The 56467-nt window shown below is 59.2% G+C and carries 55 protein-coding genes, 1 tRNA gene, 4 pseudogenes and 1 riboswitch (2 of these 61 running past the window's edge); of the genes and pseudogenes, 34 read left to right on the forward strand and 26 right to left on the reverse strand.

The window, feature by feature from the left end; genetic code table 11:
• From BLV45_RS10060 to glyA, 4 genes are all read right to left on the reverse strand, one after another.
• On the reverse strand, positions 1-360 hold the 5' portion of the coding sequence (locus BLV45_RS10060; RefSeq protein WP_090532306.1) for a type IV pilus modification PilV family protein. Its footprint begins 72 nt before the window's first position; the window shows 360 of its 432 coding nt (coding positions 1-360); the start codon lies at positions 358-360; its stop codon lies beyond the left edge, outside the window.
• Positions 357-917 (reverse strand): GspH/FimT family pseudopilin, encoded by a 561-nt coding sequence (locus BLV45_RS10065; RefSeq protein WP_176954116.1) that lies wholly within the window; start codon positions 915-917, stop codon positions 357-359. Before BLV45_RS10065 ends, BLV45_RS10060 begins: the two co-directional genes overlap by 4 nt.
• A gap of 156 nt (positions 918-1073) precedes the next feature.
• A complete protein-coding gene (gene nrdR / locus BLV45_RS10070; RefSeq protein ID WP_090532310.1) occupies positions 1074-1568 on the reverse strand; it encodes a transcriptional regulator NrdR in 495 nt (164 codons plus the stop codon).
• A gap of 6 nt (positions 1569-1574) precedes the next feature.
• Positions 1575-2822 carry a serine hydroxymethyltransferase gene (gene glyA, locus BLV45_RS10075; RefSeq protein WP_090532312.1) on the reverse strand — a complete coding sequence of 416 codons (1248 nt, stop codon included), beginning with the start codon at positions 2820-2822 and terminating at the stop codon, positions 1575-1577.
• A 175-nt stretch (positions 2823-2997) separates the two neighbouring features.
• Positions 2998-3099, reverse strand: a riboswitch (ZMP/ZTP riboswitch).
• Between the two features lie 228 nt (positions 3100-3327).
• Between glyA and ydfG the strand changes: the two genes are divergently transcribed.
• The 9 genes from ydfG to BLV45_RS10125 all read left to right on the forward strand — a co-directional run bounded on the left by ydfG (position 3328) and on the right by BLV45_RS10125 (position 9857).
• A complete protein-coding gene (gene ydfG / locus BLV45_RS10085; RefSeq protein WP_090532314.1) occupies positions 3328-4074 on the forward strand; it encodes a bifunctional NADP-dependent 3-hydroxy acid dehydrogenase/3-hydroxypropionate dehydrogenase YdfG in 747 nt (248 codons plus the stop codon).
• Between the two features lie 57 nt (positions 4075-4131).
• On the forward strand, positions 4132-4605 hold the full coding sequence (gene ybgC, locus BLV45_RS10090; protein WP_090532316.1) for a tol-pal system-associated acyl-CoA thioesterase: 474 nt from the start codon (positions 4132-4134) through the stop codon (positions 4603-4605).
• A gap of 154 nt (positions 4606-4759) precedes the next feature.
• Positions 4760-5437, forward strand: coding sequence for a protein TolQ (gene tolQ, locus BLV45_RS10095; RefSeq protein WP_090532318.1), 678 nt, complete (start codon positions 4760-4762; stop codon positions 5435-5437).
• Between the two features lie 10 nt (positions 5438-5447).
• A complete protein-coding gene (gene tolR / locus BLV45_RS10100; protein ID WP_090532319.1) occupies positions 5448-5897 on the forward strand; it encodes a protein TolR in 450 nt (149 codons plus the stop codon).
• Positions 5894-6898, forward strand: a complete 1005-nt coding sequence (gene tolA, locus BLV45_RS10105) for a cell envelope integrity protein TolA (RefSeq protein WP_090532320.1) — start codon at positions 5894-5896, stop codon at positions 6896-6898. Before tolR ends, tolA begins: the two co-directional genes overlap by 4 nt.
• Before the next feature lie 118 nt (positions 6899-7016).
• Positions 7017-8309: a Tol-Pal system beta propeller repeat protein TolB gene (tolB, locus tag BLV45_RS10110; protein WP_090532322.1), complete on the forward strand. Its 1293-nt coding sequence runs from the start codon at positions 7017-7019 to the stop codon at positions 8307-8309.
• Between the two features lie 33 nt (positions 8310-8342).
• The gene (gene pal, locus BLV45_RS10115) at positions 8343-8852 is read left to right on the forward strand and encodes a peptidoglycan-associated lipoprotein Pal (RefSeq protein ID WP_090532324.1); all 510 of its coding nucleotides are present in this window, start codon (positions 8343-8345) and stop codon (positions 8850-8852) included.
• Positions 8853-8867: 15 nt separating this feature from the next.
• Positions 8868-9617 (forward strand): tol-pal system protein YbgF, encoded by a 750-nt coding sequence (ybgF, locus tag BLV45_RS10120; RefSeq protein ID WP_090532326.1) that lies wholly within the window; start codon positions 8868-8870, stop codon positions 9615-9617.
• Between the two features lie 164 nt (positions 9618-9781).
• Positions 9782-9857, forward strand: a tRNA-Lys gene (locus tag BLV45_RS10125).
• Positions 9858-9882: 25 nt separating this feature from the next.
• Here the strand turns inward: BLV45_RS10125 and BLV45_RS10130 are convergent.
• The 4 genes from BLV45_RS10130 to BLV45_RS10145 all read right to left on the reverse strand — a co-directional run bounded on the left by BLV45_RS10130 (position 9883) and on the right by BLV45_RS10145 (position 12507).
• The gene (locus tag BLV45_RS10130; protein WP_090532328.1) at positions 9883-10950 is read right to left on the reverse strand and encodes a tyrosine-type recombinase/integrase; all 1068 of its coding nucleotides are present in this window, start codon (positions 10948-10950) and stop codon (positions 9883-9885) included.
• A 195-nt stretch (positions 10951-11145) separates the two neighbouring features.
• Positions 11146-11403 carry a helix-turn-helix transcriptional regulator gene (locus BLV45_RS10135; RefSeq protein WP_176954117.1) on the reverse strand — a complete coding sequence of 86 codons (258 nt, stop codon included), beginning with the start codon at positions 11401-11403 and terminating at the stop codon, positions 11146-11148.
• Between the two features lie 92 nt (positions 11404-11495).
• The gene (locus BLV45_RS10140) at positions 11496-12026 is read right to left on the reverse strand and encodes a hypothetical protein (protein WP_143130410.1); all 531 of its coding nucleotides are present in this window, start codon (positions 12024-12026) and stop codon (positions 11496-11498) included.
• A gap of 100 nt (positions 12027-12126) precedes the next feature.
• Complete coding sequence (locus BLV45_RS10145) at positions 12127-12507, reverse strand: helix-turn-helix domain-containing protein (protein WP_407670992.1); 381 nt, start codon at positions 12505-12507, stop codon at positions 12127-12129.
• A gap of 130 nt (positions 12508-12637) precedes the next feature.
• Here BLV45_RS10145 and BLV45_RS10150 point away from each other — a divergent pair, with 130 nt between their 5' ends.
• A complete protein-coding gene (locus BLV45_RS10150) occupies positions 12638-13060 on the forward strand; it encodes a hypothetical protein (RefSeq protein WP_090532334.1) in 423 nt (140 codons plus the stop codon).
• 34 nt (positions 13061-13094) lie between these two features.
• Complete coding sequence (locus tag BLV45_RS10155) at positions 13095-13541, forward strand: hypothetical protein (RefSeq protein WP_090532337.1); 447 nt, start codon at positions 13095-13097, stop codon at positions 13539-13541.
• Positions 13542-13631: 90 nt separating this feature from the next.
• On the opposite strand, the gene vapC is transcribed toward BLV45_RS10155, so the two are convergent.
• Positions 13632-14036, reverse strand: a complete 405-nt coding sequence (vapC, locus tag BLV45_RS10160) for a type II toxin-antitoxin system VapC family toxin (protein ID WP_090532339.1) — start codon at positions 14034-14036, stop codon at positions 13632-13634.
• The gene (locus BLV45_RS10165) at positions 14033-14227 is read right to left on the reverse strand and encodes a type II toxin-antitoxin system VapB family antitoxin (RefSeq protein WP_090532341.1); all 195 of its coding nucleotides are present in this window, start codon (positions 14225-14227) and stop codon (positions 14033-14035) included. Before BLV45_RS10165 ends, vapC begins: the two co-directional genes overlap by 4 nt.
• 65 nt (positions 14228-14292) lie before the next feature.
• Between BLV45_RS10165 and BLV45_RS10170 the strand changes: the two are divergent.
• A pseudogene (locus BLV45_RS10170) lies at positions 14293-14601 on the forward strand (DUF932 domain-containing protein); the annotation flags it as partial.
• Here BLV45_RS10170 and BLV45_RS10175 read toward each other — a convergent pair.
• A pseudogene (locus BLV45_RS10175) lies at positions 14570-15638 on the reverse strand (IS110 family RNA-guided transposase); the annotation flags it as partial. The pseudogenes BLV45_RS10170 and BLV45_RS10175 overlap by 32 nt on opposite strands.
• Positions 15639-15968: 330 nt before the next feature.
• Here BLV45_RS10175 and BLV45_RS10180 point away from each other — a divergent pair.
• The 8 genes from BLV45_RS10180 (at position 15969) to tnpC (ending at position 23380) form a co-directional block, all read left to right on the forward strand.
• Positions 15969-16532, forward strand: a complete 564-nt coding sequence (locus tag BLV45_RS10180; protein ID WP_090532344.1) for a cytochrome b — start codon at positions 15969-15971, stop codon at positions 16530-16532.
• A 23-nt stretch (positions 16533-16555) separates the two neighbouring features.
• Complete coding sequence (locus tag BLV45_RS10185) at positions 16556-17065, forward strand: hypothetical protein (RefSeq protein ID WP_090532346.1); 510 nt, start codon at positions 16556-16558, stop codon at positions 17063-17065.
• Between the two features lie 62 nt (positions 17066-17127).
• Positions 17128-17985, forward strand: a complete 858-nt coding sequence (locus BLV45_RS10190; protein ID WP_090532348.1) for a transporter substrate-binding domain-containing protein — start codon at positions 17128-17130, stop codon at positions 17983-17985.
• A 129-nt stretch (positions 17986-18114) separates the two neighbouring features.
• Complete coding sequence (locus BLV45_RS10195; RefSeq protein WP_090532350.1) at positions 18115-19542, forward strand: aldehyde dehydrogenase family protein; 1428 nt, start codon at positions 18115-18117, stop codon at positions 19540-19542.
• A 31-nt stretch (positions 19543-19573) separates the two neighbouring features.
• The gene (locus BLV45_RS10200; RefSeq protein ID WP_090532352.1) at positions 19574-20713 is read left to right on the forward strand and encodes a porin; all 1140 of its coding nucleotides are present in this window, start codon (positions 19574-19576) and stop codon (positions 20711-20713) included.
• Between the two features lie 260 nt (positions 20714-20973).
• A complete protein-coding gene (tnpA, locus tag BLV45_RS10205) occupies positions 20974-21459 on the forward strand; it encodes an IS66-like element accessory protein TnpA (RefSeq protein WP_090532353.1) in 486 nt (161 codons plus the stop codon).
• Complete coding sequence (gene tnpB / locus BLV45_RS10210) at positions 21440-21790, forward strand: IS66 family insertion sequence element accessory protein TnpB (protein ID WP_090532355.1); 351 nt, start codon at positions 21440-21442, stop codon at positions 21788-21790. The genes tnpA and tnpB overlap by 20 nt, the downstream gene beginning before the upstream one ends.
• A gap of 33 nt (positions 21791-21823) precedes the next feature.
• Positions 21824-23380 carry an IS66 family transposase gene (gene tnpC, locus BLV45_RS10215; protein ID WP_090532357.1) on the forward strand — a complete coding sequence of 519 codons (1557 nt, stop codon included), beginning with the start codon at positions 21824-21826 and terminating at the stop codon, positions 23378-23380.
• A 128-nt stretch (positions 23381-23508) separates the two neighbouring features.
• Here tnpC and BLV45_RS10220 read toward each other — a convergent pair whose 3' ends face one another.
• The 3 genes from BLV45_RS10220 to BLV45_RS10230 are packed head-to-tail and all read right to left on the reverse strand — an operon-like array spanning position 23509 to position 25628.
• On the reverse strand, positions 23509-24246 hold the full coding sequence (locus BLV45_RS10220) for an amino acid ABC transporter ATP-binding protein (protein WP_090532359.1): 738 nt from the start codon (positions 24244-24246) through the stop codon (positions 23509-23511).
• 33 nt (positions 24247-24279) lie between these two features.
• Entirely contained in the window at positions 24280-24957 is a 678-nt protein-coding gene (locus BLV45_RS10225) for an amino acid ABC transporter permease (protein WP_090532361.1), read from the reverse strand.
• A complete protein-coding gene (locus BLV45_RS10230; RefSeq protein ID WP_090532363.1) occupies positions 24954-25628 on the reverse strand; it encodes an amino acid ABC transporter permease in 675 nt (224 codons plus the stop codon). Before BLV45_RS10230 ends, BLV45_RS10225 begins: the two co-directional genes overlap by 4 nt.
• A gap of 222 nt (positions 25629-25850) precedes the next feature.
• Between BLV45_RS10230 and BLV45_RS10235 the strand changes: the two genes are divergently transcribed.
• Positions 25851-27077 carry a GNAT family N-acetyltransferase gene (locus BLV45_RS10235; protein ID WP_090532366.1) on the forward strand — a complete coding sequence of 409 codons (1227 nt, stop codon included), beginning with the start codon at positions 25851-25853 and terminating at the stop codon, positions 27075-27077.
• An 88-nt stretch (positions 27078-27165) separates the two neighbouring features.
• Here the strand turns inward: BLV45_RS10235 and argH are convergent, their stop codons facing one another.
• Positions 27166-28677: an argininosuccinate lyase gene (argH, locus tag BLV45_RS10240; protein ID WP_090532370.1), complete on the reverse strand. Its 1512-nt coding sequence runs from the start codon at positions 28675-28677 to the stop codon at positions 27166-27168.
• Between the two features lie 42 nt (positions 28678-28719).
• Positions 28720-29208, reverse strand: coding sequence for a GNAT family N-acetyltransferase (locus BLV45_RS10245; protein ID WP_090532372.1), 489 nt, complete (start codon positions 29206-29208; stop codon positions 28720-28722).
• A gap of 202 nt (positions 29209-29410) precedes the next feature.
• Here BLV45_RS10245 and BLV45_RS10250 point away from each other — a divergent pair, with 202 nt between their 5' ends.
• A complete protein-coding gene (locus BLV45_RS10250) occupies positions 29411-30727 on the forward strand; it encodes an NAD(P)/FAD-dependent oxidoreductase (protein WP_090532374.1) in 1317 nt (438 codons plus the stop codon).
• A gap of 635 nt (positions 30728-31362) precedes the next feature.
• Here the strand turns inward: BLV45_RS10250 and BLV45_RS10255 are convergent.
• The 4 genes from BLV45_RS10255 to BLV45_RS10270 form a co-directional block, all read right to left on the reverse strand.
• Positions 31363-32520, reverse strand: coding sequence for a porin (locus BLV45_RS10255; protein WP_090532376.1), 1158 nt, complete (start codon positions 32518-32520; stop codon positions 31363-31365).
• A gap of 76 nt (positions 32521-32596) precedes the next feature.
• Positions 32597-33097 carry a hypothetical protein gene (locus BLV45_RS10260; protein ID WP_090532377.1) on the reverse strand — a complete coding sequence of 167 codons (501 nt, stop codon included), beginning with the start codon at positions 33095-33097 and terminating at the stop codon, positions 32597-32599.
• 26 nt (positions 33098-33123) lie between these two features.
• Positions 33124-33681 (reverse strand): cytochrome b, encoded by a 558-nt coding sequence (locus BLV45_RS10265; RefSeq protein ID WP_090532380.1) that lies wholly within the window; start codon positions 33679-33681, stop codon positions 33124-33126.
• A 305-nt stretch (positions 33682-33986) separates the two neighbouring features.
• Entirely contained in the window at positions 33987-34964 is a 978-nt protein-coding gene (locus BLV45_RS10270; RefSeq protein WP_090532382.1) for a LysR substrate-binding domain-containing protein, read from the reverse strand.
• A gap of 102 nt (positions 34965-35066) precedes the next feature.
• Here BLV45_RS10270 and metC point away from each other — a divergent pair, with 102 nt between their 5' ends.
• Genes metC through BLV45_RS10290 form a run of 4 tightly spaced genes read left to right on the forward strand, consistent with a single transcriptional unit; the run spans position 35067 to position 38517 of the window.
• On the forward strand, positions 35067-36218 hold the full coding sequence (gene metC, locus BLV45_RS10275) for a cystathionine beta-lyase (RefSeq protein ID WP_090532385.1): 1152 nt from the start codon (positions 35067-35069) through the stop codon (positions 36216-36218).
• A gap of 41 nt (positions 36219-36259) precedes the next feature.
• Positions 36260-37096 (forward strand): ABC transporter substrate-binding protein, encoded by an 837-nt coding sequence (locus BLV45_RS10280; RefSeq protein WP_090532386.1) that lies wholly within the window; start codon positions 36260-36262, stop codon positions 37094-37096.
• A gap of 3 nt (positions 37097-37099) precedes the next feature.
• Positions 37100-37750 (forward strand): amino acid ABC transporter permease, encoded by a 651-nt coding sequence (locus tag BLV45_RS10285; protein ID WP_090532388.1) that lies wholly within the window; start codon positions 37100-37102, stop codon positions 37748-37750.
• On the forward strand, positions 37747-38517 hold the full coding sequence (locus BLV45_RS10290; protein WP_090532390.1) for an amino acid ABC transporter ATP-binding protein: 771 nt from the start codon (positions 37747-37749) through the stop codon (positions 38515-38517). Before BLV45_RS10285 ends, BLV45_RS10290 begins: the two co-directional genes overlap by 4 nt.
• Positions 38518-39173: 656 nt before the next feature.
• Here the strand turns inward: BLV45_RS10290 and BLV45_RS10295 are convergent.
• A complete protein-coding gene (locus BLV45_RS10295; protein WP_245753179.1) occupies positions 39174-40172 on the reverse strand; it encodes an alcohol dehydrogenase catalytic domain-containing protein in 999 nt (332 codons plus the stop codon).
• A gap of 116 nt (positions 40173-40288) precedes the next feature.
• On the opposite strand from BLV45_RS10295, the gene BLV45_RS10300 reads away from it, so the two are divergent.
• Positions 40289-41191 (forward strand): LysR family transcriptional regulator, encoded by a 903-nt coding sequence (locus BLV45_RS10300; protein ID WP_245753180.1) that lies wholly within the window; start codon positions 40289-40291, stop codon positions 41189-41191.
• A 204-nt stretch (positions 41192-41395) separates the two neighbouring features.
• On the opposite strand, the pseudogene BLV45_RS10305 reads toward BLV45_RS10300, so the two are convergent.
• Positions 41396-42805, reverse strand: a pseudogene (locus tag BLV45_RS10305) (transposase).
• Between the two features lie 119 nt (positions 42806-42924).
• Between BLV45_RS10305 and BLV45_RS10310 the strand changes: the two are divergent.
• The 6 genes from BLV45_RS10310 to cysC all read left to right on the forward strand — a co-directional run bounded on the left by BLV45_RS10310 (position 42925) and on the right by cysC (position 52047).
• The gene (locus tag BLV45_RS10310) at positions 42925-43980 is read left to right on the forward strand and encodes an IS110 family RNA-guided transposase (RefSeq protein WP_090532392.1); all 1056 of its coding nucleotides are present in this window, start codon (positions 42925-42927) and stop codon (positions 43978-43980) included.
• Between the two features lie 718 nt (positions 43981-44698).
• Positions 44699-47188: an autotransporter outer membrane beta-barrel domain-containing protein gene (locus BLV45_RS10315; RefSeq protein WP_090532881.1), complete on the forward strand. Its 2490-nt coding sequence runs from the start codon at positions 44699-44701 to the stop codon at positions 47186-47188.
• A 164-nt stretch (positions 47189-47352) separates the two neighbouring features.
• On the forward strand, positions 47353-49443 hold the full coding sequence (locus BLV45_RS10320) for a tetratricopeptide repeat-containing sulfotransferase family protein (RefSeq protein ID WP_090532395.1): 2091 nt from the start codon (positions 47353-47355) through the stop codon (positions 49441-49443).
• Positions 49440-50612, forward strand: coding sequence for a glycosyltransferase family 9 protein (locus BLV45_RS10325; protein ID WP_090532396.1), 1173 nt, complete (start codon positions 49440-49442; stop codon positions 50610-50612). Before BLV45_RS10320 ends, BLV45_RS10325 begins: the two co-directional genes overlap by 4 nt.
• A gap of 13 nt (positions 50613-50625) precedes the next feature.
• Positions 50626-51498: an alpha/beta hydrolase family protein gene (locus BLV45_RS10330; RefSeq protein ID WP_090532883.1), complete on the forward strand. Its 873-nt coding sequence runs from the start codon at positions 50626-50628 to the stop codon at positions 51496-51498.
• Positions 51499-52047: an adenylyl-sulfate kinase gene (cysC, locus tag BLV45_RS10335; RefSeq protein WP_090532398.1), complete on the forward strand. Its 549-nt coding sequence runs from the start codon at positions 51499-51501 to the stop codon at positions 52045-52047.
• Positions 52048-52203: 156 nt separating this feature from the next.
• Here cysC and BLV45_RS10340 read toward each other — a convergent pair.
• The 3 genes and pseudogenes from BLV45_RS10340 to BLV45_RS10350 all read right to left on the reverse strand — a co-directional run bounded on the left by BLV45_RS10340 (position 52204) and on the right by BLV45_RS10350 (position 54939).
• Positions 52204-52831, reverse strand: a pseudogene (locus tag BLV45_RS10340) (tyrosine-type recombinase/integrase).
• A 217-nt stretch (positions 52832-53048) separates the two neighbouring features.
• Complete coding sequence (locus BLV45_RS10345; protein ID WP_245753181.1) at positions 53049-53513, reverse strand: NAD(P)/FAD-dependent oxidoreductase; 465 nt, start codon at positions 53511-53513, stop codon at positions 53049-53051.
• Between the two features lie 34 nt (positions 53514-53547).
• Positions 53548-54939 (reverse strand): MFS transporter, encoded by a 1392-nt coding sequence (locus tag BLV45_RS10350; RefSeq protein WP_090532400.1) that lies wholly within the window; start codon positions 54937-54939, stop codon positions 53548-53550.
• A gap of 116 nt (positions 54940-55055) precedes the next feature.
• Between BLV45_RS10350 and BLV45_RS10355 the strand changes: the two genes are divergently transcribed.
• Positions 55056-55814: an ArsR/SmtB family transcription factor gene (locus BLV45_RS10355; RefSeq protein ID WP_090532402.1), complete on the forward strand. Its 759-nt coding sequence runs from the start codon at positions 55056-55058 to the stop codon at positions 55812-55814.
• Between the two features lie 27 nt (positions 55815-55841).
• Here BLV45_RS10355 and BLV45_RS10360 read toward each other — a convergent pair whose 3' ends face one another.
• On the reverse strand, positions 55842-56467 hold the 3' portion of the coding sequence (locus tag BLV45_RS10360) for a glutathione S-transferase family protein (RefSeq protein ID WP_218133539.1). It continues 115 nt past the right edge of the window; 626 of the gene's 741 nt are visible here — the last part of the coding sequence; its start codon lies off the right edge, out of view — the gene reads right to left on this strand; its stop codon occupies positions 55842-55844.

The following is a 56467-nucleotide window of genomic DNA, read 5'->3' on the forward strand; positions in this document are numbered from 1 at the left end:
ATCGATCGGGTTGCCCGGCGCGACGTCCTGCGTTTCCCGCACCGCGGCCCACGTCACGCGCGCCGTCGCGAGGCCGCCCGTCAGCGCGACGACCGACGTGTCGCCCTTTGGCATCATGCTCGCAACCCGAAGCTTCCACACGGCCGAATCCGTTCCAGTTGCCGGCGATACCCGGAATGCCTCCACCAGCGAGTCGGCCACGAATGCCGCGCGCTCGCGCGTGGCCGTCGCGCCGGCGTGACGCGTCATCCATAGCTGCGTGGCGACCAGTCCAAGCGCCGTGACCGCAGTCACGGCCACGGCCACCATTACCTCCAGCAGGGTGCTACCCGAACAGTTTCCATGGCGACGCGTTTTCATGACGACGCCCCGCAAGCACCTTCGATCACGCGCGCACGGCCACCGGCTGCGATTCGCACGCAACGCCGCCACCGGTCGCCGCGAGTGGCCGCCGAGGGCGAGCGCGGCGCAAACTCGAAGCTGCGAAAACTGCCGATCACCTGACCGGCCGGCGGCGTGAACGCCACGTCAGTCAGCGTTCCCGTCACGCTGACCGCGGCGAGATCCGGCAGCACGCGCAGCAGCGACGATCGGCCCGCCCGTTCCGACATCACCGCCCATCCACACGACCAGTCAGCGGTGCCGGCCGGGCACGGCTTGCCGGCCGCAAGACAGTGAAGCGCGCTGTCGATACGGCACACGGTGACGCGCGCGCTGCGCCTCACCGCCTCACCGCGGGCAAACACCAGCGTCGAGACGAGCGCCTTCGCGCGCGCGTCGACCTGATCGCGCACGCGCCACGCAAAAAACGACGGTGTTGCCAGTACAGCCAGAACCGCGAGCATCGCGATGGCGACCAGCGTTTCAACCAGCGTGAATCCATCTCCACGCGGAACCGGAACGGCGTTCATTTTCATCTGCATCCCTGAATGATTCGAAGCATGCAGACAATTTACCGGGCGCTTCGAACGCCCACAATCGGCCGAATGGCCAGGTAGCGGACGCGTGCAATCACACGCCAGAATTCAGGCGTGACAGCACTCAGGGGAAGGAAAATGCGGATGCGCGAAAAATTAGCGCTTGCGGGTGGGTTTGCCGGGCGCGGCAGGGGGAGCCGCCATGCGCCGGAACTCCTCGATCACGTCCTCGAATTCGGAGACGTCCTCGAAGCGCCGGTAGACGGAGGCGAAGCGGACATAGGCAATCGTATCGAGCTCGCGCAACTCGTTCATCACGAGTTCGCCCAGACGCTCGCTGCGAACCTCGCGTTCGCCGCTGCCAAGCAACTGGTATTCGATACGCGAAGCCGCGGCATCGATTGCGTCGGCAGCAACCGGGCGCTTGCGCAGCGCCAGTTGCATGCTCGCAACAATCTTGCGGCGATCGAATTCAGTGCGGCTGCCATCCTTCTTGACAACCGACGGCAACGCCAGCTCGACCCGCTCATACGTCGTGAAACGTTTGTCGCAGGCCGGGCAGCGGCGGCGCCGGCGAATCGCGGCGCCATCTTCGGACACACGCGAATCGACCACCTGTGTGTCGTCATGCCGGCAGAAGGGGCAGCGCATGGCTGGTTAGCCGTACACCGGGAAACGTTTCGTCAATCCGGCGACCTGCGCGCGCACGCGTTCGATCGTGACGGCATCTTCCGGGTTGTCGAGCACGTCGGCGATCAGGTTGCCCACCAGTTCCGCTTCCGTCTCACCGAAGCCGCGGGTCGTCATGGCCGGCGAGCCAAGACGCACGCCGCTCGTGACGAACGGCTTTTCCGGATCGTTCGGAATGGCGTTCTTGTTGACCGTGATGTGCGCCGCACCGAGCGCCGCTTCCGCAGCCTTGCCGGTGATGTTCTTCGCGCGCAGGTCGACCAGCATCACGTGGCTTTCCGTGCGGCCCGACACGATGCGCAGGCCACGCTTCACGAGCGTTTCCGCCAGCACGCGTGCGTTGTTCACCACCTTCTGCTGGTATTCCCGGAATTCCGGCGACAGCGCTTCCTTGAACGCCACGGCCTTGCCGGCGATCACGTGCATCAGCGGGCCGCCCTGGATTCCCGGGAAGATTGCCGAATTGATCTGCTTCTCGAACTCGGCCTTCATCAGGATCACACCGCCGCGCGGGCCGCGCAGGCTCTTGTGCGTGGTCGTCGTGACGAAATCGGAGTGCGGCACCGGGTTCGGATACACGCCCGCGGCCACGAGACCCGCGTAGTGCGCCATGTCGACCATGAAATACGCGCCCACCGATTTCGCGATCTTCGACAGACGCTCGAAGTCGATGCGCAGCGCGAAAGCCGACGCGCCTGCCACGATCAGCTTCGGCTTGTGTTCCTGGGCGAGCTTTTCAGCCGCGTCGTAATCGATGTCTTCGGCTTCGTTCAGGCCGTAGCTCACGACGTTGAACCACTTGCCCGACATGTTGACCGGCGAGCCGTGCGTCAGGTGACCGCCGTGGGCGAGGCTCATGCCCATGATCGTATCGCCCGGCTTCAGCATCGCGAAAAACACGCCCTGGTTTGCCTGCGAGCCCGAGTTCGGCTGCACGTTCGCGGCTTCGGCGCCGAACAGCTGCTTCACACGGTCGATCGCCAGCTGTTCGGCGATATCGACGTACTCGCAGCCACCGTAGTAGCGCTTGCCCGGATAACCTTCCGCGTACTTGTTCGTGAGTTGCGAACCCTGCGCGGCCATCACGGCGGGGCTCGTGTAGTTTTCGGACGCGATCAGTTCGATGTGGTCTTCCTGACGGCGGTTTTCCTGTTCGATCACCTTCCAGAGTTCGGGATCGACGTTGGCGATGGTGCTTTTGGCTCTGTCAAACATACGGTTTCCGTTAAATGTGTTCAGGTTGACCGGATCATGCGCCGAATTGTGTGCAGAAGGCGTAGCGGGTATGCAGCGTTGCTGGCAACTGGGCCAGCCTTGACGTGGCGGATGGAGATGTACCGTACACGCGAGGCAAGGCAGCCACCGGCAGCGCAAAACATCGCGCGCGGATCACGGCTGCCCAGGCGAACGGCAAAAACGGCACCCTGCGCTTCCCGGTGGGTTGTTCCACCTTGAACCCCAAAGGGTTCTATCGCCAGTCACGCAGGGGTGAGCGCGTTAGTTTATTTGAAGCGCATCGAATAGGCAACCGCGCGACAGGTCCCGCCGGAGCGGACTTCGCGGCGTGGATTTGCGGGAAAAATTAACCGGACGGCGGGTCGTACAAACCCGGCCGCGACCACGACGCGCCACCCCAGCCAGCCAGGGTCTTCCCTTGCCGCGGCGTCGCATTGGAAGTAGGCTTGGCACCTTCTTTTTCTCCACCGACCAGGGAGCAGCAATGATCGTCTTCGTCACAGGGGCGTCCGCAGGGTTTGGCGCCGCCATCGCCCGGGCCTTCGTCAAGGGCGGCCACAAGGTGGTGGCCACCGCCCGCCGCAAGGACCGTCTCGACGCACTCGCCGGCGAACTCGGCGACGCGCTTCTTCCGTTCGAACTCGACGTACGCGACCGGGCGGCCGTCGAAGCCGCACCCGCCGCGCTGCCGCCGGAATTCGCCGCAGTCGACGTGCTCGTCAACAACGCGGGCCTCGCGCTCGGCCTCGAGCCGGCGCAGCGCGCGGAACTCGACGACTGGACCACGATGATCGACACGAACTGCACGGGCCTCGTGCAGGTGACCCGGGCGTTACTGCCGGGCATGGTCGAGCGCAATCGCGGCCACGTGTTCAACCTGGGCTCGGTCGCGGGCAGGTGGCCGTATCCGGGTGGCAACGTCTACGGCGCGACCAAGGCCTTCGTGCGCCAGTTCAGCCTGAACCTGCGCTCCGATCTGGCCGGCACCGCGATCCGCGTGACGGACATCGAGCCGGGCCTGTGCGGCGGCACCGAATTCTCGAACGTGCGTTTTCGCGGCGACGACGAAAAGGCGGCCAACATCTATCAGAACGTGCAACCGCTCACAGCCGAAGACATCGCCGATTCGATCTACTGGATCGCGACGCGTCCCGCGCACGTCAACATCAACACGATCGAACTGATGCCCGTGGCGCAGACGTTTGCGGGTCTTAGCATTCATCGCGGCTGAAGGATACCAGGCGAAACGTACGCCGGAAATCGGGATAGCGGCGCGCGTTCCGGTAAAATGCGCGCCATGGATATGTCTATCAGTCAGCCCGGCACGGAAATCGGCTTCACCTGGCCGATCCGGGTGTACTACGAAGATACCGACGCCGGCGGCATCGTTTTTTACGCGAATTACCTGAAGTTTTTTGAGCGGGCGCGTACCGAATGGCTGCGCGCGTGCGGCGTGGACCAGACCCGGCTCGCGGACGAAACCGGCACGATCTTCATCGTGCGCAGCACCGCGCTCGACTACCGCGCACCGGCCCGTCTCGACGACATGATCACCGTCGTCAGCCGGATCGAGCGACTTGGCCGGGCATCGGTCGACTTTGCGCAGGAAGCATGGCGTGAAGGTACGCTGCTTGCTACGGGAAGCATCCGGGTCGGCTGCGTCGAGCGCACCGCGATCAGGCCGACCGCGATCCCTCCATCTGTGCTTGCCGCGCTGCGGCGTGGTCCAGTCGGAGCCCGCGTGTCAACCGCGGGGGTCTGACCACCGTTGTCTGAGTGCCAGTGAACTCGTATCGATCAGGCAACACAAAGCATGGTTCGGCCAGCGCCTGGTCGAAGCTTTCCGTTTTCCCGACAGAAAGTTTCGATAAGCCCTTCAGCCGGACGCCCCTTCCGGGACGTTACAGCGAACCTATATGAACACTACACAAGATCTGTCGATCATTTCCCTCGTTCTTAACGCGAGCCTGCTGGCGCAGGCAGTGATGGCGCTGTTGCTGCTGCTGTCGCTGATGTCGTGGACTTTCATCTTCCGCAAGTGGTTTGCGATCCGCCGCGCGCGCGCGCAGACCGAACGCTTCGAGCGCGACTTCTGGTCGGGCGGCGACCTGCAGGCGCTGTATCAAAGCGCCGCGAACAACCGTCACACGATCGGCGCACTCGAACGTATTTTCGAGTCGGGCATGCGCGAGTTTCTGAAGGGCAAGGAAAAGCGCCTCAACGATTCGGGGGCGATCCTCGACGGCGCCCGCCGCGCCATGCGGGCAGCCTTCCAGCGTGAAATGGATGTGCTCGAGGCGAATCTCGCGTTCCTCGCCTCCGTCGGCTCGGTCAGTCCGTACATCGGTCTCTTCGGCACGGTGTGGGGGATCATGAACGCGTTCCGCGGTCTCGCGAACGTGCAGCAGGCCACGCTCGCCAACGTCGCGCCCGGTATCGCCGAAGCGCTGACGGCCACCGCCATCGGCCTCTTTGCCGCCATTCCGGCCGTGGTCGCGTACAACCGCTACGCACACGACATCGACCGCCTCGCGATCCGCTTCGAAACCTTCATCGAAGAGTTCTCGAACATCCTGCAGCGCCAGGCGCACTAAGGAGTCCACGATGGCCGGTTCCTCCCGTTCCAGCAGCATGCGCGGCAGCCGTTCGCGCCGCGCGATGGCGGACATCAACGTCGTGCCGTACATCGACGTGATGCTGGTGTTGCTCGTGATTTTCATGGTGACCGCGCCGCTCGTCGCGCCATCGATCGTCAATCTGCCGACCGTCGGCGGCGCCGCGCCGCAGCAGCAGACGCCGCCCGTCGTCGTCAACATTCGCGCCGACGGCAACATGAGCGTCAAGTACAAGGACGACGGGGGTACGCAGCAGCAGGAAGACATGACGAGGGCGGACCTGAACGGCTTCATCACCGACCGTGCGCAGACGCATCCCGACCAGCCGGTCGTGATCGCCGCCGACAAGACCGTCAAGTATGAAGTCGTGATGAACGTGATGTCCGACCTGAAAGCTCGTGGCGTCAAACGCGTTGGATTGCTCGTCAAATCGCAATGATCCGGAAGAATTCCGCCGCTCCCGTCCGACCGCCGCATGAACGCGGCACATGGCGCGCGTTCATGCTCGCGCTGGTGATGCACGTGCTGCTCGGGTTCTTCCTGTATCACGGCATTCACTGGCAGAACAGCACGCCGGCCGGCGCGGAAGCCGAGTTGTGGACCGCCGTGCCGGATACGCCCACGCCGCGGCCGGCTCCGCCGCCGCCGCAACCGGTCGCCCCTGCCCCGCCTGTCCCGGACGAGCAGGCCGACATCGCACTGCAGGAAAAGAAACGTCAGCAGCAGGAAGCTGCGCGTCAGGCGCAGCTGGCCGAGCAGCAGCGCCAGAAGCTGCAGGCGCAGCAGGAAGCCGAAGCGAAACGTCAGCAGCAACTCGCGCAGCAGCAGGCCGCTGAGCTCGCCGCGCAAAAGGCAGCCACGCTCAAGCAGAAACAGCAGGCCGACAAGCTCAAGCAGCAACAACTCGCCGAGCAGCAAAAGCAGGAGCAGTTGAAGCAGCAGAAGGACGAACAGCAGAAGGAAGCGCAACAGGCCAAGGCTGAAGCCCAGAAAAAAGCAGACGCCGAAAAGGCCGCGCAGGCAAAGGCTGCGCAGGCCCAGGCCCAGGCGAAGAAGCTCGACACCGAACGCCGCGCGCGTCTTGCGCAGATGCAGGGCATGGCCGGCGGCGAAGGCTCGACGGGCGAAGGCCTCGCGAAGAGCGGCACGGGCAGCGGCGCGGGTGGCAATGCGGCGTCGGCCGGTTACGCGGAGAAGGTGCAGCGGCGGGTGCGTCCGAACATCGTGTGGGCCGGCGATACGCAGGGCCTGGAAACGGTCGTGGCCGTGCGCTGCTCGCCGACGGGCACATTGTTGAGCGCAACGATCACGCGTGCCAGCAGCAACCCCCAGTGGGACGACGCTGCGCTGCGCGCGGTCCAGCGTTCGGATCCGATGCCGCTCGACACGAATGGAAAAACGCCGGCCAGCTTTACGATTACGTTGCGGCCGGCAGGTTGATGGCAGACGCCGCGCCCTTGTGCTACAAGGAGCGCGCCCGGGAACGAATTGTGCGTTTCCGGGTCTGTCTGCTGTCGTATTGTGGTAGAAATCCCGTTTTTCGGAGAATCCATACAGCATGAGTTTGATGACCAAGTCAGGCCTGAGGGTGCTCCTGGCGTCGTGCCTGATCGCGGCGGGCAGTAGCGCACACGCGCAACTCAACGTACTTGTTACGGGCGTCGGGTCCACCCAGTTTCCGATCGCCACGGCGAATTTCGCTAACGAAGCGAACTCTCCCCAGCAGATCAGCACGATCGTGCGCCAGGATCTGCAGCGCAGCGGCAAATTCACCAACATCGACGCCGGTGCCACGCCCGTAGCCGAAACCGATTCCGTCGACCTCGGCAGCTGGAAGGCCAAGGGCGCCGATGCATTCGTGTCCGGCAGTGTGAACCGCCTGTCGAACGGCCAGTACGAAGTGCGCTTCAAGCTCTACGACACGGTCAAGCAGCAGAGCCTTGGCGGCCTCGTGCTCGTGAGCCCCGAAAGCGGTCTGCGCATGAGCGCGCACAAGATCGCGGACTACATCTACGCAAAGCTGATGGGCTCGCGCGGCGTGTTCGCCACGCGTCTGTCGTACGTCATCAAGACGGGCAACCGTTATCAGTTGCAGGTTTCCGATTCGGACGGCCAGGACGCGCACATCGCGCTCTCCAGCCCGGAACCGATCATTTCGCCGGCATGGTCGCCGGATGGCACGAAGGTCGCCTACGTGTCGTTCGAGAAGAAGAAGCCGATCGTCTACATTCACGACCTGCCTACGGGTCGCCGGGTTATCGTCTCCGATCAGAAGGGCAACAACAGTGCTCCTGCATGGTCGCCGGACGGTCGTACGCTCGCGATTGCGCTCTCGCGCACCGGCAACACGCAGATCTTCAGCGTCAATGCCGATGGCAGTGGCCTGCGTCGCCTGACGCAGGGCAGCTCGATCGATACGGAACCCGCGTTCTCGCCTGACGGCCAGTGGATCTATTTCACGAGCGACCGCGGCGGCGCCCCGCAGATCTACAAGATGCCGGCTCAGGGTGAAAGCAGCGGTGCCGCGCAACGCGTCACGTTCTCGGGCAACTACAACACCAGTCCGCGCGTGAGCCCGGACGGCAAGGAACTCGCGTACATTTCGCGCACGGGTGGCGGCTTCAAGCTGTATCTGCTGGATCTGCAGACCGGCGCGGCAACCGGCCTCACCGACACGACACATGACGAATCGCCCAGCTTCGCGGCGAACGGTCAGTACATTCTTTACGCCACTCAGGTGAACGGCCGTGGCGTGCTGGCCGCGGTGTCGACTGATGGTCGTACCCGGCAGGTCCTGTCCGTTCAGGGCGGCAACGTTCGCGAGCCGTCCTGGGGCCCCTTTATGCAATAACGTTTATGCAATAACACACAAGGAGAGTAAAAAATGATGTCCAAACTTCGTATCGCATTTGCTGTATTGATGCTCGGCGCACTTGCTGCATGTCATTCGGGCGTGAAGCTCGACGAAAACGCCAACAAGGGAGGCGCGGTCAGCACGCAACCGAATCCGAACGCGGTTGCCCAGGTGAACGTCGATCCGCTGAACGATCCGAACAGCCCGCTCGCGAAGCGCAGCATCTACTTCGACTTCGACAGCTACTCGGTCAAGGACGACTACCAGTCGCTGCTGGGCCAGCACGCGCAATACCTGAAGAGCCATCCGGAGCGTCACGTGCTGATCCAGGGCAACACCGACGAACGCGGCACGAGCGAGTACAACCTGGCACTCGGCCAGAAGCGTGCTGAAGCGGTGCGTCGTTCGCTGTCGCTGCTGGGCGTGCCCGATTCGCAGATGGAAGCTGTGAGTCTCGGCAAGGAAAAGCCGCAGGCGACGGGTCACGACGAATCGTCGTGGGCGCAAAATCGCCGTGCAGACCTCGTGTACCAACAGTAACGGATGATGAGCCGAATGACGCATCGTTTCTCCTGGCTGCGGGTGGCCGCAGCGGCCTGCGTCGCGGGGACGGCCTTGATGGCCGGACCGGCGCACGCTGGCATGTTTGACGACGATCAGGCCCGTCAGGCGATCCTCGATCTGCGTACCAAGACCGACAGCCTGTCGAGCCAGTTGTCCGCTGCACAGCGCACGATCCTCGATCAGTCCAACCGTCTCGACCAGCTGAACCAGCAGGTCGCGACGCTGCGTGGACAGAACGAGGACATGGCCAACCAGCTCGCGACCGTGCAGAAGCAGCAGAAGGACTACTACACCGACCTCGATGGCCGGCTGAAGAAGTTCGAGCCGCAGCAGCAGACCGTCGATGGCGTGCAGGGTGTGGTGCAGCCGGGTGAAACAGACGCGTTCAACGCCGCCTCGCAGCAGTTCCGCAGCGGCGATTACAAGAACGCGGCTGCGTCGTTCCGCGCGTTCATCGCGAAGTATCCGCAGAGCCCTTATCAGCCGACCGCGCAGTACTGGCTCGGCAACGCGCAATATGCATTGCGCGATTACAAGGGCTCGACGGCGACGTGGCAGGGCGTCGTGAAGAATTACCCGCAGCATCCGCGTGCGCCTGAAGCGCTGCTCGCGATTGCGAACAATCAGCTCGAACAGGGACAGAAGGCAGCCGCCCGCAAGACCCTGGAGCAGATCGTCGCGCAATACGGCAGCTCGGACGTGGCGCAGTCGGCTCAAAGCAAGCTGTCGCAGATCAAGTAAAGCAGCTGCTCGCGGTACGGCGCGTAGCACTTGTGTTATGCAACGCGCGCCTCTCGCTGAAAAGCCCGGAGCATCCAGTGCGCCGGGCTTTTCTCTTTGGCGCAGGGCGAGGGCGGCGGGTTGACATGCAACCCCCGCCATCGCTATAATCTCGCTTCTCTTTTGGGTCGTTAGCTCAGCTGGTAGAGCAGCGGACTTTTAATCCGTTGGTCACAGGTTCGAATCCCGTACGGCCTACCAAAGAATTTGTTTTGGGATCAAGGAATTACGCCACTTCAACGAGTGGCGTTTTTTCTTTCTGCGTCCCCATGATTGACCAAAACTTGACCGTGCCAGCGTGCTCAGCCAGGTGACTCGGGGCGAGGTGGGCATACTTCTGCACCATCTCGATGGTTTCCCATCCCCCAAGTTCCTTCAGCACCATCAGCGGTGTGCCCCGCTGAACGTGCCAGCTCGCCCAGGTGTGGCGCAGGTCATGCCAGTGGAAATCCTCGATCGCGACGATCCGGCAGGCCCGTTCGAAATCCCGGGCATCGACCTGCGTGATGCGTCGTGCAGAACCTGCCGTGCGGGTGAACACGAAGCGCTTTGCGGTTTTCAGGCGACGTTCGAGAACGCCGATCGCATCCTCGTTGAGCGGTACCGGACGCGCCCGCCTGGACTTCGCTCCTTCATGCGTTATCCAGGCATTGTGCTGAGCCAGGTCCATCTGCGATGGCGTCAGACCCAACAGCTCGCCTTCCCGCATACCCGTTGCAACAGCAACGATCGCCGCGTCGCGCATCCAGTCCAGCCGTAACGCCTGGATGAGTGCTGCGATGACTTCAGGCGGTTCCCAACGCACCCTCACATCAGGCTCGTGGTAATGCGGCAGCTTCGGCACGCGATCGATCCATTCCCACTCCGCGCACAGATTCAGCATCCGTTTGATCGTGGAAACGTACCGGTTGCGCGTGCTGCCGGTCAGCGGTTTGGTCGGTTTTCCCTTGATGATCTGATGCGTGGGCAACGCATCGACAATCGCATCGGTTGTTAAAGAACGGACAGACCGGGCTGCGAACTTCTCGCGCCAGTACTCGACATGCCGCAGCTTGGTGGCATAGTCGCGCTGGCCCTCACACTCGCGCAGGAACCGGACGGCGGCTTCCTCGAAGGTCCGGTCGGGGATGTCGCCAAGCTTGTCCTGTCGCCACAGATCGGCTTTCAGGCGGTCGTGATATTCCTGCGCCGCCTTTCGGTCCGTGGTTTCAGTAGAGCGTCTAATTCTCTGGCCGCCTGGCGTGCGGATGTCGAGGTGCCAGACACCGGATTTCTTGTCTTTGCGGATGGGCATTGCATTTCTCCACCGACCCGCAGCGGTAGCCGGGGACCATTGTTCCTGGTTTCGCAGAGTTCGGCAAGTCGGGACGGCAGTACCCGCCATACGCGCGAGCCGGGCAACCGGAAACCAATGCGACAGCGCAAAGCGAACACCGTGCTGTAGGAGAGCTGGAGCCGGTCGGCGACCTGCCGCAGCGTGAGGGCGCGGTCATCGTCCATGCCCCCTCTCCTTCCGCAATGACGCGCGGTAGTGCTCCGGGTCGTCCAGCCACTCGATCACGTCGGCCGAACGCCAGAGCGTGCAGCGTGAGCCGAACCGCACCGCACGCTGAAAGCGCCCGGCCTGCTCCAGCGTCAGGACGGTCTGCCGTGACAGGACGACATGGGGGCGAAGATCAAGGAAACGCAGCAGGTAGCCGGGTGCGAGCGGCGCAGCCGGCGAGGGGACGGAGATTTTGCGGGCCATCGGACTGCCTCCTGAAACAGGCAGCCTCTTTACGGTCATCAGGAGAAGCACGCCGCGGAGCGCGGCAAGAGGCGAGGGAATCCGCGCAACGCTCAGGCGTGCGCGGCCTCCGGTGGAACGAGGCGGAATGCGGTGAGATTCGGATCAATCAGTCCGAGCTGGAATCGCAGGCAGGCCCGCAAGCGGCCAAGGACAACTGGCAACATGTTGAGCACGATCCGCACGTGCCGCTCAACGACATGCCAGATTGAAAGCATGAGCCGACCCAGCATGGCTGCCCATGCGTTCATGCGGGCTGCCCGAAGCCGGTTTGCCGATCGCATCCGCTCCCCGTGCATCTGCCCGGACAGTCCGTAGAAGATCAAGATCCACGCGACCACGCCGGCGAAGCAGTCGACCATGGGGCCGAGACAGGACAGGAAGCTGAATGCGAATGTGAGCACAACGAGCAGGACAAGCGGCCCGATCACAACGGCAGGCGCAAAGCGCCATCGGCGCGTTTCCCGGTCCATGTTCAGGCGAAACCCCTCGCAGCACATGCGGATCACACAGGCCGGCAATGCGCCTGCGTCGCTCGTGCAGCAACGCAATTGCAATTCGAAGGAGCAAGGAATTTCGTTCATAGTGAAAACGACCTTAAGCCTCAATAACCCGAAAATCAAGAACCCCTGCGCAGGGCAATCGCCTGTTGAGGCTGCCGGTTGTACCAGAGAGCAGCCACCGTTACCCGGACGCCGTATCCTCAGCGTCCACCTCACCCTCGGTCGCACCCGTGATTGCCGCTACCAGCGCCAGCACTCCCCTCTTCTCCCGGGGCTTCAGTTCACGATACCCGGCAAGCAGCCGTTCCACGTCACCATCAAGCGCGAGGGTTGCAGGATCAGACGTGCGCCCAGTCAGCAGATACAGGACATCAACGCCGACCTCCGCAATCCCTGCCAGATAACTAGCATCGGGATATCTCAGCCCTTTTTCGTAATTGAGCTGCGCATGCTTCTGCACGCCGCCCGCATTCGCCAACTCCGCCTGGTTCAAGTCGAGCCGACGTCGCTCTTGCTTCAGGCGAACGGGAAAAGCATCCATTTGTGAAATCGCTATTGACATATTCACGTTTGACTACTAATGTAGGTGGCGTATCCAGTTGACTAGTTCTTAATGGTATCGCGCCCGTCGCGATACGAACCTGTTTTGCGCTTCTGCAGACGGTTTGCTTCTACCCAAGAGGAGAGATGCCATGTCGTTCAACTACGAAATCCGCGGTGCCCTGCCTGTGCGGTCAAGTTTCAAGCACGCCCACGCACGGCAACTCGCCGAAAGCCTCGCAAACCCGGCTGACGTATATTTTGCAACTGACGACGTATCCCATTCGCTCGTCATACGCGTGCGCGGAGCGCTCTCGGAAGACGAACAGCGGTCAATCGAAGATACGCTCGAACAATTCTCGCGCGATTGGGCGGCGGCGGGCGCGCTCTTCAGCAGGTTACGCTATGGCGAGCCGTCATTCGTTCCCCTCGGGCTGGCGTCACACGTCGAACTGCTCGACGAACTCACGGATCTGCACGCCCAGCTCGACGCACTGCTGGCTCGTCAGGCCCTCATCCTCGCCCAACTGGGCACCACGGACGTTGCACCAGCAGCAGAACCCACTGGCCAGTAACAAATATCATCGCAAGCATACAAGGATGGCCGTCATGGAAAAAGGAACGTACGTCCTGTCGGGCTCGCTGCCCGTCAATGACGACCTGGAAGCTGAACAGATCGAGCGGGTCCGGCGGCACCTGGGCGGCTTCGCCAGCGTGTACCTTGCGCACGACGAAACCGCACATACGGTGTCGCTGCACATCTCGGGCACGATGCTCCGGGACGATGTCCGGCTCATCGAGCGGCGCCTCGAGAAGTTCGCCGAAGAGAACTGTACCGCCGGCGCCATCCTGCTGAGTGAATGGAACGGACTGACGGATTGGCTCATTATCGGGATGAACTGGCACGTACAGTGTCTCCTCAAGCTCGGCGCCGTGCAGGAGCAGTTCGCAAGGCTTGTGGAACGTGATTTCGATTTCCTCGTGCGACTCGAGCCGCCTAGCGGTAATGCGGTCGGCGAGACCCCGCCGCTGATGTGCGTCTCGATCGCAACCTGACACCAGAAACGGACGGAATAGGCGATGCGACCGCCGCGAATCCCGGGCACAGAATGCAGTTGTGCATTGCGGAAGCAATCTCTGGCCTGATCAGTCGTCCAGTACCGCGGATCGAAGGCCCAGGTAATCGACAAAGGGATTGAAGTCCCGGTCGCTGAACAGCAGCGAGATGCCATTCTCGATGCAGTACGTCGCGATAAGCGTATCGATGGTTTTCCGGATCGTCACGCCCTGCGCTCTCAAGGCGCGGTAATTTCGCGCAGCCTGAACAGCGTTATCAGGGCCGACAAGCGACACAACGCTCAGACGCATCGTCATCAGTTGCCTGGCGGTGTTGAATTCGGACTCGGACGAGAAGCCCTGCAACACTTCCGCCACGATCAGGTCGCCGGTCAGCAGCGCTTCCGTGCCCAGCAAGACGTCGAGTTTGTCGGTTTCTGGCGCGACCACGCCCCGAAAATAATCGATCCAGACGCTCGAATCGACAAGCGTCATCGATCCGTTCTCATCGCATCAAGATCGCCTTCCCAATGGAGCGCCCCCCGGAACTGGCGGATCTGTTCCTGCTGTTTGAGTCGGATGATCGTCTTCAGGCCGAGTTCGACCGCCTCCCGCTTGGTCTTGATGCCGGTCGCGGCAAGCGCTTCGGCCATCAACCTGTCGTCGATTTCGATGTTGGTGCGCATGGCATACCTCGCAATGTGTATAATTTATTTAAATTATACACATCTTCACATGCCCCGCGAGAACCCGAAAACAGCGAGTGGTCACCATCGATGTCCTGCGCGGCCTTCGCAACGAAGGTTTCGAGCCGTTCATGGTCTGCCAGACGCGCGTGCGCGATGAAGGCAAACGCGAGCATACGAAACACACGATCCGCTTGCGTCACGCCCAACAAGTCACCGGCCGCGAAGCTAACGAAATCATCCTGCTCAATTCCCACGACGGCACGACCAGCTACCAGATGCTCGCGGGCATGCTCCGCTTTGTCTGCCAGAACGGCATGGTCGCGGGCGACAACGTGGCGGATAGCGCCATAGCGCGATCACGAGACGTCGTGCCACCGCGACGATTGCAATCCGTCGGGCCCGGCGATTCGGACCCGTGCCCTGGGTGCGCTGGTTGAACCACTGCGTCAGTGCACTCTCGGGTTCGTAGCGGATCCAGGACCACGACATCTCGATCAGTAGCGCCCGCACCCGCCGGTTACCCTGTTTGCTGATGCCCTGGTCCACCTGGCTCTCGTCGCTGTCGTAGGGCTGCGGTACCAGACCGACGCACGCGCCAACCTGCCGGCGGTTGCTGAATTCCCGCCAGAAGAGTTCCAGCGCCAGTCGCGAGCCGCCAACCGGCCCGATACCGGTCAGGCGCGTGAGATGATCGACCCGGGCGCGCACCGGCGCTGGCAGGTTGATCGAACGCGTCTTCTCCAAGGCGGCCAATTGCTGCTCGGCAAGTGCCAGTCGTTCACATTCACGTGCCAGCCGTTCGTGGAGCTCTGCTGGCAGGGGGGCGTCATCGTGACACCGGAGCTCGCCGCGGGCGAGCCGGCCGGCGAACTTCCTGCTGTCGACGTCATCCCAGCATCCGAGCGTGACCAGCAGTTTGTGCATGCAGTCGCGGTGCTGCAGCACTTCCTTCTGCAGCTGTCTGCAATCACGCATCAGATGGCGCGACGCTTCGTCCTGCAGCGACAGTCCCCGGATTGCGCGCATCCAGGCGCGCAGGTTGATGACGAGTCTGATCGCATCGAGCCGGTCCGTCTTTGCCCGGCGTTTCTGGCGTTGAACGGGAATGCTCGCGGGATCGACGACATAACATTCGATCCCGCGAGCCTGCAGCGCGCGACATATCCAGAATGCGTCCTGGCCGGCTTCGCAGCTCACGACAACCCTCACGTCCGCCGGCAGCATCCACTGCTTCTTGTACTGGTCAATCAGGGCCGGCGCTGCCTACAGGCGCAGCATCGCCTGGGGTTACAGGACTGTCACGGCGGCCGTCGTGGAGTGCAACCTTCCACTTGCCAGCTGCGAGTTCAAAAGATTCCGCGAGGAAAATGTCGCCCATATCCTTCGTATCTGCCAGATCTGTGCGCATGATGCCCTCCGTTGGGCAAGCCTCAACGTGCTGAGTCTACGGCCCGGTTCGTTACCTCTCCTGCAACATAGAATCTAGTGCTTATAGGGTAGGGGTCTACCAGGATGACAATCCTAGCCGGGAGCCACCAAATCCAAACGTCAACCGATGATAAGGCCCCATTTACGGCATGATGGGATACCCTAACTGTCGACAGTTTTATACTAATGAGGTGTTGACACTATCAAATTGCCAACATATCGTTAATCCATAGGCTCAAGCGCGCATGGACGGAGGCGCACATGTCTATATGTTTCGTAATGCTAATTACGTTTCTCATGGACTATCGATATGGACAATATTGGCTCACCCTCAACGACGCGCGTTCCGATGGCTGCGTACGACCGCCTGTCAATTCTTATTCACTGGGCAATTTTCGTCCTCGTCGTCACTGTATGCACACTCGGTTTTCTGTTTTACAAGCTCGATTACCGGACGTCTCAAGCCTACGCCAGCTATTACTATTGGCACCGCTCGCTTGGTGAAATCATCTTCGTACTGACTATATTCAGTGTTTTTCGCCGGACCACGAGGACACCTCCTCCAGAATTTCCCGATGTGCCGTGGCGTGCAACCGTTGCTCGCGTCACGAAATCGCTCCTGCTGGTGCTATTGATTCTCGTACCGGCATTCAAGCTGTGGCGGGGAGCATATGGAACCATGGGATGGACCTTTTTTGCGTGGCATATCCCCGGAATTTGGCCTCCGAATGAACCTCTCGGACGATTTTTGACCGCTGCGCACTATTACAGCGCATTGGCTCTTATTTTTCTGAGCGCCTTGCATTCGCTGGCGGCAATTTGGCATCAGTTCGTAAAACGAGATTCGTTGCTTAAGCGTATGAGTCCGCTTTAAATTCACACCAAGGAGAAGATAAAATGCAATTTTTCAACCATGCAATCGCTCTGAAGAAACATTTCGTTGTTGCTGGCGTCGCCGTGCTGGTGACATCGGCGGCATTCGCGGCCGAGCCTACCGTTGCGACCTTCAGTACACCAGGATGGGATACCAAATATCTCATCAAAGGGCAGGAGCCTTTCAAGATTGCGTCGCTGGCTCTGGACGTCAAGAAGAAATCGAAGGTGCTCATCCAGTTCTCCAGCGAAATCTCGTCGGAGCACGCTCAGAACTGTCCGTGCTACATGCGTGCTCTCGTCTCGATGGACGGAGGGAAGGCACGGCCCATCAAGCGAATCAACGTGGGTAGCCCTGCCGCGCACGACATCGACAAGTACGACAACGACCGACAAAACCTGGATGGCACCACTATGTTTGACGCGGCGCCGGGCAAGCATACGTATGAACTGACGTTTCAGCAGGTCGATACGAACGGGAACGATCTCGAGATTTACTACCCCAACTTTCATGTGATCGCATTCCCAGAATGATTGTTTAAGCCCGCGCTGGCAACAATCCCAGCGCATCGCAGAAAGGTCTTCAAGGAGCGGCTATGATTTTCAGGAATCGACTTTCGGTCACACTTGTCTTTTCCGTATTGTTTGCGCTATGCGGGGAATCGACCGCTGCGACTGGAGAAATTCCCGAGACGTTGAAGAAGGCAGGCACTTTGAATGTCGGCGTCAAATGCGATGCTCCTCCCGCTGCATTTCTCGACACGAATGGCAAACCAGCCGGGATAGATGTCGACTTCTCCAGATATATTTCTAGCCACGCTTTCGGCGATGCAGACAAGGTGAACTTCACCTGCGTCACATCGGCTACGCGCATACAGATGCTCGTGAGCGGAAAAGTCGACCTTGTCATAGCGACGATGTCGCCTACCGAAGAACGCAAGCGCGTCGTGGACTTTACGGACTCGACGAATTGGGGAGCCGCAGGAATTCTGATTCGCCGAGGCGACAAATATTCCCGTCTCGATGATTTCGACGGGAAAACCATCATTTCACTGAAGGGTGGATGGCAAGCTCAATACCTGAAAAGTCACTACCCAAAGATCCATCTTGTGCTACTCGACAGCATGAACGATGCGATCACCGCAATGCGGCAAGGGCGTGCGGATGGACTGGCCGAAGATGTCAAAGCGTTGCTGCCCACGGCTTCCAGAGACCCCGACATGGTCGTCTCTGATATCAATTACGGAATAAGCTGGGGTGCCCCCGCTGTCCGAAAAGGCGACGAGTCGCTACGCGTCTACATCAATAAGCTGATCGAGGAGGCAAGACGAGACGGCACTTTCGAAACGTCAGTCAAGAAATACACAAGTGGGCCTCTGCAAGAAGCTGTGCTTCGAGGATACCTCCGGCCTGCCCCTGACGGCAGCACGCCGCAAAATTCTATCTTGAAGTAGCTCTTTCGCCACAGCGCTGGGACTCGTTACCACGACGTCCCATCTACTCCCATCGCCTCGTCCGTTCGCTGGCAGTATATTTAGTATACCAAACTATTTGACACGAAGTTGTTTATTATGAGGAATTCTATGAGCAACATTGAGGTGATAAATCCCTTCAGCGGAGACGTCGTCTTCTCCGAGGAGTCGGAGAGTCTGGAAGAAATCAGTTCCAAAATATCGCGACTGAGAGCGGCGAACATAGCATGGTCGTCCCTGAGCGTGCATGCCCGCGCAGAACTGATCCGAAATGCCCTCAGTTACTTCCGCGAACGTCGCGACGGCATAGCATCGGCAATAACCTCAGAAGTGGGCAAACCGGTTCGAGCGGCAGCAGAAGAGCTCGATTTCATGATCGAGCGAGCGCTGGTCATGTGCACGCTGGCCGAACAAGGCGCCACGTCACCGTACGCGATTGCGGGCCGTGACGATTTCCAGGGGCGCATGGAATATGTCTCCAAGGGAGTGGTCTACATCATCTCTCCATGGAACTACCCGCTCTTTTGCGCAATCAACGGAACAATCTGCGCCCTGTTGACTGGCAGTACCGTGCTGCTGAAACACACGACGGCGCCATCAGTCGGACGACACTTCCGAAACGCGTTTAATCAGATGGGTGGCATAGAGAATCTGCTCCTCGACGCAGTGATCGATTATCGTGCGTCGGCCCAAATCATCGAAACGTGCGACATAAACCACGTCATATTCACGGGCTCCGTGCAAGGTGGCCGCGCCATTCAAACAAGTCTTGCAAACAGGGCAAACAACGACATATCCAACCCTTTTCTGACCTACACGCTCGAGCTGGGTGGGAACGATGCGGCCTACATCGCCGAAGATGCCGATCTCGCGCATGCAGTCGAATCGACCGTGAATATCGGTCGATTGCACAATTCAGGACAGTCCTGCTGTGCAGTAAAACGCGTATTCGTCCACGAAAAGCATTACGAGTCCTATCTCGCGGCCGCGAAAGACGCAATGAACGCCCATCGCTTCGGCGATCCAACAGACCCGTCAACAACGCTTGGACCGCTCTTCAGTCGGGAACCCGCAGTGCGAATGCTCAAAAGCCTCGTCGACGATGCCCAGAAAAACGGTGCTCGCATCGTCTGCGGCGGGCACGTCGTATCCGTGGGCAAAACCCTGTTTATCGAGCCCACCCTGTTGGCCGACGTATGTGCAGATATGAATGTGATGCGTACGGAGACGTTTGGTCCCGTGCTGCCCGTAATGCGTGTCAGTTCCGATGACGAAGCCATCCGCATGGTTTGTTCGAGCCTATACGGCCTCACATCGGCGATTTTCACGCGATGCCGAAGCCGGGCAGAACAGTTCATCACCCAGATGAATACGGGAACGGTGTTCGTCAATCGATGCAACTTCGTCGACGCCCGCCTAGGCTGGATCGGATATGGACAATCCGGCAATGGTGCCGTCTCGCTCTCTCCATTCGGACTTCAGTCAATGAGCAACCTCAAGTCCGTCAACATCGATCCGACCTATTTAAGCCAAAACTGAGCTACATCACTCTATCAATGCCGAGGAAACAATGAAACGACTCTTGACGCTGTCCATCGCCAGTACCCTGTCCATGCCGGTCTTTGCACAAAGCAGCGTCACGCTCTTCGGCATTATCAGTGATGGATTGAACTACACCAGCAACGATGGCGGCAAGCATGCGGTACAGCTTGCAAGCGGATATATCCAGGGAACCCGCATCGGTATGCGGGGGACCGAAGATCTTGGCGGCGGCATGAAGGCCACTTTCTTTCTCGCTAACATATTCGATGTGAACAGCGGCAAACTCGCACAAGGCCTCATTTGGGGACGACTGGCCTACGTCGGGCTCGAATCGTCGCACTTCGGCAGCGTGACTATGGGTCGACAGTATGACTCCGTCGTCGACTATGTTGCGCCGCTGACTGCGAATGGCAATTGGGGGGGCTACCTACTGGCACATCCATACGATAACGACAATACCGACACGTCGAATCGGGCAAACAACACGCTCAAATACAAAAGCGTCACTATTTCGGGCTTCACGTTTGGCGGTACTTATAGCTTCAGCAACACACCCGGCTTCGCGGACAACAGGGAACAAAGTGTTGGCGCCAAATATTCGTATGGTCCTTTCACCATCGGTGCGGGATATCTCGACGCATCCAAGCCCGGCAATGGCACGATGGGAGCGTTGACCAATACCGACAGCATTTTCGTCGCCAATCACATGCGAACCTTCGGCGGCGGAATCAACTATGCCATTGGCGCTGCATTGCTGGGTTTCACCTACACACGTACCGATCTGGAGGACCCGGTTTCTTCCATCTATGTCGGCTCGTTGAGCCTCGCGTCAGGCGTACCCCTCACCTATTTGAGGTACGAGAATTTCGAACTGAACGGGCTCTACCAATTTACGCCTGCGTTTTCGGTCGGGGCTCAATATGTTTACACGGAGTCGTCGGAATCGAGCGCGCAGAACGATGCCAGAGTTCACTACCACACGGCTGGCGTTAGCGCAGATTACCTTCTGTCCAAGCGCACCGATGTCAACCTGCAAGGTGCGTACATGAAAGTCGGCGGAGGTACGTCTGGAACCATTCTCGATCGCGCTTATGTGCCAGGCTCTGCCGGCGTCTCGTCGAACAACCATCAGTTCGTCATTCGCCTCGGTCTGCGGCATAAATTCTGATCCGCAACGATCTTCGCCCTACTTGCTCGTAGACGCAGCCTGCCAATCAAACGGCAGGCTTTTTTACATCGTGATCATGATGCGCTGTCCGCGTTTCCAAGGACAATTCGGGAAATCGATTCTCGTCCGACGCTCCGATTGCGACAGTGAGTTCCATGGGAGCCATCACACGGCTTTTTGGTAAGCGCGCAGAAATGGGCGTCTAGCACTCAGTGATCTGACCGTGCAGGCTATGTCCACTGATTTTCAGTGGACACCTTATGACAGAACAACACTCAGAAACGTCGTGCCTGAAGGTCGTCACCGTAGGCAAAGACGGCAAGCGCCGTTTTGATCGGCGGACCAAACAGCGGCTGGTCGACGCTTGCCTCGAGCCAGGGGCGTCAGTAGCGGGGCTCGCACTCAGACACGGAGTCAATGCGAACTTGCTGCACAAATGGATCAAGCTACACCAGCAACGGCTGGCTGGTGCTTCAACGCAGTCGCCGACGGCAGAGCCGGCATTCGTGCCGGTCGTCAGGGTCAGCGGCGAACAGGCACTCGTCGAACTCGAGTGCAGATCCGCGATATCTTCTTCGCCGGAAACGACGGCTAGTTCGCCGACGGTTCACGCGGCCCCGTCTACGTTGACGGTCCAGATGCCCAACGGCATCACGCTCAAGCTCGAATGCATCGGCAACGACGCGTCGCTGCTATCGGCCATGATCGAAACGCTGGGGCGGTGTGATGTTCCGGCTGGACGATGAGCTGAAGGTCTACGTGCATCGCGACGCCGTTGACTTCCGCAAGAGCATCAACGGTCTTGCAGCCATCGTCGAGCAATCGATGAAGCTCGATCCATTCGCGCGCGCGGTGTACGTGTTCAGCAATCAGCGGCGCGATCGCATCAAGATGCTGTTGTGGGACCGTAACGGATTCTGGCTCCTCATGAAGCGACTCGAGCAGGACCGCTTCGTTTGGCCGCGCAAGGAAGCCGTGCTCAAGCTGCGAACGGAGCAACTTCACTGGTTGCTCGACGGCATCGACATCGAAGCGATGCGCGCGCATCCGACGCGCTACTATCAGCGCGTGACCTGAAACGCGAGCCAGCATCGCTGGTCTAATCCGGCGATGCCGCCACCATCCTCATCCCCCACCGACGAGCTACAGGCGCTGCGCGCACAACTCGCTGCCATGAAGGGCGAGTTACGCGTGGTGACCGTCGAACGTGATCTGCTGCGCGAGAAGCTCAAGGCCTATCAGCGGCAGCTGTTTGCCGCCAAGAGCGAAGTGCGCGGTGCCGAACAACGCGACCTCTTCTTGAACGAAGCAGAAGCGGCCGCAACGGGATGCGAGCCAGCGCAAGAGACCGAAACGGAACAGAGCATCGAGGTCGGCGCGCACGAACGCAAGAAGCGTGGGCGCAAGCCGTTGGACCCGATGCTACCGCGGGAGATCGTACGTCACGAACTGCCCGATTCAGAACGCGTCTGCGCACACGACGGCCACGCGCTGGTCGAGATCGGAGCCGAGATCAGCGAGCAACTCGATATCGTGCCGCAGCAGGTTCGTGTCATTCAGCACCAGCGAATCAAATACGCGTGTCCTTGCTGCGGCCTCGGCATCAAGGTGACGCCGGCACCGGCCCGCATCATCCCGAAGGGCTTACTCACTGAATCGGCACTTGCATGGGTGGTCGTGAGTAAGTTCGCTGACGCGTTGCCGCTGTATCGAATCGCCGCGCTGCTGCACCGTTTCGGTGGCGATCTCTCACGGGGCACGCTGGCAGCCAGCGTAGTGCGCGTCGGCACGACCGTGCAGCCGCTGATCAACCTGATGCGCGATCACCTGCTTGAGGCCGACATCGTCTACGGCGATGAAACGACGGTGCAGGTATTGAAAGAGCCAGGCCGTGCCGCACAACGCAAGAGTTACATGTGGGTACAGATGAGCGGCACTGGTCCGCCCGTTCGATTGTTCAGTTACAGCCCGACCCGTAGCACGGCACAGGCCGCGGTGCTCTATGCTGGCATCAAACCCGGCGCGGTGTTGATGACTGACGGCTATGAGCCGTACAACAATGTCGCTGACGCCAATCGACTGGTGCATCTCGGATGCTGGGCGCATGCGCGACGCTACATGATCGACGCCGAAGAGAATCTGCCGAAGGCGCAGCGTGGTCGCGATCATCCCGTCAGCGAATTCATTCGACTGATCGGGCAGCTCTTTGCGATCGAATCGCGCTGCGAGAACATAACGCCAGCGGATAGGCTGCTCGCGAGACAGCGCGAGAGTCGTGTGATCCTCGAGCAGATCGAGGAGCTGCTCCTGCGCCAGTTGCACGCTGTGTTGCCACAAAGCGCCTTCGGCAAAGCGCTGCACTACTTGCAGGGCCAGTGGCCGAAGCTCATTCGCTACGTCGAGAACGGCGCGTGGCCGATATCGAACAATGCTTGCGAGAATGCGATCAGGCCGTTCACAGTCGGGCGAAAAAACTGGCTCTTCTACGACACAGTCGCCGGCGCGAATGCCGCAGCCAACCTGTATTCGCTGATCGAAACGTGCAAGGCAAACAACGTTGAACCGTACGGCTATCTCGTCGCGTTGTTCAAGGCGTTGCCGCTCGCACACAGTGCCGACGATTACGAGGCGCTGCTGCCTTGGCACCTCGCCACTTCCACGGACTGACGCACACCCGGTCGCCTCGCGCAAGACACGTGGTTTATTGCGCGCTTACGCTTTTTGACGCGTGGCGCCTCGCATTCGATTGATGCCCCCAGAGGAACACATGGGCGAGCATCGCGCTCGCCCATGTGTTATTTGTGATTCGAGATGAATCTGCGCGCCCGCTCGGTTGTCGGAGCTGTAAAGAACTGCTCAGGCGAGCAGTCTTCAATGATCTTCCCTTCATCCATGAATACGATGCGATCCGCACAGCGGCGCGCAAAACCCATTTCGTGCGTCACAACGACGGACGTCAGACCATCAGCGGTCAATTCGGCAATGATCGATAGAACCTCTCCAACAGTCTCCGGGTCCAGAGCGGAAGTGGGTTCATCAAATAGCATCACGTCCGGTTTCATCATCATGGAGCGGACAATCGCGACTCGTTGTTGCTGACCACCCGAGAGCTGCGCAGGATATGCGTGCGCCTTGTCAATTAGACCTACTCGCTCCAGCCACGCCAAGGCATTTTTTTCCGCTTCGTGGGCCGACAAGACATGTTCCCGGATCGGAGCGAAGGTCAGATTGCTCAGCACATTGAAATGCGGAAAGAGCGAGTAGTTCTGAAAGACCATCCCCATCCTTTGCCTGACACGCCGCCAGGAGGTCTCACTAAGAGCCTCGATATTCTCCCCATGAAAGCGGATCGTGCCGTCGTCCGTTTTCTCGAGTCCGTTCAGGCATCTGATGAAGCTGCTTTTGCCTGATCCGCTCGATCCCATCACCACGATGCGCTGCCCGGCTTTGATGGATAGGTCAATACCTCTCAGTACCTCGAGACTTCCATACCGCTTTCGCAGCGCCGATACCTCAAGAATGGGTGAACCCATTTGCTCCTCCCGTTTTTCGACTGGGCATACCGCTCAATGAAGGCCGGCTGACCGGCTCATTCGCCGCTCCAATCTCTTCGTGAACCGCGTAAGCGTCGATCCCGCTGCAAAGTACACAATCAGAATGAAGGTGTACACCGTTATCCCGGGCATGCCCCCCTGAAAATACGCAGATCGCTCGATGATGATCTGTGCACTTTTCAGGAGTTCAGGCGCTCCGACGAGTGCGCCGAGCGACGTAGACTGGAGCAATACCGTACATAGCCCTGCATATGCGGGAATGATTGGGCGGACGGCCTGCGGAACGACAATGGACGCAAAAATGCGGAATCTGGAAAGCCCAAGTGCACGGGCACTTTCGATCTGATGTTTCGCGACTGAATTGATACCACCACGGACAATTTCCGCGCCATTCGCTCCGCCCCATAGCGAGAGGCTCAAAACAGTCGCCTCGATTGGACCGAGTCGCAGTCCAAAGGCCGGCGCACCGAAGAAGACAAAGAAGACATTGACAATGAGCGGCACGTCACGGAGAAATTCGATGATGATGCGAAATGCTCCTCGTACAATCGCGTTCTTCGATGTCGCCAATCCACCGAAGGTAATCGCGATGATCGTTGTGAAGCCCACACTGGCCACGAACATCGCCCCCGTGAGAATGGCCGCCCTCAGAAAAAATCCGCTGTTTGCGTAAATCAGTTGCAGGTTCATTTTCCGAAGCCCCGCCCTAAATGATGTTCAACCAGATTTGCGAAAACAGACATGCAGAGAACGATCACCAGGTACCCAACGAACAGCGCAAAGAAATTCTCAAGGCTGCGATATGACGAAGCGATGTTATCCATCGCCACATACGTCAACTCGGGGACACCGATCGCTGTGAGCAACGCAGAGTTCTTCGTGATCGAAACGGAGGTGTTCATCAACGCAGGAACCACGGTTCGTGTCGCTAACGGCAACATGACGAACAGATAGATCCTCAAAGGATGAATACCGAGTGATCTCGCTCCTTCGATCAGCGCGCGCGGAAGGTTCAGAAGCGCCCCGCGCAGATTTTCGATTTGATACGCTCCGCCCCACACGGAAAGAACAAGAATCCCCGAAAGCGTTGCGTCTACTCTTACTCCAAGTTCCGGAAGCCCGAAATAGAAGAAGAAAATCTGCACGAGTAGAGGCGTATTTCTGATTAGCGCAATGTATGCGCGAACCACCCTTCGTACGTACGGCACTTCGAAATACAGAACCGCAGACCCGATATAACCCAGCACGAGCGAGCAGAGAATACATGACCCTGCTACAACGATTGTCATGCGTAGTCCGACGAGTAGTGCGGGTGCAGCCGACAGCAGATATGTCCAATCAAAATGCGAAGTGCTATTCATGCGCCTGTCTCATTTTGTACGACGAAGTAACTTGCACGTATTGAGATCCATGCTCGTAGTGCCCAGGTCGAATGCAAACGATGCTCGCAGCCGCATATTCAAACAGCGTTCTGCGTTAGGGCCCTCAGTTCTAGAGTACGAGTCGATAATATAACTGTCAACAGTTTTATTGAACAGATTGTCAACACTTGCTATGCTTCGCCTGTGCATAAGGAGAAACCAATGTCCAAAGTTGTTAGCGCCTCGTCGCCGTTTCAGTCGCAGGAAGTCGCTCAGAAGCGTCAGCCTCTGGTTGAGACGGTCACCAGGGAAGTGTCGGCGATCATTCTCGAGGGCGAGCTGAAACCCGGGGACAAGCTGAACGAGGTTGAGATCGCCCGGCGGCTCGGCGTGAGCCGAGGCCCGGTTCGCGAAGCGGTTCGCCAACTGCAGGAAGCGGGACTGCTCGAATCCGAGCCTTTCAAAGGCTCATATGTGCGAAGCCTGAACCAGCGCGAAGTTGCTGAACTGTATGCACTGCGCTCCTTGCTCGAAAGCGCTGCAGTCGCAGACGCAATCCGGCTCGCGACACCAACCGATCTCAGCGCCATTGAAGAGGCACTGCATGAGACCGAGACTGCCGCGTTGTCCAACGCCAAGAGCCGTATGATAGAGGCCGATGTTGCCTTTCATACCGCCATTTGCCGTGCTGGCCACAATGAGCGGATCACGTCGACCTTCATCAAACTCGCTTCGGAATTGAGGCTTGTCCATCTGCTAATGAATCCGGACCCCGCACAAATGCGCGCGGTAGCGAAAAGTCACGCGACGCTGCTCAAGGATATTCGTGCGCGTGGTGCCGAGCGTGCTGTCAGCGCGATTCAACGGCTGCTCAATATCGAGCGGGACGAAGTGCTGCAATACCTTGGGCCTCACGGCGACAGCGTCGTCGCGCCCGTCATCGAAACGACGGAAGAGATGCCCGAAATCAGCTCCTCCTTGGGCGGCCGGATCACGGTCCGACCGCATCGCATGGAGGACCTGCCCCTTCTCGCGCGAATGAACCGCGAACTCGCCGACGACGAAGGACATCGTAACAAGATGACGGTGCCGCAACTCGAAGAGCGTTTCCGGCAATTCATCGACGACGGTTGGCAAATCGATCTCTTCTATCTCGACGAGGAGATCATCGGATACGCGACCCACAGATACGAATCCGATCCGTCCAACCCGAAAGCGCGTCAGATCTACTTGCGGCAGTTTTATATCGTGCGTCATCGACGCCGTGGGGGTGCAGGACATCTCGCATTCGACGAGTTGGTCAAGATACGCTTCCAGCCCGGCGAACGTATCTACCTCGAAGTGATTGAAAATAACCCTGGTGGCAAGGTGTTCTGGCTGCGCACGGGTTTCACCGTCTACGGCTCGATCATGGAGCACACCATCGATCTGAGCGACAAACTCGGGTAACCCGCACGCGTATCGCGGCAGGCTCCTGTCGAATGAAATCTTCACGAGACAGGAGCCATTTTTGCCCGCTACGGATCGAATCGGAACCCTACAGGCCAGCGATACGCTTGACTGCGTCGTCGAGGTCCGTACCCGAGTGCTTCAGTCGGGCGAACCGGTCTTCCAGGCGCGCCTGCTCTTCTGCAAGCGCTTTGCGGTCATTGTCGATCATCTGTTGCACTGAGCTCGGAGCAGGACCGCCGATTCCATTTCTACGACCGACGTTTTGCACGGGGTCCAATGCCGCGGCGATTGCGGCAGCGGATATGTCCAGCGGATGTCCGAGTTGCGCATGTGCGGCTGCCTGAACCATGTCCAGATCGATCTGGTTCGCCGTCTTGCGGGCATCGATTGCGGCATTGACCACGCGCGCAATGACTTCGTGTGCCTCGCGATAGTCGAGGCCACACTCTCGAACGAGCATATCGGTGAGGTCTGTCATCGTGGCGAAATTCTCCGACGCGTATTTCAGCATTTGCGCCTTGTTCGGCTGCAACGTGCGAACCACGCCCGTCATTGCATGCGTCGCCGCCATTATCCCGTCGATCGAACGCGGTTCGAGACCGACACGAGCCGCGCTGTACTGGTATTCGATTGCATTCAGCGACGTGACGATTGATACGAACGGCCCCATTGCCGCTGCTGCCGCTTGGCGCGTTCTTTCGAGCGAATCCGGGTTCTTCTTTTGCGGCATGATGCTGCTCGTGCCGGCAAACGACGGGTCCAGTTCAGCGACGCGATATTCGTCGGTGCTCCAGAGCTGGATCTCGGATGCGAGCCTGCTAAGGCTGCTCATATAGATCGCATTATTGGCCGCGAACTCCGCGATGTGATCCCATCCCGCGACGCCTTCAATTGTATTGACGACGAGCGCATCGAATCCGAGAAGCCCGGACGTTCTTTCCCTGTTCAATGGCCAGCCGGTGCCCGCCGTCGCCGCAGCGCCAAGCGGGCAATGGTTGATCCGCGCGTACATCTGCTCGTAACGTTCGATACTTTTGCCGAGGCCTTCCGAGTAGGCCATCAGGTAGTGAGCGAGCGTAATGGGCTGTGCTTCTTTACGCTGTGTATAGACGACCATCACCGTGTCGAGGTTATCGGCCGCTTTGGCTATGACGGCAGCACGCAAGCCGATGAGGGCCTCGATCGTGCGATTGGCCTGGTCTCGCAGGAACATGCGCTTGACGGCGTTTGCCAAATCGTTGCGGCTTCTTCCCAGGTGCATCTTGCCGCCAACGGAACCGACGACCTTCTTGAGTGCGGCTTCGTACGGAAGATATGTGCGCAATGAAGGATCGCTTCTGGCGCGCTCGTCGACGACGGCTAACCCACGCAGAATCTCCGCGACTTCCTGCGTCTTCAGGATGCCGCTTTCGGCGAGCATCACCACATGTGCGCGATGAATCTGGCTCTCATAAGGGAAGGTTGCGTCAACCAGCGTTTTGGCGGCGGCGTCGAATTCATACAGCTCCTGGAACTCTGGCGCTTTTGCAACGGAGCTTCGTCCAATGCGCGTTGCGTCGACTACGCCCTGTTTATCAGACATGTTTGCTTCCCTCATGATGGTTTTGATGAATGAAATACCAAACGAGCCGTCTTTGCTTTAACCCTGTACCACCTGTTCCATGGTGGTGTCGTAAGGCTTGAAGCCCGTCTTTTTCCAGAATTCCTTACCCCGCGGGTTCGTCTCGAGGACATTTAGAAAAAGGCGCTCGCCGCGCTTGAAGCGCGCGCGCGTCAATGACTCGAATGCGAGGCTTCCAAGACCGCGCCCTCGTACGTCACGTGAGATATAAAACTGACGCAGATGGATGTGATAGCCACATGCCTCGGCACTGTCCGGTTCCTGGCGATACGTCGCAAATCCGATCACCTCGTTACACCACAGAATGACGTCGAGTGAATATCCCTCCGTCGAGACAAAGCGTTCGAACCGCTGACACAATTCCTCGACGTTCATTGGATTGCGATGCCCCTCATCCTCGATCAGTTCCTTGTTCATGCGCGCCAAAAGTTCGAACTGGGATGGCTTCGCAGCTTGAATCGCGACTTGCGACATAGGCGTTTGTGAATGGTCCGAGCCTGATTCCATGACTTGATCTCCACCGGCTGATTTTTATACTACACTTCAGAAAGTGTTGACAGTTTCAAGTGCCAATATCGATTTGTCAAGGCTTGGCTCACGGAAATCGACCATCTGGCAGTACGTCATCAAATATGTTGACACTTAATTTATTGTAGACAATTATCCTCGCAAGGCCGAACCTGTGTCGCAGCAACCATTCAATCCGACAATGACCAACACAATTTTTGCGTCTGAATTCAAGTCCGAGCCCGTCTGGTGGGAAGCTGCCCGTCCGTTTGATCATCAGGATGCGATTCCTGAAAAAGTCGATCTCGTGGTTGTGGGGTCGGGCTTTTGCGGACTATCGGCCGGAATCCGCGCGTTGGAGCTTGGGCAATCTGCACTGGTGGTCGATGCTGGGCCTATCGGCGGAATGGCGAGTTGTCGCAGCGGCGCGATGCTGTCGAGCGGACAGAAATTTTTGTTGAACGGCTCGTTTCGCGATCTCGACTCGGCGCATCTCAGCATGCTGTCGCGAATCCACTCCGATGCGTTTCGCCTCGTCAGGTCGTTTGCCGAGGACGACGCGATGGACATGGATTTTCAGCAGTCTGGGCGGCTGTTTCTCGCTTCTTCATCTGAGGCGAGCCTCACGTTCCGCGAACAGGCCAGAATCCTGCATGAGCGCGCTGGCGTTACGACCTCTGTTCTCTCCCGCGACGAGCTTCAAACTGAAATTGGCACCACGCATTACCACGGCGGACTGCTGGTGAAGGAATTCGGCGGAATTCACCCGTCCAAATTCGCCATAGCCTTAGCCAAAAAATTTCAAGCTCTGGGTGGGAAGCTCATTTCGCGAAATCGCGTTCTCGGCGTCGGCAAAATCGCCGGAGGTACCTTCCGTGTTCTGTCTGAGAAAGGTGAGTTGCTGGCGAGCAATGTACTGTTTGCCACCAACGGGTATTCCGACAATGCGTTGGCGCCCTTGCGCCGGCGCGTTGCGCCCGTCGCATCATATATCGTGGCAACGGAAAGAATGCCTCGTTCATTGATGGATGAAGTCATGCCGCACCGTCGCATGTATTCGGACACGAAGCGCAATCTTTGGTACTTCAGGCCTTCGCCGGAAGGCGACCGCATTTTGTTCGGCGCAAGACCGCGGGCATGGGTTCGGGATACGAGGGAAGCCGCTGTGTTTCTGCAGCGTTTCCTGACCCAGGTTTTTCCGCAACTCGCCTCCGTCAAGATAAGCCACTGCTGGACCGGTAACGTAGCGATGACCAATGATCATTTGCAACACATCGGTTCGTTTGGCGGGGTCCACTACGCCGTTGGCTGCAACGGTAGCGGCGCGGCCATCATGCCCTATCTGGGCAGACTCGCTGTTGACCGGATGTTGGGAGTTGAGAAATCACCCTCGTTGCTCGAGCAGTTAACTTTTAAAAAATACCCGCCCTATGGAAAGACGCCGTGGTTCGTTCCTTTGGGCGTACTCGGATTGGGAATGTTGGATTGGATCGATGAGAAGAGTCAATCTGTGTGGTGAGCTAAGGACACGCGAGCGCGAATTGATCCCGCGCTGAGATCGCTCAATCCTATGAATGGACCGTCTGCTGCACTGAGTTGCTTCGCCGTCTGAGCCAAAGCGCGCGCATGCAACAGCAACGGTTGATCTCTGCAGTGGAGAGGATCGACCAAGAGGGAGCTGTCACTCGAATGGTGCCCCACTCTGTTGCAGAATCGCGATATCCCCCAATACTAAACAGACTGGGCTGCGCACCCCTTCTCCAACCTCCGTCGCAGAACCGTATCCGCCATGAGAAGGCGCGGCTCAGCATTCGTCTGGAATATTGAAGCCGCGCCCAAACGCCATCCGAGTTTAGGCGCAAGGTCGGTCTATTGCAAACTTATCAAGACTGGTCAATACCTAAAGAATTGTTCCTAACGCGGTCATATTCAGAGGGAAGATACGCGTGCGTCGCCGAACCCCGTAACTGTTCGTCGAAGACGCGGGAACGCACGCATCCGGTGCTATGTTGCTGAGTGCGCGCGGGCGGGTTTGGACGTAGGGTGGTTGATAAACTGAATGAGAAAAAGGCGCGGATGCGCCTTCAATAGAACGTCGGGGAAACCGTCCGTTGCGCGCATCGGCCCGGACGGCTCGTAACATCGAGTCGACAATCAAAACTTGTGGCGAATTCCCACGACAGTCACAAGTTGGCTCCCGGTTCCAGAGTTCACGCCGTAGGAGCCAACCGAGGCTTGTGCCGGCACGAGCGCTCCGGAGGCCGAGAGATTGGTGCCATTCGCCTTCTGATAACCGCCCGTCCAATAAAGCGACGTACGCTTGGACAGCAAATACTGCGCACCCAGGTTGGCCTGATAATACGACGCGTTAGCCGGCCCATTCAGCCTGGTGAAGTTGTAGCCTACCCCCAACAGAATATCCGGCCGTGGTGCGTAGTTCACGTACACTGCGCCATTGTCGAATCTGGCTGCATCGGTAAATCGAGAGTTCGCATCACGGTTGTACTGGCTGTGGCTGTAACCCGCGCCGAGAGTGAACTTCCCGATAGCGTACTGAATTCCCGCGTGAATGATGTCAATCGACTTCGCAGAAGCAAACCCTTGATTTATTGCAGAGAAGAACAGCGAGTCCGAACTGCTGGTCCACGTACGGATGCCATTCGTGAGAGTGTTCCCTCCGTCTGCATGAAAGTAGCCAGCAGCTGCTCCGAGCGGGCCGTTCGTATAGCTGACTGCTGCTGAATATGTCTGCCCCGAGCCAGTGCTTCCTGCAACCCCTCCAAACGCGTACAGCGCTTCGACTTGAACGCCCGACATCATCGGACTGATGTACTTGACCGCGTTGCTGACCCGCAGGTCGTTGTCGTAGTTGTCTACGTCGCCAGGAGTAACGAACAGTCCGCTGAAAAAGTTGTCTTCAGTTAGGGGCTGTACAAGGTCGGTGACCGGGTCGTACGTTCGCCCCAGTTTGACCGTACCAAAGCGACTGGAAAGACCGACTATCGCCGAGCGTCCGAACATCCGACCGCCCTGACCAAGTGCGCCGGTACCAGGGTTATATCCGTTCTCCAACTGGAAAATTGCAGACATCCCCGAACCGAGGTCTTCTGAGCCTCTTACTCCCCAGCGGGAGCCCATCAGCGCTCCACCAAACTTCACCTGCGTCGACTGGTTTCCCGCGGAGGTCTGCGAGTTGTGGATATAACCAATGCCAGTATCAATTACGCCATAAAGCGTGACACTGGATTGGGCGAACGCCTGGCCGGTTATCGCGCAGCCTGCCAAGGCCAACAATACGCCATTTTTCTTCATTTCAGTTCATGTCGTTGAGCGCTGGGCTGCGAGCAGCCCAGCATGGTTGCCTAGATCTCAGCCAGGTGTCGTGACATCAGTTCGGAAAGACGATCGCTTGAAGATTCGGGTAGTAGACTTCAATCTCGTCCGTGTCTCCGCCCATCTTCTGGAACGTCACGGTAAACGTATGCATCCCTTTCGGTGCCTCGTAGACAGTCGATGCGTCGAGGTTTTGTCTGTCGTGTTCGTACTTATCGACTTCCTGAACAGCCGGCGATGCGACATTCACACGCTTAACCGGTCGAGCTGCTTCGCCATCCATGGTCACGTATGCGCGGACCGAGCAGGGGCATCCTTTGGAGTTCTCGTCAGCAATACCGCTGGTGAATTGAACGAGGACCTTAGATGCGGTCTTCAGGTCGAGCTCGACCGAGGCTACCTTCACCGGGTCCTTACCCTTCAGGTATACGGCCGTGTGGGAGTCCGGTTTGTTGAAGTAAGCGATGGTCGGCGAGCCGGCTGCAAATGATCCTGAACTCGCGCTCAGTACAGCGGCGCAAATCGCAATACGAGCGGTAAATGCAAACGTTTTCATTAGTTATCCTATTTAATATGGGTTTTTTAAAATGGTTTCATCCGACCGATGAGCCCGTCTTTCAGGAAGTAGTGGTGGTAAAGCGCAGCCAGGGAGTGGAGAGCGGACAACGCAATCAGAGCAATGGCCGTGTAGTAGTGCCAGTCGGTGAGGAAATGGCCCATCGGGACGTTCTTCGGTAGCGGCGCAGGGATTTTCAGGCCGAAGAACTCCCATCCGATGCCGTACGCACCTCGCCAGACTTTGAGTGCTGGAACGACGATGAGCAGAGTGATGATCGCACGTTGCGTAAGCTTCGCCGCACGGGCGCGCCAAGGGATGTCATCCAACTCGGGAGGAGACGGTCTCCGAAAGCGCCAGAAAACGCTGAACAGCATGACGGCGAAAACGGTTTCCCCAATCGAGCGGTGCCAGTAGTAGTAGTTGTTGTAGCTTTCCGAGTTGAAGTCGAGTTTGTAGAAGAGAAAACCGATGATGCACAACGCCACCACACAGACAAAAATGAACCAGTGGATAGCGATGGAAACCCGGTCATAAGCGTTACGGCCGGTGGGCCGAACCTGCGCTTGAGATGTCGTGTACATATCTGCTCCGCCGTCGTTGGAGTCTTGGTTGATGGGGTCGACGGAGTGGATAGTAGAAGCGCCAAAGCGAAATGTAAGCGTCCGACAAAATTAACTCTATAAGTCGTTGTTATATGTTAGGTGGCCTTGTCTTGCGTTTCCCCGTCCTTGACGAGGAAAACGGAACAGCGGAATCGGTTGATATGCGCCGAGACGAAGCACGGACCAGCATGCTGGCGATGAGGAAGCGACCCTGACGCGACCGCACAAGTGCAACGAATGGTCGTTTGACGTTGTCCAGAAAAGGGGTCGTTTACCCTCTTCGCTCAGCTAATCCGATTTCCCGTGCGGTTACTTTGTCTGCTCGTGCTCGAGCCCTTGCTCGTGTCCCGTGCTTTCATTGCTTCCGCGAGCACGTCCTGGTCATGCCCCAGTTGGACACGCATTTGGCGCAGAAACTTTTTGACGTTCTCGGAAAGAGGTGTCCCTGGTCGAAACACCAACATTCCCGTGAACATCACTTCGACGTCCACAGGTTTGACGACCAGCCCGCGACCGACGAAGTCGAGCGCGACAATAGGATGAACAATTCCAAGCCCGACTCCAGCCAGAGCGAGCTCACATACCGTGTGCGAGTAAGGTGTTTCAACTACCGGTTTGAGTCGAATGTCGCGGGCTGAAAGTTGGTTGTCCAGCCCGAGACGCGTGCTGTCTTCCGGGTTCAGTGCCACAAAAGGGCGGTCTATCATGTCCTTCATGTGGATTGACGACGACCCCGCGAGTGGGTGCGAGGCGGTCATAACAGCCACACCGGGCATACGCACGAATTGTGAATGTTCGAGCCCGGCCATCGACATCTCATCCGACATCAGCCCGAAGTCAGCCTCGCCGGCCGAGACCTTTTCATGTACGTCCCGCGAGCTCATGACCTGCAGCGAAATCTGGATGTCTTTCGAGGGAGCATCGAATGCCGCAATAACCCGCGGCAAGAATCCCGTTCCGAGAGCCGGAAATGTTGCAATTGCCATCCGACCAAGCCCATACGAGCGAAGGCTCCTGATGCGGTGCTCGATCACTTCATAGCCGACAAAGTAGCGGTCGACATCGCGCATCAGTGCGACGGCTTCCTGGGTTGGTATCAATCGGCTGCGTACCCGCTCAAACAGCTTGAAATTCGCCATGTCCTCGAGGCGTCGAATCGCTTGACTGACGGCCGGTTGAGAGATTCCCAGCAGGCCGGAGGCCTTGCTGGTACTTCCTGCATTCATGACCGCGCGGAAAACCTCAATATCTCGGAGACTCATAACGTGAACTTATTGACCTAATTATTTCTGATGTTGCCAACGGTATGGGAAAAAGTAAACTGACCATCGTTGATTGACCACCTGATAACTCCAGAGCAAACGATGAAAAGTACCACCCAACCGTTCCGCAGCCTCTCACCCGCTGTGATGCGCGCTTCCACGGTCGTGTTTAATTCGCTCGCAGATTTTGCGCGTCGCAAGGAACGCCAGCCGGATGGCTACAGCTACGGCATTACGGGCACTCCGACGGCGCGCGAGCTTGAGCATCGAATTGCTGAACTCGAAGGCGGCGCTCATTGCGTAGTTACCCCCTCGGGGCAGTCCGCGCTGATGACAACGGTTATGGGCTTCGTGCGAGGAGGTGACCATCTGCTCATTTCAGCCGCCTGCTACGGTGCGTTAAAGACGTTCGCGCAGAAGTGGCTCGCCAACTTCAATGTCGAGGTCGAGCTCTACGCGCCGGCCATCGGAGTTGAAATCGAGAAGCGCATCCGACCCAACACGCGGATGATTTGCATGGAATCGCCGGGAACTGTGACAATGGAAATGCCCGATGTTCCTGCGGTTGTGGCTGCAGCCAAGCGCCATAACGTGATGACGATGATGGATAACACGTGGGCGAGCCCTTTGGGATTCAAGCCGCTGGAACACGGCGTCGATTTCAGCATTGAAGCGGCCACTAAATTCTTCGGCGGTCACTCGGACCTGCTGGTTGGTTCCATCAGCATGAACAACTCCGACTATTACACCGTCTTGCGCGAGACTCAAAGCATTCTTGGTCAACAGACAAGCCCGGACGACTGCTTTCTGGTGATGCGCGGCCTTGAGACGCTCAAGGTACGCTACGCCGCGCAAAGCGTGTCGACTCTGCGTGTCGCAGAGTATCTTGAGAAGCATCCCCTGGTTGAAAAGGTGCTGTTCCCAGCCCTTCCGTCGGACGCCGGCCATGCAATCTGGAAGCGTGATTTTTCCAGCAGCGGTTGCCTCTTCTCGCTGATTTTGAAAGATGCACCCGAGAAAGCGTTCAACGGATTCTTTGATACGCTGAAGCATTTCGCTATCGGAGCCAGCTGGGGTGGCGTCCATAGCCTTGTAGCGTATTACCCGGCACCGCTGCAGGCAAATCGCCCCTTCCCTTTGACAGACCGTCCGGTCATCAGAATTTCCATCGGACTTGAAGACGCTGGACTTCTGCTCGATGACCTGAACGCTGCGCTGGAAGCATTTGGTCGTGCCCGTTCTGAACAGGGTTAACGCGGCCAATACGACGTCCGAAAGAACAAAGTGAGGAAATAATGAAGCTGACCACGATTTTGCGACGAGGGTTTGTGATAACGGTCGCTACCGTCTGCGTATCCAGCATCTTAACTGGGAACGTGCTTGCGGCAGACGTGCTTGCGCAGGCAAAAGCGAACAAGACGCTGCGCGTCGCTAATACCCAAAGCAGTCCGCCATGGAGCATGCTGGACGACAAGAATCAACCAGCAGGCTACGACGTTGCAGTGGCAAAAGAGGTCGGAAAGCGGATAGGTATTCCCAATGTAGTGTTCGTTGCCGATTCGTTCAAAAACTTTGTCGAGGGGCTCAAAGCCAGCAAATACGACCTTGTGATGAACGACCTCACACCCACCGTAGAGCGGGAAAAGCAGGTCGACTTCGGCGACCCGTATGGCGTCGAAGAATTTCGAATCTTTGTCCGAAACGAAAACAGCGACATCCACAGCCGCGCAGACCTCAAAGGGAAGCGTGTGGGCGTCACAACTGGCTCGAGTAACGAATCCTGGTCGCGGGAACACCTCAAGGACTCGGACATCCGCAGTTACGATAATGGTGGCCTCGTGTTTAATGACCTTGGTAGCGGTCGTATCGACGCCGTCATCATTTCTCACTTCGGTGGGATGAAGTATGCAAATGTCAATCACCTTCCGGTTAAGGAGGTCGGTGAGCCTCTCATCTACCAGCTTTCTGCTCCCGCGATGGTGAAAGGACAACCGGCACTCCGCACTGCCGTCAACAAGGCGATTGCCGAGATGGTCGCAGACGGTACGCTCGAAGCGCTATCGAAGAAATGGGTTGGAGTGGATTTCGACATGCTCGGGACTATCGCGAAGGCGAAGGAACAAAAGGAGTAAGTCATGCTGGAGCTTTTCGAGCGCTCACTACCTCTGCTAAAGAGCGCCGTGTTGATGACGGTCTTCCTTGGGCTCACTTCGTTTGTGCTGGGCTCTGCGCTCGGATTGATCGTCGCTCTGTGCCGAATTTCAAACGCACGTGCCCTTCGCGGATTGGCCTTTGCGTATGTGTCAATCTTTCGAGGGACGCCACTGCTCGTACAAATCCTGCTCATCTACTTCGGGCTGCCGCGATATGGAATCACGCTTGACCCTGTACCTGCAGCACTACTGGCCTTGACGTTGTTTTCAGCTGCGTACCTGAGCGAGAACTTCCGCTCAGGAATCAGCGCGGTCGACAAGGGGCAATGGGAAGCCGCAGCATCTACGGGCATGAGCTACGTGAAAACGATGTCAAGAATCATCCTTCCCCAAGGTCTTCGCATCGCCATTCCATCGGTCGGGAGTCGATTGATTGCGCTTATCAAAGATACGTCCCTTGCATCGACTATTACCGTCGTCGAACTAACGCGAGTTGCCGACCAGGTGGGAGCGTCAACCTTCCGATACATGGAAATGTTTCTGATGGTCGGACTCATCTACTGGGTGATAAATCAGCTGCTAACCATCGCCCAGACGATTCTTGAAAGCCGTGTATCGAGGCGGTACGTATGAAACAACAATCCAAAACCATCGACGTTCGCGGCTTGCAGAAGCGCTTCGGAGACAATCAGGTGCTCCGCGGCGTCAATTTCGAAGTGTCGAGAGGAGAGGTTGTCGTCATCATGGGCCCGTCGGGTTCAGGAAAAACTACCCTCCTGCGTTCGTTGAATTTCCTTGAGAAACCCGACGCCGGAACGGTCGACATTTGCGGCATCGATGTCGACTGTGCGGGATTGCGCAAGCCGACTCGTGAGACGCAGAGAGCGATTCGTGCGATTCGGCACCGAACTGCCATGGTATTTCAGTCGTTCAATCTCTACCCTCACATGACAGCGTTGCAAAATATCATGGAGGGGCCCGTTAGCGTCAAGGGTGTGACCAAATCCGAGGCCGCGTCACAGGGCATGAGACTGCTGGAGCAAGTAGGCCTTGCGGCTAAAGCTGGTGAGTATCCTGGTCGCCTCTCAGGTGGACAAAAGCAGCGTGTCGCTATCGCCCGGGCACTGGCGATGGAGCCGGAGGTAATGCTATTCGATGAACCGACTTCCGCTCTTGACCCGTCTCTCAGAGAAGACGTGCTTCGCGTCATGCGCGACCTCGCGGAAAAGGGCATGACTATGCTGGTGGTCACTCACGAGGTTCGCTTCGCGAGAGATGTCGCGGACCGCATCGTGTTCATGGATGGCGGCGTTGTCGTTGAAGATGCTGCACCCGGCGTATTCTTCGGAGCAGAAAGCAACCCACGGGTGCGTCGGTTTCTGAATTTGATTGAAACTTAGCGTGTCAGAAGGCGGTGTGCCAGGCATACAATCGATATGCTGACGGGCAAACGTTCATTGCTTCCCGGGCGCGGCGTTGGCGGATCGGCCTCCCCCTTCCGGCGAACTGGCGCTGCGGCGCAAGACTGCTACCTCCCTCGCCATTTCGCACGGTATCACATGCTGTCCGTCCAGCCCGTCATCGTGAGCGCAGTTGGCGGCGGTCTCGGACTGACATTACGTGTACTGGTCCTTGGCACTGCATTTCTAACTCGAGCCAACAAACCGACTTAGATTCAGCGCGTGCTGATGAATGAGGTCCGTTCGCATCGCAGCTCACGCGATGAGCGCCTGTCGATCTATCTCTGACATTTGCCGCGATACGTATGTCTGGTGATCAACTGGCAACGGGCGCTCGTTTCCGAAGAGCAAACGTCCCCATGTGGCCGAACCCTGCCCGATGTCTGGCACGCGTGAACTCGCGGGCCGTGCATCGCACGTCGGACCGAAGCCGACCCACTTCTGCCAGTCGGTCTTCTACATAGGAGACATTCGCGGAGCAATTCCTACGCGGCCACGCATCGGACGCCCGATAGCCGTGCTCATTCCGGGTCGTCACAGGGTTCGCTATGCCGTGAATAGCGAAACGCATCCGATGCCGCCAGACCCCGGGCGACCTATGTCAGCAAGACGGCCTTGGCACCATCGAGCGATTCGTAAGCCATGGCCAGTTCGACCTGATCGAGACGGAACTCCTTGCCAATTCTGGTCGTGAACATTCGATTGTCAATCACGCCCTCAAGCGCTTTCAGAGCGGTAACGAGCTTGTCGTGATCCTTCACCGTCTGGCTCTCGAAATTGCTGAATCGTCTCACGGTCAGGTTCTTCATCATGAAGAGCGCGGACTGAATGGAAACCGCGACGGCTCCGCCCAGAAGGCCGTATAAATAGATCGTCGAATTCATCGGCAGGACCGGCGCAATCCTTGTTACCAGGTCTCCGCCGACGCCGTCAAATACCGCCGTCGTTCCCAGTTCGGCGGACAACACGCCGAGCGTATCGGTGAAGCCTTCGCTGGTGACAATGACGTGCTCCACGCCCAAACGGCACAGTGCCTCCCGTGCCCCCTCGGTGCGCACCAGGAAAATCGCGGGCAACTTTCTACTACGAGCGAGCGCAGCAAGAGCGTAACCGGTGGCCGAATTCCCGGCCGTGACAATGACGCCCCTATGGCCCGCTGCGGTGATCTCTTCGAGAAAGGCGCAGGCCGTCATCACGTTCACGAGTGAGCCGCAATAGTCCCGAGCACGAACATGGTCTGGCAGGATCAGGCAAGTCGAATAAGGCACCTGCGCCCGTTCGCACCAAAGCCCAATACTTTCCGGACTTCTGCCGAGCGACCGGTAGATCGCCACCTGCTTGCCCGTATATTCCGCCGGAACGCCTGCTCCCGCCGCGACTACCGTGCCTGTTCCCGACGCCCCCCAGACGTTATGCCGGTCGAGCGCGAGTGCATTACCGGCGGCTGCAGGCATCCGCAGGAAAGTCTTGTCGCCATGGTTGATCGCCGACGCATCCATATCGATCAGCACATGGCCCGGCGCTGGCGCGGTCGGTGTCGGGACGTCGCGAACCTCAAGTTCCCGACCAGGTGTTACACAAATCGCTTTCATCATTCAGTTCCTTTTGTTCCGGTATTGTTGTTTGCACAGCCCGTAACATAAGCAACTTCATCCATTGCTGAAACGTTGCATTAGGACATACCATTGATTCCATTCTGGAATTGATGCGGGTGAGCCTTTTGGATAGAGTGAACGCGATTCGTCTGTTTGTACGTCTTGTCGAATGCGGGAGTTTTTCCGCCGTCGGGCGCGAGGAAGGGATCGGACAACCAGCAGTCAGCAAACAGATCAGTGCGCTCGAACGGCATCTTGGCGCACAACTTGTTTTGCGGACCTCGCGCCAGGTCGTGATTACCGAAGTCGGACAAACGTTCTACGAGTCGGCCAGGCAGCTGGTGGACGACTTCGACGCGCTCGAATCGTCCGTAGGCGATCGCCAACAGTCGCCACGAGGCGTGGTCAGGGTCAATACCGCACCGGCTCACGGTCGACTCTGCATTACCCCGCTACTTCCCGACTTTTTTCGACAGTATCCCGACGTCGCGATCGAATTGTCGGTATCGGAGCGGCAGGTAGACCTGGTTGGCGACGGCGTTGACCTGGCGATCCGTCATGGGCGACTCGTAGACTCCTCGTTGACTGCCAGAAAGCTGTCAGAAACAGATTTCGTGCTCGTGGCGAGCCCCGCCTATCTGGCCGCGAAGGGTGTGCCGATCCAGCTTCCGGACCTCGATCAGCACACCTGCATCGTCTTTGCGAAAGGCCATGAGTCCTCCCCCTGGTCACTCAAGGTCGGGCAGGAGGCCGTCTCTTATGTTCCGCACGGCTCGCTGCTAACCGGTGACGCCGAGCACATTCGCGCGGCTGTGCTTAGCGGCCTTGGTATTGCTCAGGCGCCATTCTGGCTATTGGCGGACGAGATCCGGTCCGGCCAGGTCCGGGTGCTACTGCCAGCGTTGCAGCCCGAGCGCGTGCCCATCCATCTTGTTTATCCGGCTGGCCGTCGAGTACAGATGAGGGTAAGGATGTTCATCGAATATCTTGTGTCAGCATTCGCGAGTCCCGAGCTTTGACACACTGCTGATCCGCTGCGGCTAAAAGGCGGTCGACAGCCAGAATTGTTGGCAATCCACGCGCCGATTTGAGTGTCTCAAAGTGGCCGATTGTGTTGAAAAAGTCTTGTTTTGGCTCGAAGCGCTGGAGTCAGCAGCACGTTTTCGAGTTGTGGGGATCGGCGAAGCGGCAAACTTGAACGAGGCAACGATCCCCGTTGCCCGTCATGCGACTGCCTGGTTCATCTGCTTGCTTCCTGGCACAAGCCGCTTGGCCATTCTTCGCAGATTTTGCGCAGTTGCTGCCATCAGAAACTCATCATGGGCACCGCTTGGACCGCGCAATCGCAGGCGGTCCAGTTTCAGGATGCGGTTGAGATGGGCGAAGAGCATTTCCACCTTCTTTCGCTCACGGCAAGATTGGTTGTATTCCGGTGTCTTCGCAATACGTCTCGTTTTGTCACGCGCAGCTTCATGGATGCTTCGAGCAATCTTGCGGAATGGTGTATTCGGGCAGCAGCGATCCTTCATCGAACAGCTCTCACAGTCAAACTGGCTGGCCCGATAGATTATCGTGCCAGCCTTCGTGACTCGCGAGCGCGGATTTCTGAACTTGCGCCGATCACTGCATAGTGCGTGCCCGGTGGGGCAGCGATCTTCATTGGCCAGTTCATCCCATTTGAACTCGCTGCTGGACAATGTATTGTCCTTGCGTGCGGTTTTATCCCAGACCGGAACATGTGGTGCAATTTCCTTCTCTTCGATCATCCAGGCAAGCATCGCCGCTGAGCCATACGCGGTGTCGCCTGCAAGACGTCGAGGTTTGAGATCATGTCGCCGCTCAACGCGGTCAATCATCGTCCTGGTTGATTCCACTTCGTGCGTCCGGTTCGCGGGCGTCGCCTCGACGTCCACGATGATCCCTGCCTGCAGGCCAATAAGATAATTAGTCGAGTAGGCGAAGAACGGCAAGCCGCCCTTTGCGGCTGTCCAGCTCGCGGTGGAATCCGTCAGAGATACCCTCTTTGGAGGCGTCGATGTCTCTACCTTCTCTGCCACTTCGGTGCTTGCCGGATTGGCTTCTTCCAATGCTTCCAGATACTCCCGCACTGCACGGCTTTGGCCGTTGACGCAACCCCAGTCGATGGGCTCAGAACCCGGAACACCGCGTACGGAGCTCGCATCGGCTCTGATGATGCTCGCGTCAATCGCGAATCCTTCACCCTTTACGAGCCCTTCGGACATAAATCGACCCACTACCGACTCGAACACATGGCGTAGCACATCGCTATCGCGGAAGCGACCGTGGCGGTTCTTGGAGAATGTCGAGTGTTCGGGTACGGCGTCCTCCAGGCCCAGGCGGCAGAACCATCGATACGCCAGATTCAGATGCACCTCTTCGCATAGCCTGCGCTCTGACCGAATGCCGAAACAGTAGCCGACGATCAACATGCGGATCATGAGCTCCGGATCAATCGATGGCCGTCCCATCGGACTGTAGTACGGCGCGAGGTGCTGACGCAGATCTCGCAGGTCAAGGAAGCGACCGATGCCTCTCAACAGGTGCGTTTACGGGACGTGGTTGTCGAGATTGAACGAATAGAAGAGCTTGTCCTGTCCGCAATCCAGTCGAATGAAATGAACGCGTCCTACCCAGACGACGGGACCAGGAGACGTGCCTGCTTGCAGGCCAACAGCGTCAATGTGTTCAGGTGGAAAATCCACGAATATGCCGGCAACCGGAGGAATCCGAAATGACCTGTACGACTGTGGGCGTGGATATCGCCAAGAACGTGTTTCAGGTGCATTACATCGACGAAGAGACAGGCGAGATCGTGAACAAGCCGATCAGGCGCGCAAAATTCATGGAGCACTTCGTGAACCGTGCCCCGTGCCTGATCGGGATGGAGGCGTGTAGTGGAGCGCACCACTGGGCGAGACAGCTTACGAAGATGGGCCATCAGGTAAAGCTGATGCCTGCGGCGTTCGTGAAGGCGTTCAATATCCGCAACAAGAATGACGCAGCCGATGCGCGAGCGATCTGGCTGGCGGTGCAGCAGCCCAGCAAGCCGATCGCAGTGAAAACCGAAGTACAGCAGGCAATGCTGGCACTGCACCGGACGCGGGAGCAGCTGGTGAAGTTTCGCACGATGCAAATCAACAGTCTGCGGGGACTGCTGACAGAATATGGCGAGGTAATGGGTAGAGGCCGGGCCGCATTGGACAAGGCGATACCGGATGTGCTGGCAAGGGTTGCCGAGCGTCTTCCGGCAACGTTAATCGATACGCTGCGCGAGCAGTGGACAGGGCTCGCGAAACTGGACCAGCAGATTGGCGCCATCGAGCGGCGGATGCGCATGGGGGTCAAGGAAGACCGGGCTGTGAGAGCGATCAGCGATATCCCCGGTGTCGGAATGCTTACGGCGACGGCCGCAGTTTCCATGATTGGCGATGCGAAGGTCTTCCGGTCGGGGCGCGAGTTCGCTGCGTGGGCCGGGCTCGGGCCGAAACAGACGGGCTCGGGCGGTAAGACGAACCTGCACGGAATCAGCAAGAGGGGCGACACGTATCTGCGCACGCTGCTGATCCACGGCGCGCGCTCGGGACTGACGCACTCGAAGGAACCGAGCCAGTGGCTCGAGCAGATCAGCAAGCGCCGGCCGCCGAACGTGGTGATCGTGGCGCTAGCCAACAAGATGGCGCGAACGATCTGGGCAGTGCTGGCCCACGATCGACCGTACCAGAGGGGCTATATGAGTTTGAAACCGGCACCAACGGTTGCACTCGGGAAGGAATCAACTTTTAGATAGGCTGTTACCTTAAACGGTTGCGCAGGAAATCGTATGTGATGACAAGCCAGGTAGGACCGGGATTCGCTAAGCCTGAATGATAGGTCGAGCATCAAGCTCGTCAGTTGAATGAGGTGCGAGTCAGCGGATTTCATAGGGGCCCGCAGCGGTACTACCAGCTGCAACAAGGCCGGATATAGATCTGCAAGCCAGTCTGTCTGCCACAGCACACGATAACTTGCTCAAACGGGACGCGTTCATATAGACCCATCATGACGAATCACTCCCGTCGATCGATGTCTTCCAGGATACCGAACAATCCGCACGTCGGCAGACTTTTTCAACACAATCTGATGGTTAGCGGCCACTCACGCCTGCGATCCGCAGATTCGGACGTAACTTGGACCGCTGAGCGTTGCCGTGTCGTTGTCGCCACACCAACGTGACAGCGCCAAGGATAAACACGGAAATGCCGAAGCCGCAGTCGGTGGATCGGCAAACAGTTTTTAATTTACCGTCCGATGCGATGCCGGCAGAAAGAGAGATCGACGGCTGATTTCCCTACAGTTTTGGCATACCCGTGCCGTTATGCACTGAGGGTACGTTTACATATCCGGAAATAATCGAAAAGAAGGCAAATACGGACTGCTCACCGCAGCAGCGTCCAGAGCTTAATAATAACTTACAGGCGTAGCCCCGCATTGTGAACACTCAGAAACTGAAGCTCAAGACAAAGACGATGACCCTTGCCGTCACCGGAGCCCTGGCGGTCATGGCGCAGGCGGCAACGGCCCAGGTGGTCATCAACACCCCCACCACCGGCCGCTACTCGTGGTCCACCGGTGACCTTACTGTTACGTCAACTGGAAGCATTTCTGGTTATGGGACCGGCGTCAACGCCGGTAGTAACGTCGGCACTTTGACCAACAGCGGCATTATCAGCGGTGGTAGCAGCGCAGGTATCCACAGCTTCGGCACAATCGGTGCGCTCATCAACAACGGCACCATCAGCGGTGGTTATAACGCGGCCATCTTCAACGAGGGCAGGATCGGCACCCTGACCAACAGCGGCCTCCTTACCTCCCACTACGCTGGCATCTTCAACTACACGGGTACCATCGCCGTGCTGGACAATACCGTTGGAGGCACCCTCAGCAATGCTACCTTCGGCATCAACAACCACACAGTGATCGACACGCTGACCAACGGCGGTCTCATCAACGCTAGTGGCGATGGCATCAACAGCATCGGCACAATCGGCACGCTGACCAACAGCGGCACCATCACCGCTGGTGGCAACGGTATCTGGAGCGCAGGCACAATCGGCACGCTGACCAACAGCGGCCTCATCACAGGCGGTCCGTACGGTATCAATAACAGTGGTGGTGTAATCACTGCACTGAATAACAGCGGCACCATTGCCGGCGCCAACGATGCTATCTACAGTGGCGCCGCCAGCTCGCTTGGCGCAATCGCCAATTCGGGAGTGATTGCCGGCAATATCGCGAACCTTTCGAGCCATGACCTGAGCATCAGCGGCGGCACGGGCACGATCTTCGGCTCGCTGACGGGTTACGGTGGCGGCAACACCATCGGAACCATCACCAACACCCTCTCCAACGTCGCCTTCGTTTCCGGCAACCTGCTCCTGAACGACCACATCAACGTTGGCAGCAATGCGGTGAACAACAACGGGACGGCGGTGCTGCAAGTCAACCGGCCGGTCACGATCACGGGCAACTACAACCAGACGGGCGGTACACTGCAGGTCGGCGTAGCAGGAACCAGTACGGGCCAGTATGGCGAACTGGTAGTGACGGGCAACACGACGATGACCTCGGGCGCGGTGAGTGTGGTGCCGAACGGGTATCCATTAGCCGCCGGACAACGTTTCGTGGTCGTCGATACGGCGGGTACGGCGAACTACGGTTCGGGTCTGATCTATTCAGCCGGCGGCTTGATCGCGAGTGGCTCCAGCACGATCACCTCGGGCCACACCGATCTAGTGGTGACGCTGAGCGCCCCCACACCGACACCGACACCAACACCAACACCGACGCCGACACCGACACCAACTCCGGTGCCAAGCCCCGCAGTTGTTGCGACCGCACCCAATGCCATCGCTTCGGTCAGGGGGCTGCTGAGCTACACCGGCATCAGCAGCCCTGGCTTGCTGAACCTGTACAACGCTGCGCTGGGCTCCCTGAGCCAGGGCTCGGCCGCCACCGCCAACCGGATCGGCAAGCAGTTGGCTCCGACCCAGACGGGTTCGGCGTCGACCGCCCCGACCTTCGACGCGCTGAACGTGGTGGGCGCGCACGTCGACTCCCTGCGCGTCGCACAGGCGGGAGCCGAAACGGGTGTGGCAACCGGCGAAGGCCCGGCTCAATGGGGCGTGTGGGGTCAGGCATTCGGCGGCCATGCAAGTCAGGACGAGCACGATAATGTGGACGGCTATAGCGCCAACTACGCCGGCTTGCTGCTCGGCGCGGACCGGGCGATCAACGACCGGTGGCGTGCCGGTGCCGTGTTCAGCTACAGCAATACGGCGATCAACAACACCGGCGACACCGCCGGCGACACCACCCGCGTGAACAGCTACGGCCTGATCGGCTACGCGAGCTTTGCAGGCAGTCCGTGGTACGTGAACCTCTCTGCCGCAGTGTCCCAGCAGCAGTACGGCACGACCCGCGTGGTGAACTTGCAGGGTTTCTCGAGCGCAGCTGACGGCCACTATAGCGGTCAGCAGTACGTGGCGAGAGCTGAGGCAGGGTATCCGCTGGCGCTGGGCAACGCCACGCTTACGCCGCTGGCGAGCCTCACTTATAGCTACCAGAACCAGGGCAGCTACACGGAGAGCGGAGGCAACGGCGCGGCGCTGTCGGTTGGTTCAACCCATGCCAGCTCGGTGAAGAGCAGCCTTGGGGCGAAGCTGGAGCAGGGCTTCTCGACCAGTTACGGTGCGATCGTGCCGCAACTGCAGGCTCAGTGGATTCATGAATACGACCACACGAGGCAAACGACGGGGGCGGGCTTCGCGGGCGACGCGACGGGGCAGACGGCGTTCACGACGGTCGGCGCGACGCCGGTGCAGGATCTCGCGGACATCTCGCTGGGCGTCACGCTGCTGCGCGCGAACAACCTGAGTCTGTCGGTACGCTACGAGCTGCAGGCAGCATCAGGCTTCATCTCACAGACGGGGACTCTGCGCCTGCGCCAGTTGTTCTGATCCACTGAAGCTTGCCTTGCTGTAGAAGGGCCATCCGGCTGTCTGCGCGCTTTTGTCCGCGCAGGACAATGCGTGCGGCCGGCCCGATGAAAGATGAAGTAGCTGTTTCCTGCGCGTAGTAGCATTCAGGCTCTTGTCCTTTCAGCAGTTTGCAGCCCTCTCCCATGTCGACCCCACCCAGCAGCCAGGAAACCCTGAGCATTCCCGAGGCGCTTAGCCGCGCTCATGCCCACTGGGACGCCGGTCAGGCCGATCAGGCCGAACAGTTCTGCCAGCGCGTGCTGGCCGTGTGGCCCGGTCAGGCCGATGCACTGCATCTGCTCGGCCTCATGGCCCATGCATACGGCAATCTGGACCTCTCGATTTCCCACCTGCGCCAGGCCTGCATGGCACCGCGCGCGCCGGCCATCTACTCCAGCAACCTCGCTGAAATGTTTCGCCAGAAGGGGCTGCTCGCCGAGGGCGAGGAAGCGGCCCGGCGGGCTGTGGCGATGGACCCGGCGCTGGTGTCCGGCTGGAACAACCTGGGCATCTTGCTGCAGGAGGCGGGCAAGTTCGCGGAAAGTCTCGAGTGCCTGGAACGCGTGATCGCGCTACAGCCCGACTGGGCCGAGGCGCACAACAATCTCGCGAATACGTCGCGGCGCCTCGGACGCATGGACCGTGCCGAACAACATTACCGCCAGGCGCTGGGCCTGAATCCCGCCTATGCCGAGGCGCACAGCAATCTGGCATTCCTGCTCTCCACGCAGGGCCGCTATGACGAGGCGGCTGTCGCTGCACAGCGTGCCATCGAGCTCAGCCCGCGCCTGGTTGACGCTTATCTGAACCTGGTGGAGGTGGAAATCTCCCGGCATCGTCATGACGCTGCGTTGCGCACGCTCGACATGCTTGGCGCTTTTGCCCCCCAGCATCCGGCCACGCTGGTGGCACGCGCGAAGGTGCTCAAACAGATCGAGCGCCTCGACGAGGCGCTCGCCTTCGCCCGCCAGGCCGTGGCGATTGCGCCGAAGAGCGCGGAAGCACACAACACGCTCGGGGTCGTGCTCCAGGCCCTCGGGCAGACCGATGAGGCCCTCGATCAGTTCGAACAGGCGGCCCGGCTGCCCGGCGCCGTGACCGAGGACGCGCTGGTCGGACGCGCCACGCTGCTGATGGAGGCGGGTCGCAAGGATGAGGCACTGATCGCCTTCGAGCGGGCGCTGGAAGCCTTTCCCGGCTCGGTGCAGGCGCTGGCCGGCCGCGCCGATTCTCGTACCTTCACGCCTGCAGACCCCGACATCGCAGCATTAGAAGCGTGCCTCGCCGATGGCGAACGCCGCTCGTTGACTGACCGGATGTCAGCCCATTTCGCGCTTGGCAAGGCCTACCTCGACATCCAAGACCCCGCGCGGGCTTTCCACCACCTCGACGCGGGCAACCGCCAGAAGCGCGCGACCTTCACCTACGACGGTGCCGCGAGCGGACAGTGGATGGAACGTATCGCCGAAGTCTTCACGCCTGAGTTGTATGCCCGGCTGCATGGCGCGGGCGAACCGTCGGAGCTGCCGGTGTTCATCGTCGGCATGCCGCGATCGGGCACCACGCTGATCGAGCAGATCGTGTCGTCGCACCCGCAGGTCACGGGAGCCGGTGAACTGTCGGCCATGCGCCTCGTGATTGAGGGCAGCAGCCTGTTCCCGGACCGGGTGCCGGGAATGGCGGTCAAAGACTTCACCCGCCTGGGACAGGGATACCTGTCGCGTGTCACGCCGCTTGCCGAAGGGCGGGCGCGCCTTGTCGACAAGATGCCGGGCAATTTCCTGTATGCGGGGCTGATCCCGCTGATCCTGCCGGGCGCGCGCATCATCCACGCCCGGCGCGACCCGGTAGATACCTGCCTGTCCTGCTATACCAAGCTCTTTGGCGGCGAGCAGCAGTTCACCTACAACCAGAGCGAACTGGGCGAGTTCTACCGCCACTACGAACGCCTGATGGCGCATTGGCGCGAGGTGTTGGCGCCCGGATGCTTTATCGAGGTCGATTACGAGGCCGTAGTGGACAACCTCGAGGGTGAGGCACGGCGTCTCGTGGACTTCCTGGGACTTCCCTGGGACAACGCCTGCCTGAATTTTCACGACAATCGGCGGGTGGTTCGCACGGCGAGCTTCAACCAGGTGCGCCAGCCGATCTACAAGACCTCGAAAGGCCGCTGGCAGGCTTACGCAGGCTATCTCGGGCCGCTGCTCGCGGCACTCGGGATCGACGCTCCATGACGTCCGGCATCGGGCCCGATGTCCCCGCCATTGAGCGAGCGGCTCGTCCGCTGCTTGCGGCCGGCCGCTTCGAGGAAGCCGAAGCGATGCTGAATCCCTATCTCGCCTCGGGTAGCGGGCCGCTCGCGCTGTGGAAGCTGCTGGCGTCGGCGATCCGTCCGCAGGGACGCATCGCGCAAACACGGGCCATTCAGGAGATGCTGGTGGCGCACGCACCTGGCGATTTTGCGGCGCGGTTCGATCTCTCGGAAACATTGCTCCTGATGGGCGAGTTTGAGCGCGGCTGGCGAGAATATCACTACCGGTACAGCCTCTCGCATACGACTGTCATCGAGCGTAAGGTGCAGCGCCCCCGCTGGGCCGGTCAGCCGATCCCGGGCAAGACCCTCCTGATTCACGACGAGCAGGGCTTTGGCGACACCTTCCAGTTCATGCGCATGGTGCCGTGGGCCAAACAGCGCAGTGGCGCGCAGGTAGTCCTTCAGGTCAATGAGCAAACGCTGTCGCTGGCCCAGCGTAACAGGAGCAGCGAGGATTTCGACGAGATCGTGGTGCGCGGCAGCCTGCCACCCGCATTCGATATGCATTGCGAAATGATGAGCCTGCCCATGGCGATGGGGCTGAAGCTGGCCGACCTGCCCGGACGGGTGCCGTATCTCGGCGCCGATCCACAGCGACTGGAAAAATGGCGGCAGCGCCTCGCCGGGTTGCCGCGTCCACTGGTCGCGCTGGTGTGGGCGGGGCGCCCTACCCATTTCAACGATGCAAACCGCTCGCTGGCACTGGCCCAGCTCGCGCCGCTGGCACGCCCTGGTATCACGTTCCTGTCGATCCAGAAAGGACCCGCCGAGGCCGAAGCCGCCAATCCGCCACGGGGTATGTCGCTCGTATCGCTGAGCGACGAGATCCAGGATTTCGAGGATACAGCCGCGATCCTCAGCATCGCCGACCTGCTGATCTCGGTGGATTCGTCGCCGGTTCACCTCGCCGGCGCGCTGGGGCGTCCGGTCTGGGTCATGCTGCCGTTTGTGCCGGACTGGCGTTGGCTGCTGGAGCGTACCGACACACCGTGGTATCCGGGCATGCGCCTGTTCCGCCAGCCGGTTCGCGGAGACTGGGGCAGCGTGATGGCGGCTATGGCGGCGGAACTTGACCGCTTCGCCGCATGAGATGGCCATGCGCATCCTGAACCCGGTATCGATGCAGCGAGGGCGGTTCATTGTCGCGCTGCTCGGCATGGTGTCGATCAGTGGGGTGACGGGCTGCGCGAACATGAACCGCAATGCCCACGCCGATTCGCTGGCCGGACCGGCGGGCCTGAAGCGCGAACTGGTCAACACCGATAGCTTCGTGCTGACCGCTTTCTCGCGGATCTCCCGGCCCGGCGCACCGCTGGACCTCTATATCGAAGGCGACGGCCTTGCGTGGATTTCACGCAGCGAGCCGTCACTGGACCCGACGCCGCGCGAGGCGTCGGGTCTCGCGCTCGCGGCGACGGATCCCGCTGCTAACGTCGTGTATCTGGCGCGTCCGTGCCAGTTCACACCGATGGCGATGAATCCGCGCTGCGGCGTCCCCTACTGGACCGGCAAACGCTTCGCACCCGAGGTTGTGGCATCGATGAACGAGGCAGTGAACCAGTTCGCCGCCCGGGTGCCGGGGCAGCGCATCAACCTTGTGGGGTATTCGGGTGGGGGAGCACTGGCCGTGCTGATCGCGGCACACCGCGCCGACGTCGCGTCGATCCGCACGGTCGCCGGCAATCTCGACGATGAGTTCGTCAATCGGCTGCATCAGGTTTCGTCGATGCCACAATCGGAGAACGCGATTGATTTCGCGAGCCGCGTCGCCGCGATTCCCCAGATTCACTTCAGCGGCGCCAACGATACCGTGGTGCCCCCGTCCGTCGCGCAGCGTTTTGTCAATGCGGCCGGCGTCCGATGCGCACGCGCATTGACGATCCCCGATCTCGCCCACGACAGCGACTGGAGTGGTCGCTGGCCGGGGCTACAGGCGATCGTGCCAGCATGCTCGCCCACAATCCCAGGACAGTAGATGAATCACTGTCCCTGTACTTTATGGCTGACAGGCCTGAGCGCAGCAGGCAAGACCACCCTCGCGGATGCGCTGGCTCATGCGTTCGCGGCAAGGGGCGTGGCATGCGAGGTGCTTGACGGCGATATCGTGCGGCAGAAACTCAGCCGCGATCTTGGGTTTTCCCGGCGGGACCGTAGCGAGAACATCCGTCGCGTGGCGCAGTTGTGCCAACAGCTGAACGATACCGGGATCGTCGCGATTGCCGCACTGATCTCCCCCTATCGTGCTGATCGTGCGATGGCACGGCGCATCATTAAAAAGAACCGGTTCATCGAGGTGTATCTGGCAACGCCCCTTCGGGTGTGCGAAGCACGCGACCCGAAGGGGCTCTACAAGCGGGCGCGCGCCGGTGAAATTGCCAACTTTACCGGCATTGGCGACGCTTACGAAGCGCCACGGAGCCCGGAGCTGTCGTTCGATACCAGTTGGCAGCCGCTGAGCGACTGCGTGGCCGCGACACTGCGCATCCTTGAAATGCGCGACGCGCCTGTGCAGGACCGTGATTGACAGTAGGACGGACATTTAGCAGCCTGCGATGGATGCAAGGGCAGATTGCCAACGCCACGTGTCTCTTCCCCGCTCGGGACCGGACGGTCGTGGATTTCGGGCGATTGGCTCAAACTGGCCAGACAGCGCCCGACTGCCATCCGGTAAGTTTGCAGTTCAAACCTCAGTCTGTTTGGCCATCTCAAGCGCATCGTCTACCTCGATGCCGAGGTATCGAACTGTGCTTTCAAGTTTGGAATGGCCAAGTAACAGCTGTACTGCCCGCAGTTTCTTTGTGCGCCGATAGATCAGCGATGCCTTAGTCCGACGCATTGTGTGGGTTCCGTACGCCGTGTCGTCGAGGCCAATCGAGGCGATCCAGCGATGCACGAGGCGTGCGTATTGGCGCGTTGAAAGGTGTGGCGATCCGTGAATCCGGCTCGGAAACAGAAAGTCCGCCTGCGACAGTCCGGCGGTCCTGATCCACGCTTCTACGCTATCCCGAGTCTGCTCGGTGATCTCGAACTGGACCGGACGCTGCGTTTTCTGCTGCATGACCGTCGCTCGTGACGCAACATGTTGGCCGTGGCAAATATCACGCGCTCGCAGTTTGGTCAGATCGCATGCTCTCATGCTTGCTGTCGATGGCTAGGTTAAAAATCGCGAGATCACGTGTTCGCGCCGAAAGTTGCAGGCGAATCCGGATGGCCCAGATTTCCTTCAGTTTCAGTGGTGGCTTCTGGCCTGTGAACTTGCCCTTGTTCCATGGCACACGAGCCGGGGTGTTGACCGTAGTCGCTTCCATGACACACTCCCCTTTCAAGTGAAGGGAGTGCAAGTCTGCGCCGGCGACCGGTGGGCGCTGTCCTACCCACAACGGACTTTCAGATTTCCCCGTAGCGGACATTCGGCACGATGATCCACAGCGATCTTTCTCGCGGTCGCCATGTTTCGGGGAAACGCAATCTGTCGCACGAAGTAATCAGCTTCGAAAGTAACAATCTCAATGGCACCGCCAAGCGTTAGTCGAGAAATCGGCTAACCTCAAACTGATCCAGGTCAACATGCATTTTTCCTCCGTCGATCAATGCGGCGATTTCCTGTCCAAACACCGGCGCGAATTTGAATCCGCGTCCCGACAAACCCGCGGTAACAATCAGCCCATCGACTCGCGGATCAACTCCCACGATCGGGTTCCCATCGGGGGTATCGTCAAAAAATGACACCCTGCTACCAACCGGCGACGCACCCGAGAGTCGGGGAAATCGCTGCGCGGCGCGTTCGCAATATCGCTGACTCACATCGCCGTCCATCTGGGGACGAAGTGTGTCAGGATCGACCGGTCCACTGTCGTCCGGAGCGAGGGAGCCGATCATATAAACGCCAGGGCTATCCGGACGCAGATAGAAACCGCGTTCCCTTTGATTGGCTGAAACGGAGCTTCGAAAAGGCGCAGAGACGCCATGCGCGGCGCGAACGCGGCGCATGCCAGCTTGCTGTTGGTACGAGAAACGACGTCGACTACGCAGTCCTGCGGGTGTAACGGGTAGCCAGTACCGAGGCGAGACTCCATAGAAGCGCTGCCAGCAGTGACAGGCCGATGGCCAGATAGACCGCGACGCGAACCCCGCTGTCGAGTGGCTGGATCGCGCTCATCAGCGCCCCGAAGATCGCAACCCCGAATGCGGAACCCGTTTGCCGGCTTGCATTGAGCACGCCTGCCGCGACACCGGCGCGCGCCTTGTCCACCGCGGCCATCAACGCGGCGGTCGCCGCTGGCGTAATCACGCCGGCACCGAAACCGACGGCCGGAAAACAGAGTGCGATCCGCCAATACGGCGCATTGTCGGCCAGTGCAAGCAGCCCGGCGAAACCCAGCGCATACAGCAGGAAGCCGCCGCACACGAGCTTGTGTGCGCCATACGCTCTGTTCAACGCACCGGAAGCGAAGCTGCCGATGGTCACTGTCACCGTCAAGGGCAGAAACGCGAGGCCGGTCTGCAACGGCGGCCAGCCGCGCGCGGACTGAAAATAGAGGCTCAGCAGAAAGAACAATCCGTAGAACACCAGGCCCGAGATCATCGACGCAAACGCCGATGCGGAAAATACCGGGCTCCGAAAGAAGCTCAGGGGCAGCATGGGTTTTCGGCGCCTGGCTTCGACCAGCACGAACGCAACCCATGCCGCGATGGCGGCCATGGCACCGGCGCGGATGGCGGCCGTGTGCCACCCCAGCTTCGTCCCTTCGATCAGGACCGCCACCGACGCCCCAAGCGCAACAATGGCAAGCACTTGCCCGGCCAGGTCCAACGGCCGGTCAGACGCGGCCGGGCGCGCGGATTCGATGCGCGTGGTGAGCCAGGCGCCGACTAGCGCAATCGGCACGTTCACCAGAAAAATACTTCGCCAGCCCAACAGATGGATCAGCAAACCGCCGGCAAGCGGCCCTGCCGCCATCGCGACGCCGCCGCATCCGGCCCACACGCCGATCGCACTGGCTCGCTGCTTCGCAACCGGGAAAGCACTATTGATGAGTGTCAGCGAACACGGCACCAGCAATGCCGCACCGACTCCTTGTAAAATCCGTGCCGCGATAAGAATCTGCAAATCCGGCGCGAATCCGCATAATGTCGACGCGCAGGCGAAAATCAGCAATCCGGCCAGATAGACCGATTTCGCGCCTATCCGGTCACCCAATGCGCCGCCGCTCAGCAACAGACTCGCAAATGTCAGCGTATAGGCATTGACCACCCATTGCAGACCGGTGATATCAGACCCCAGACTCGCAGCGACAGGCTCCAATGCGACATTGACAATAGATGTATCCAATATGACGATGACGTAGCTGAGACTCGTCGCCGTTAATACCCGCTTTTGACTTTCATTTTCATGATTCACGAGTCCAAGCCCCATTTATCAGTTCTCTGTTGACTATAAACCGGTGTGAACTGAGAATGCTTCGGAGCGTATCGAAGTGTGTATTTCAGGATTTTCGTTAGCTAAAACGCATTAATTCCGGAATCCGAAAAATGAGCCAGCACAATATTTCAACCGTTGCGCATCTGATCGCCGAGCCGGTTCGCGCCGTGATTCTGATTACGCTAGCCAACGGCAACGCCTTGTCAGCGAGCGCACTTGCCGAAGCGGCGGGCGTGACTGCGCAGACCGCGAGTTCGCACCTTGCCAAGCTGCTCGACGGCGGCCTGCTGACCGTCGAAAGCAGGGGGCGCCATCGTTATTTCCAGCTCGCCGGCGCACACATTTCGCACGCGCTCGAAAGCCTTGCGTCGATCGGCCCGGTCACGCCGGCCTGGCGGAACACGCCGAATCGCGCGGCCCGCGAGCTGCGCTTCGCGCGCTGCTGCTACGACCACCTCGCGGGTCAGATCGGCGTCGCCGTCACTCAAAGCATGCTCGGGCGAGGCTTCATCATCGAGGCCGGCGATCGCCAGTACGCAATCACCGCGTGCGGCAGCGCATGGCTGCAGCAACTCGGCGTCGACGCTGGCGCCCAGACCATGGAATCCACCGGGCATGCGCGACAATGCCTCGACTGGACCGAGCGGCAGCACCACATTGCCGGACCGTTGGGCGCCCGGCTAATGAACGCTTTTCTTGCATGGGATTGGATGCGCAAGTCGCCGGTCACGCGCTCGGTTACCATCACGGCTAAGGGGTGGGAGGCGCTGGAAAAACACTTCGGCATCGTCGTGCGTGATATCGGTGAAGCACCCGCCATGCAGCCCAAAACTGGCCATCGAGCAGACGAGCAACCCGCGTTCGCATGACACCACTGCAGCGTGGCCGATGCGCGGCTATGCAACTCGCGCGCGCGCCGCGGCGGCGCTTTGTATCTCGGTGCTTTGTATCTCGGCGATTCGGCGCTCCAGATCTTCGCCGGTGGAACGCCATGCGGGAACGCCATCGATCAGACGCTTGTGCCAGGCCATCAGATTAGGATAGGCGTCGAACGGCGCGCGCGTGCGCTGAATGTGACTAAACGGCGCGGCCAAATCGATATCGGCCAGCGTCAATGTGTGTCCGACCACGAACAGTCTGTCGCGCAGATGAACGTCAAGCACCGCTGCATAGCGATGAATAGACTTTAGCGCATCGCCGACCAGCGCAGCGTCTTCCGCATGTCCCTGAATCGGTTTGATGAAGCGCTCTTCAATCAGCATGGAGGGGCCACGACGAAAATGCTCGGCGGCCCAAAACATCCATTTGAGGGTTTCGAAACGGGCCGGACCAGCGGGCCACAGGCTGGAGCCAGCCTTCTCGGCTAGATAAATCATGATAGCCGAGGCCTCGAACAGCACCACATCGCCGTCGACGAAAGTCGGAATCGTCCCGTTAGGATTCAGCGCGAGGTACGTCGGCGTGCGATTTTCTCCGGCGAAAAGATTGACGAAGATGAATTCCACGTCGAACTGCACGTGCC

The sequence above is a fragment of the Paraburkholderia sartisoli genome (assembly GCF_900107685.1).
Lineage (GTDB): Bacteria > Pseudomonadota > Gammaproteobacteria > Burkholderiales > Burkholderiaceae > Paraburkholderia > Paraburkholderia sartisoli.

Excerpts from the sequence above, each read along its gene's own strand:
- BLV45_RS10065 (WP_176954116.1), bottom strand. The coding sequence starts at position 917 with ATGAAAATGAACGCCGTTCCGGTTCCGCGTGGAGATGGATTCACGCTG.
- nrdR (WP_090532310.1), bottom strand. The coding sequence starts at position 1,568 with ATGCGCTGCCCCTTCTGCCGGCATGACGACACACAGGTGGTCGATTCG.
- glyA (WP_090532312.1), bottom strand. The coding sequence starts at position 2,822 with ATGTTTGACAGAGCCAAAAGCACCATCGCCAACGTCGATCCCGAACTC.
- ydfG (WP_090532314.1), top strand. The coding sequence starts at position 3,328 with ATGATCGTCTTCGTCACAGGGGCGTCCGCAGGGTTTGGCGCCGCCATC.
- ybgC (WP_090532316.1), top strand. The coding sequence starts at position 4,132 with ATGCGCGCCATGGATATGTCTATCAGTCAGCCCGGCACGGAAATCGGC.
- tolQ (WP_090532318.1), top strand. The coding sequence starts at position 4,760 with ATGAACACTACACAAGATCTGTCGATCATTTCCCTCGTTCTTAACGCG.
- tolR (WP_090532319.1), top strand. The coding sequence starts at position 5,448 with ATGGCCGGTTCCTCCCGTTCCAGCAGCATGCGCGGCAGCCGTTCGCGC.
- tolA (WP_090532320.1), top strand. The coding sequence starts at position 5,894 with ATGATCCGGAAGAATTCCGCCGCTCCCGTCCGACCGCCGCATGAACGC.
- tolB (WP_090532322.1), top strand. The coding sequence starts at position 7,017 with ATGAGTTTGATGACCAAGTCAGGCCTGAGGGTGCTCCTGGCGTCGTGC.
- pal (WP_090532324.1), top strand. The coding sequence starts at position 8,343 with ATGATGTCCAAACTTCGTATCGCATTTGCTGTATTGATGCTCGGCGCA.
- ybgF (WP_090532326.1), top strand. The coding sequence starts at position 8,868 with ATGACGCATCGTTTCTCCTGGCTGCGGGTGGCCGCAGCGGCCTGCGTC.
- BLV45_RS10130 (WP_090532328.1), bottom strand. The coding sequence starts at position 10,950 with ATGCCCATCCGCAAAGACAAGAAATCCGGTGTCTGGCACCTCGACATC.
- BLV45_RS10135 (WP_176954117.1), bottom strand. The coding sequence starts at position 11,403 with ATGGCCCGCAAAATCTCCGTCCCCTCGCCGGCTGCGCCGCTCGCACCC.
- BLV45_RS10140 (WP_143130410.1), bottom strand. The coding sequence starts at position 12,026 with ATGAACGAAATTCCTTGCTCCTTCGAATTGCAATTGCGTTGCTGCACG.
- BLV45_RS10145 (WP_407670992.1), bottom strand. The coding sequence starts at position 12,507 with ATGTCAATAGCGATTTCACAAATGGATGCTTTTCCCGTTCGCCTGAAG.
- BLV45_RS10150 (WP_090532334.1), top strand. The coding sequence starts at position 12,638 with ATGTCGTTCAACTACGAAATCCGCGGTGCCCTGCCTGTGCGGTCAAGT.
- BLV45_RS10155 (WP_090532337.1), top strand. The coding sequence starts at position 13,095 with ATGGAAAAAGGAACGTACGTCCTGTCGGGCTCGCTGCCCGTCAATGAC.
- vapC (WP_090532339.1), bottom strand. The coding sequence starts at position 14,036 with ATGACGCTTGTCGATTCGAGCGTCTGGATCGATTATTTTCGGGGCGTG.
- BLV45_RS10165 (WP_090532341.1), bottom strand. The coding sequence starts at position 14,227 with ATGCGCACCAACATCGAAATCGACGACAGGTTGATGGCCGAAGCGCTT.
- BLV45_RS10180 (WP_090532344.1), top strand. The coding sequence starts at position 15,969 with ATGGACAATATTGGCTCACCCTCAACGACGCGCGTTCCGATGGCTGCG.
- BLV45_RS10185 (WP_090532346.1), top strand. The coding sequence starts at position 16,556 with ATGCAATTTTTCAACCATGCAATCGCTCTGAAGAAACATTTCGTTGTT.
- BLV45_RS10190 (WP_090532348.1), top strand. The coding sequence starts at position 17,128 with ATGATTTTCAGGAATCGACTTTCGGTCACACTTGTCTTTTCCGTATTG.
- BLV45_RS10195 (WP_090532350.1), top strand. The coding sequence starts at position 18,115 with ATGAGCAACATTGAGGTGATAAATCCCTTCAGCGGAGACGTCGTCTTC.
- BLV45_RS10200 (WP_090532352.1), top strand. The coding sequence starts at position 19,574 with ATGAAACGACTCTTGACGCTGTCCATCGCCAGTACCCTGTCCATGCCG.
- tnpA (WP_090532353.1), top strand. The coding sequence starts at position 20,974 with ATGACAGAACAACACTCAGAAACGTCGTGCCTGAAGGTCGTCACCGTA.
- tnpB (WP_090532355.1), top strand. The coding sequence starts at position 21,440 with ATGTTCCGGCTGGACGATGAGCTGAAGGTCTACGTGCATCGCGACGCC.
- tnpC (WP_090532357.1), top strand. The coding sequence starts at position 21,824 with ATGCCGCCACCATCCTCATCCCCCACCGACGAGCTACAGGCGCTGCGC.
- BLV45_RS10220 (WP_090532359.1), bottom strand. The coding sequence starts at position 24,246 with ATGGGTTCACCCATTCTTGAGGTATCGGCGCTGCGAAAGCGGTATGGA.
- BLV45_RS10225 (WP_090532361.1), bottom strand. The coding sequence starts at position 24,957 with ATGAACCTGCAACTGATTTACGCAAACAGCGGATTTTTTCTGAGGGCG.
- BLV45_RS10230 (WP_090532363.1), bottom strand. The coding sequence starts at position 25,628 with ATGAATAGCACTTCGCATTTTGATTGGACATATCTGCTGTCGGCTGCA.
- BLV45_RS10235 (WP_090532366.1), top strand. The coding sequence starts at position 25,851 with ATGTCCAAAGTTGTTAGCGCCTCGTCGCCGTTTCAGTCGCAGGAAGTC.
- argH (WP_090532370.1), bottom strand. The coding sequence starts at position 28,677 with ATGAGGGAAGCAAACATGTCTGATAAACAGGGCGTAGTCGACGCAACG.
- BLV45_RS10245 (WP_090532372.1), bottom strand. The coding sequence starts at position 29,208 with ATGGAATCAGGCTCGGACCATTCACAAACGCCTATGTCGCAAGTCGCG.
- BLV45_RS10250 (WP_090532374.1), top strand. The coding sequence starts at position 29,411 with ATGACCAACACAATTTTTGCGTCTGAATTCAAGTCCGAGCCCGTCTGG.
- BLV45_RS10255 (WP_090532376.1), bottom strand. The coding sequence starts at position 32,520 with ATGAAGAAAAATGGCGTATTGTTGGCCTTGGCAGGCTGCGCGATAACC.
- BLV45_RS10260 (WP_090532377.1), bottom strand. The coding sequence starts at position 33,097 with ATGAAAACGTTTGCATTTACCGCTCGTATTGCGATTTGCGCCGCTGTA.
- BLV45_RS10265 (WP_090532380.1), bottom strand. The coding sequence starts at position 33,681 with ATGTACACGACATCTCAAGCGCAGGTTCGGCCCACCGGCCGTAACGCT.
- BLV45_RS10270 (WP_090532382.1), bottom strand. The coding sequence starts at position 34,964 with ATGAGTCTCCGAGATATTGAGGTTTTCCGCGCGGTCATGAATGCAGGA.
- metC (WP_090532385.1), top strand. The coding sequence starts at position 35,067 with ATGAAAAGTACCACCCAACCGTTCCGCAGCCTCTCACCCGCTGTGATG.
- BLV45_RS10280 (WP_090532386.1), top strand. The coding sequence starts at position 36,260 with ATGAAGCTGACCACGATTTTGCGACGAGGGTTTGTGATAACGGTCGCT.
- BLV45_RS10285 (WP_090532388.1), top strand. The coding sequence starts at position 37,100 with ATGCTGGAGCTTTTCGAGCGCTCACTACCTCTGCTAAAGAGCGCCGTG.
- BLV45_RS10290 (WP_090532390.1), top strand. The coding sequence starts at position 37,747 with ATGAAACAACAATCCAAAACCATCGACGTTCGCGGCTTGCAGAAGCGC.
- BLV45_RS10295 (WP_245753179.1), bottom strand. The coding sequence starts at position 40,172 with ATGATGAAAGCGATTTGTGTAACACCTGGTCGGGAACTTGAGGTTCGC.
- BLV45_RS10310 (WP_090532392.1), top strand. The coding sequence starts at position 42,925 with ATGACCTGTACGACTGTGGGCGTGGATATCGCCAAGAACGTGTTTCAG.
- BLV45_RS10315 (WP_090532881.1), top strand. The coding sequence starts at position 44,699 with ATGACCCTTGCCGTCACCGGAGCCCTGGCGGTCATGGCGCAGGCGGCA.
- BLV45_RS10320 (WP_090532395.1), top strand. The coding sequence starts at position 47,353 with ATGTCGACCCCACCCAGCAGCCAGGAAACCCTGAGCATTCCCGAGGCG.
- BLV45_RS10325 (WP_090532396.1), top strand. The coding sequence starts at position 49,440 with ATGACGTCCGGCATCGGGCCCGATGTCCCCGCCATTGAGCGAGCGGCT.
- cysC (WP_090532398.1), top strand. The coding sequence starts at position 51,499 with ATGAATCACTGTCCCTGTACTTTATGGCTGACAGGCCTGAGCGCAGCA.
- BLV45_RS10345 (WP_245753181.1), bottom strand. The coding sequence starts at position 53,513 with ATGCGCCGCGTTCGCGCCGCGCATGGCGTCTCTGCGCCTTTTCGAAGC.
- BLV45_RS10350 (WP_090532400.1), bottom strand. The coding sequence starts at position 54,939 with ATGGGGCTTGGACTCGTGAATCATGAAAATGAAAGTCAAAAGCGGGTA.
- BLV45_RS10355 (WP_090532402.1), top strand. The coding sequence starts at position 55,056 with ATGAGCCAGCACAATATTTCAACCGTTGCGCATCTGATCGCCGAGCCG.